Source organism: Pseudomonas sp. GW823-FHT03E05 (assembly GCF_058796855.1).
In genome coordinates this window covers 227676-283000 of sequence record NZ_JBXAJB010000010.1, presented here as the reverse complement: position 1 = coordinate 283000, position 55325 = coordinate 227676, and the positions used below count along the sequence as shown (strand labels likewise).

Here is a 55325-nt window from a genome sequence, read left to right as displayed (position 1 = left end):
GCAGCAAGGCGGTCACGGTGGGGGTGCGCGGGCGCTATGCGGCCAACCACACCGGGGTGCGCCTGGATGCGGTGCTGCAACACCTGGGGATCGGCAGCCTGCCGTACTTCACCGCGCGCCATGCCCTGGAGCAGGGGCTGATCGTCCAGGTGCTGCCGGAGTGGACCTTCCTGGCCTCCTACCACGGCGGTGCCTGGCTGCTGCATTCACCGACCCGTTACCTGCCGCCCAAGTTGCGGGTTTTCATCGACTACCTGGTGGAGTGCCTGGCCAAGGAGCCGACCCTCAACCGCCCGGGCAAAGCGGAACGCCCGCTGTAGGAGCTGGCTTGCCAGCGAATTCTCTGACAGGCCGGCGCTAAAAGGCGCCCATGAAAAAGGCCCGCCGGGCGAACCGTGCGGGCCTTGGCTGCGCCGGGTGCAGTGATCAGTGCTTGCTGTCCTGGGCAGAAAGCGCCAGCAGCTGCTTTTCCTGGTTCCAGTCGAAGGGCTCGTCGTTCTGCTCGGCTTCGAAACGGCGCTCTTCCAGGGCCTGGTACAGGTCGATTTCTTCATCGGGCATGTAGTGCAGGCAGTCACCGGCGAAGAACCACAGCAGGTCACGAGGCACCAGGTGGGCGATCTGCGGGTAGCGCTGCATGATCTGGCACAGCAGGTCCTGGCCCAGGTACTGGCTTTCGATCGGGTCGATCGGCAGCGAGGCACGCAGTTCGTCGAAGCGCTCCAGGAACAGCGCGTGGCTTTCCTCGGGCACCTGTTCGGCTTCACCTACGGCGACCAGGATGCTGCGCAGGTGGTCCAGCAGGACGAGATGATCGGCGACGATGTTGGACATGACAGGGTCCTCAAGAGCAAAACGGGCGCGGGAGTATATAGCTCCCGCGCCCGGTTTCATAATCGACCTGCCCCGAAGGCGGCTGTCTAGCGGGTCTTGCCTTCGCTCAGGGTCAGCTCCTCCTTGGCAAAATCATCCACATCGATGACCTTGCGCCGCGCCGCCTCGGCCTCGTGCAGGCTCTGGGCCTCGGCGGCCTGCAGCACGCCGGCTTCCAGCGCCGCGTCGATGGCCGATTCGCCGGCAGCCGGTTTGACCTGGCCGCTTTTCAGCGCTTCGTGGAGCTTCTTGTGCAACGGGTGCACGGCGCTCAGCAGGTTGCTGGCATGTTGCAGGGCGCCCACCGGGTCGTCCTTGGATTGCGGGCGGTAGCAGCCGGCAAGCACCGCTTCCAGGGCCGGATCGCCCTGGGCACGACCGATGATCGCCGCCACTTCGGCATCCAGCTGGTCCGATGGCCCGGTATGGCGACGGCCGAAGGGGAACACCAGCACCCGCAGCAGGCAACCGAACACCCGGTTGGGGAAGTTGCTGAGCAACTCGTCCAGGGCCCGTTCGGAATGCCCGAGGCTCTCTTCCATGGCCCAGGCGAGCAGGGGGCGCAGGTATTCCGGGGAGTCCAGGTCGTGGTAGCGCTTGAGCGCTGCCGACGCCAGGTACAGGTGGCTGAGCACATCCCCCAGGCGGGCGGAAAGGCGCTCGCGGCGTTTGAGTTCGCCCCCCAGCAGCATCATCGAGAAGTCCGCCAGCAGGGCGAAGGCCGCGGCCTGGCGGTTCAGGGCACGGAAGTAGCCCTGGCTGACCTTGTCTCCCGGAACGTGTTCGAAGTGGCCCAGGCCGAGGTTCAGCACCAGGGTGCTGGCGGCGTTGCTCACGGCGAAACCTATGTGCTTGAGCAGCAGGGCGTCGAACTCCTGCAGCGCCTGGTCGTGGTCTTCGCGACCGGCCAGGGCCATTTCCTTGAGCACGAACGGATGGCAGCGGATTGCCCCCTGGCCGAAGATCATCAGGTTGCGCGAAAGGATGTTGGCGCCTTCCACGGTGATGAAGATCGGCGCTCCTTGCCAGCTGCGGCCCAGGTAGTTGTTGGGGCCCATGATGATGCCCTTGCCGCCGTGCACGTCCATGGCGTGGCTGATGCACTCGCGGCCGCGCTCGGTGAGGTGGTACTTGAGGATCGCCGACAGCACCGAGGGTTTTTCCCCCAGGTCCACGGCGTTGGCAGTGAGCATGCGTGCACTGTCCATCAGCCAGGCATTGCCGCCGAGGCGGGCCAGAGCCTCCTGGATGCCCTCGAAGGCGGCGAGGGGCACGTTGAACTGCTCCCGCACCTGGGCGTACTGGCCGGTCACCAGGCTGGTGAATTTGGCGGCGCCGGTGCCCACCGCGGGCAGGGAGATCGAACGGCCCACGGACAGGCAATTCATCAGCATCATCCAGCCCTTGCCGAGCATTTCCTGGCCGCCGATGAGGAAGTCCAGGGGAATGAACACGTCCTTGCCGGAGTTCGGGCCGTTCATGAAGGCCGCGCCCAGGGGCAGGTGGCGGCGGCCGATATCCACCCCGGGGGTGTCGGTGGGGATCAGTGCCAGGCTGATGCCCAGGTCTTCCTGGTCGCCCAGCAGGTGGTCCGGGTCATGGGCCTTGAAGGCCAGGCCCAGCAGGGTGGCCACCGGGCCCAGGGTGATGTAGCGCTTTTCCCAGTTCAGGCGCAGGCCCAGGGTTTCTTCACCCTGCCATTGGCCTTTGCAGATGATCCCGGTGTCGGGCATGGCCCCTGCATCGGAGCCGGCCAGGGGGCCGGTGAGGGCGAAGCAGGGAATGTCGTCGCCCCGGGCCAGCCGCGGCAGGTAGTGATTGCGCTGTTCGTCGGTGCCGTAGTGCAGCAGCAGTTCGGCCGGGCCCAGGGAGTTGGGCACCATCACGGTGGAGGCCAGGTCGCCGCTGCGGGTGGCCAGCTTCATGGCCACCTGGGAGTGGGCGTAGGCCGAGAAGCCCTTGCCGCCGAACTCCTTGGGAATGATCAGGGCAAAGAAACCGTGCTCCTTGATGTGGGCCCAGGCTTCGGCCGGCAGGTCCATGTGCTGGCCGATCTGCCAGTCGCTGACCATGGCGCACAGCTCCTCGGTCGGGCCGTCGATGAACGCCTGCTCTTCTTCGGTCAACTGGGCCTTGGGGTAGGCCAGCAAGGTATTCCAGTCGGGGCGGCCACTGAACAGCTCGCCGTCCCACCAGACGGTGCCGGCATCGATGGCATCGCGCTCGGTCTGGGACATCGGCGGCAGAACCTTCTGGAACCAGCTGAACAGCGGCGCACTGAAATACTTGCGCCGCAGATCGGGCAGCAGCAGAGGGACGGCGACCGCTGCCAGCAGCACCCAGAAAATCAGCAGCAGCCAGCCGGGAGCACGGCTAAAGGCGCCCATGGCCAAGAGGTAGATGGCGACCACGCCGAGGGCGGGCAGGGGGGCGGTACGGCGATGGGCCAGGTAGGCCACTGCGAGCACCAGAACCAGTATCCACAACAACAGCATATTCAATCCTCCGTGAAACCAGGGGTGAAATCACCCTCAGAGCGTAGTCGGCCTTCGACAGCGCGGGTGAGCAGGGCAGTGCGGGTGCAATGCAAGTCTGTATCTTGCGGGCCAGGCCCGGTTGATCGTGGGGGCCATGATCTTTGGCCGATACGTCGTTATCACTGGGGCGGACGCCTCGATAGACTCAGGCTTCCTCTCGGAGGTCATGCCCATGAACGAGTACCTGCGTCCCAGCCGCTTCATCGATAGTGACCACCCGGCGGTGGTGGAGTTCGCCGAAACTCATCGCGGTGCCAGCCGCGATCCCCGACAGCAAGCCGTCAGCCTCTATTACGCGGTGCGCGAGGCCGTACGCTACAACTTCTACAGTTTCAGCCGTGATCCCCAGACCTTGCGCGGCAGCCATGCCCTGGCCACCGGCGAGAGCTATTGCGTGCCCAAGGCCACCTTGCTCGCCGGTTGTGCCCGGCATTGCGGGATACCGGCGCGCATCGGCCTGGCCGATGTGCGCAATCACCTGTCCACACCCAGGCTGCTGGAGCTGCTGCGCAGCGATGTATTCGCCATGCACGGCTACACCGAGTTCTATCTGCAGGGTCGTTGGGTCAAGGCCACGCCGGCGTTCAACCGGCAATTGTGTGAAATGTTCGATGTGGCGCCGCTGGATTTCGACGGCCTGGAGGACAGCGTTTTCCAGCCTTTCAATCGCCAGGGCGAACAGTCGATGGAGTACCTGGTGGACCACGGGCAGTTTGCCGACGTGCCGCAGGAGCTGTTTTTCGGCCACCTGGAAAAATGCTACCCGCACCTGTTCGACGCGCAGCAGCCGCAAGTGCTGGCAGACCTGCGCGGCGATTTGAGTCGCGGCTGATCAGGCGTAGACTGCCCCGGCATTCATTACTGAGGGATGGTCATGCTGAAGATCTGGGGTCGCAAGAACTCGTCGAATGTCAGGAAGGCACTCTGGTGCGCGCAGGAACTGGGGCTCGCCTATGAGTCCCTGGACGCCGGCGGCGCCTTTGGGGTGGTGGACACCCCGGCGTACCGGGCGCTGAACCCCAATGGCCGGATTCCACTGATTGAAGACGGCGACTTCGTGCTCTGGGAGTCCAATACCATCGTGCGCTACCTGGCTGCGCGCTACGCCGCCGATAGCCACTGGTACCCGGCCGACGTGCAACTGCGGGCCAGCGCCGAGAAGTGGATGGACTGGACCACCTCGACCTTCGCTGAACCCTTCCGGCATCTGTTCTGGGGCGTATTGCGCACCCCGGCCGAGCAGCAGGACTGGGCGCAGATCAACGCCGCCAAGGCCACGTGTGCCGAGCTGCTGGCGCGGGTCGATCAGGCCCTGGGCGAGCAGCCTTACCTGTCCGGGCAGGAGATCGGCGTGGGCGACATTCCCCTCGGCAGTTTCATCTACGCTTGGTTCGAGATGCCCATCGAGCGTCCTTCCATGCCCCATCTGCAAGCCTGGTATGAGCGCTTGAAACAGCGCCCGGCCTATCGCCAGGCCGTGATGACCGCGTTGACTTAATACCCACTATCGATACGGGTGACTGTACTTGCACGACGCAGGCACGCAACATGGCGGGCGTCCGGCGTCGTTGCAATCGGCTCGGGCCGCCCTTACTTATAAAATTCCCCCTTCTTGGTGCATGAATCCGATATGAGTTCCGCTCTGTCCATCCGGCAGCTAACCAAAACCTACGGCAACGGTTTCCAGGCCCTGAGTGGTATCGATCTGGATGTCGCCGAAGGTGACTTTTTCGCCCTGCTCGGCCCTAACGGGGCCGGCAAATCCACCACCATCGGCATTCTCTCGACCCTGGTGAACAAGACCAGCGGTACGGTGAGCGTCTTCGGCCACGACCTGGATCGTGAGCCGGCGGCGCTCAAGCGTTGCATCGGCGTGGTGCCGCAGGAATTCAACTTCAACCAGTTCGAGAAAACCTTCGACATCGTCGTGACCCAGGCCGGCTACTACGGCATTCCGGCGAAGATCGCCAAGCAGCGCGCCGAGCAGTACCTGACCCAGCTCGGCCTGTGGGACAAGCGCGATGTGCCTTCGCGTTCCCTGTCCGGTGGCATGAAGCGGCGCCTGATGATCGCCCGCGCGCTGGTGCATGAACCGCGCCTGTTGATCCTTGACGAACCTACCGCCGGGGTCGATATCGAGCTGCGCCGTTCCATGTGGAGCTTTCTTACCGAGCTCAACCAGAAAGGCATCACCATCATCCTCACCACCCACTACCTGGAAGAGGCTGAGCAGCTGTGCCGCAACATCGGCATCATCGACCACGGCACCATTGTCGAGAACACCAGCATGCGCCAGTTGCTCAGCCAGCTGCATGTGGAGACTTTCCTCCTCGACCTGAAGAACGACCTGAGCGTGGCGCCGCAACTGGCCGGCTATCCGACCCGGCTGGTGGACAGCCATACCCTGGAGGTCCAGGTGGACAAGGCCGTGGGCATCACCGCGCTGTTCGGCCAACTGGCCCTGCAGAACATCGAGGTGCTGAGCCTGCGTAACAAAACCAACCGTCTTGAGGAGTTGTTCGTGTCCCTGGTGGAGAAGAATCTGTCGAAGGTGGCGGTATGAGTTCGGAGTTCAAACCCAACCTGGTGGCGCTCAACACCATTGTCTATCGCGAAGTCCGGCGCTTCACCCGGATCTGGCCGCAGACCCTGCTGCCCCCGGCCATCACCATGGTCCTGTACTTCGTCATCTTCGGTAACCTGATCGGCCGGCAGATCGGCGACATGGGTGGTTTCACCTACATGGAGTACATCGTCCCGGGGCTGATCATGATGTCGGTGATCACCAACTCCTACGGCAACGTGGTATCGAGCTTCTTCGGCAGCAAGTTCCAGCGCTCCATCGAGGAGTTGATGGTCTCGCCGTTGTCGCCCCATACCATTCTCATCGGCTACACCTTGGGCGGGGTGCTGCGGGGGCTGATGGTGGGGGTCATCGTGACGCTGCTGTCGCTGTTCTTCACCACGCTGCAGGTGCACCACCTGGGCATCACGGTGCTGGTGGTAGTGTTGACCGCGACCATCTTCTCGCTGCTGGGCTTCATCAACGCAGTCTTTGCACGCAACTTCGACGATATCTCGATCATCCCGACCTTCGTGCTGACGCCCCTGACCTACCTGGGCGGGGTGTTCTACTCGATCAACCTGCTGCCGCCGTTCTGGCAGACGGTGTCCCTGGCCAACCCGGTGCTGCACATGGTCAACGCCTTCCGTTTCGGCATCCTCGGGGTGTCGGACATCAAGATCAGCATCGCCATTACCTTCATGCTGGTGGCCACCCTGGTGCTGTATATCGGTTGCGCACGGCTGCTGGTGAGCGGGCGCGGCATGCGTCAGTAAATGCCTTTAGTGCGTCATGCAAACGGCCTCCCTCGGGAGGCCGTTTTCGTTGGTCATTGCCGTTGCTGCTTGCGCCTGGACCATTGGCGCGCGACCCACCAGCGCCAATAGAGCATGGTCAGGCAATAGGCAGTGGCCCCCAGCACCAGCCCGGCCACCACCGAGCCGAGGAGGAAAGGTTGCCACAGGGTTGCCAGCTGGCTGCTGATCCACTCCCAGGTCAGCTCGTCGGGCAGGGTGCGCGGCGGCACGTTCATCAGCCAGGCCCCCAGTTGGTAGGTGCAGAAGAACACCGGCGGCATGGTGATGGGGTTGGTCAACCAGACCAGGCTGACACTGATGGGCATATTGCCGCGCAGCCAGATGGCCAGTACCGCAGCCAGCAACATCTGCATTGGAATGGGAATAAAGGCGGCGAACAGGCCCACGGCCATGGCCCGGGCCACCGAGTGTCGATTGAGGTGCCAGAGGTTGGCGTCATGCAGCAGGGTGCCGAGAAAGCGTAAGGACTTGTGTTCCCGGATGCTGGTCGGATCTGGCATGTAACGTTTGAATAAGCGCCGGGGCATAAGGCTTCTCGGTCGGGTCAGGCGACGATTATGACCGGATTCTAGTCGGCGAAAATTCAGACATTGTGACAAATGATAAAGCCGCGCTGCCCATCCTCGACTAAGCCAAGAGTATGAACTCCCAAGGAGGGGCGGGCGGATGCGTAGCGCAATGCTGGCGCTGGCTGCGGGGCTGCTGGCGCTGGGTTTCATGCCGGCCTTGCCCCCAGGCTGGCTGCTGCTGTGTATGGCGATACTGGCCTTGATGCTGTTGCCGTTTCGTACACATCCAGTGGCATTTTTCCTGTTCGGTTTCACCTGGGCCTGTGTCTCCGCGCAGTCGGCCCTTGATGATCGCCTGGCGCCGCGCCTGGAGTCACAGACCCGCTGGCTGGAGGGGCGGGTGAGCGGCCTGCCGGAGCAGGCGGGCGGCGTGGTGCGTTTCGAGCTGGAAGATGCCCAGGCCCGCCGTGAGCGGCTGCCCCGGCGCATGCGGCTGGCCTGGCGTGAGGGCCCGGCGCTCAAGAGTGGCGAGCGCTGGCGGCTGGCGGTCAAGCTTCGCCAGCCGATGGGATTGTTGAATCCCCAGGGCTTCGATTACCAGGCCTGGCTGCTGGCGCGCCGTATCGGCGCCACCGGCACGGTCAAGGCCGGGCAGTTGCTGGCACCGGCCCCGAAGGCCTGGCGGCAAGGATTGCGCCAGCGCTTGCTAGAGGTCGAGGCACAGGGGCGCGGTGCGGGGCTGGCGGCGCTGGTGATGGGCGACGGTTCCGGCCTGACGCGGCAAGACTGGCAGCTGTTGCAGGACACCGGCACCGTCCACCTGATGGTGATTTCCGGGCAGCACATCAGCCTGCTGGCTGGGGTGATCTATTTCGCGGTGGCCGGGCTGGCCCGCCATGGTCTCTGGCCCGAGCGCTTGCCGTGGTTGCCCTGGGCCTGTGCCCTGGCCTGGCTCGGCGCCCTGGGCTACGGCCTGCTGGCGGGGTTCGATGTGCCAGTGCAGCGCGCCTGTGTGATGGTCGCCCTGGTACTGCTCTGGCGCATGCGCTTTCGCCATCTGCGGGCCGGCTGGCCCCTGCTGCTGGCGTTGAATGCGGTGTTGCTGGCCGAGCCGCTGGCCAGCTTGCAGGCGGGGTTCTGGCTGTCCTTTGCCGCAGTGGCAATCCTGATCTTGATCTTTGCCGGGCGCCTGGGGGCGTGGAGCTGGTGGCAGGGCTGGACCCGGGCCCAATGGTTGATCGCCATTGGCCTGCTGCCGCCGTTGCTGGCTCTGGGGCTGCCTATCAGCCTCAGCGGGCCGCTGGCCAATTTGCTGGCGGTGCCCTGGATCAGCTTTCTGGTGTTGCCGCCGGCTTTGCTCGGCAGCCTGCTGCTGCCGGTGCCTTATGTGGGTGAGGGCCTGTTGTGGCTGGCCGGTGGATTGCTGGACGGGTTGTTCCGCTTGCTCGGATTGATTGCCGGTGGGTGGCCGGCCTGGGTGCCGCCGCAGATCCCTCTGTGGCTATGGGGCATGAATGCTCTGGGCTGCCTGTTGCTGCTGTTGCCCAGGGGCGTGCCCATGCGGGTTCTGGGTTGGCCGCTGTTGCTCCTGGCGGTCTGGCCACCCCTGGCGCGCGTGCCCGAAGGTGAGGTGGAGGTCTGGCAGCTGGATGTGGGGCAGGGCCTGTCATTCATCCTGCGTACCCGTGATCACGCCCTGCTGTATGACGCTGGCGCGCGGGTCGCCGAGTTCGACCTGGGAGAGCGAGTGGTAGTGCCGACCCTGCACAGGCTCGGCATCCGGCGGCTGGACCTGATGCTGCTCAGCCATGCCGACAACGACCATGCCGGTGGCGCCCAGGCGGTGCAGCGCGCAATGCCCGTGGGCGAGGTCCGCGGTGGCCAGCCCGACGCCTTGCCCGCGGGCCTGCAGGCAAGGCCTTGCGACAGTGGGCTGAGCTGGGTGTGGAATGGCGTGCGCTTTCGCCAGTGGCAATGGGCAGCGGCGACCGACGGCAATCAGGCTTCGTGCGTGCTCCAGGTCGAGGCTGCCGGCGAGCGCCTGCTGCTCACCGGGGACATCGACGCCCGTGCCGAACGAGCCTTGCTCGACAGCCCGCTGGCGGTGCGGACCCACTGGCTGCAGGCACCCCATCACGGCAGCCGCACCTCTTCATCCATGGCCTTGCTGCAACGGCTGGCCCCCGACGCGGTGCTGATTTCCCGTGGGCGGGGCAATGCCTTCGGCCACCCCCATCCTCAAGTGCTGGCACGCTATCGGCGCCTGGACATGGCAATTTATGACAGCGCCGAACAGGGTGCCCTGAGGCTGCAACTGGGGGCCTTCGGGGCGGCGCATGGCCTTCGCGAGCAACGGCGATTCTGGCGTGAGCCGCTCGCAATGCCTTAAATAACCGTGGGTTATTAAAGCCTGTGAGCATGCGACATCACGGTCTTCGGTGCGTCCGGCCCCTATGTTAGAGTGGCGCACTTTTTCGAGGGGGCTGTCACTGTGTGGGAATTGGTCAAATCCGGCGGCTGGATGATGTTGCCGATCATTCTGAGTTCCATTGCTGCCGTGGGCATCATTGCCGAGCGTCTGTGGACCCTGCGGGCCAGCCGTGTCACCCCGCCCCACCTGCTGGGGCAGGTCTGGCGCTGGATCAAGGACAAGCAGCTGAACAAGGAAAAGCTCAAGGAACTGCGCGCCGATTCGCCCCTGGGCGAGATTCTGGCGGCGGGCCTGGCCAACTCCAAGCATGGCCGCGAGATCATGAAGGAATGCATCGAAGAGGCTGCCGCCCGGGTCATCCATGAGCTGGAACGCTACCTCAACGCCCTCGGCACCATTGCCGCCATGGCACCGCTGCTGGGGCTACTGGGCACCGTGCTGGGCATGATCGACATCTTCAGTTCGTTCATGGGCTCGGGCATGACCACCAACGCGCACATCCTCGCAGGCGGTATTTCCAAAGCCCTGATCACCACCGCCGCCGGCCTGATGGTGGGCATTCCCTCGGTGTTCTTCCACCGCTTCCTGCAACGCCGGGTCGATGAACTGGTGGTGGGCATGGAGCAGGAGGCGATCAAGCTGGTGGAAGTGATCCAGGGCGACCGCGATGTCGATCTGGCCGAGGGCAAAGCGTGAAATTCCGTCGCAAGCCCCGGGAAACCGTGGACATCAACCTGGCGTCGTTGATCGACGTGGTGTTCATCCTGCTGCTGTTCTTTGTTGTCACCACCACCTTCACCCGGGAAACCGAGCTGCGGGTCGACCTGCCGGAAGCGGTCAGCGGCTCGCCGGCCGAAGACCAGCAGGTCAAGCAACTGGATATCGCCATCAGCGCCGACGGCGTGTTTTCGGTGAACAACCAGGTCCTGCCCAAAAATGACCTGGAGACCTTGATCGAGGCCCTGCAGAAGGAGTCGGCGGGCGACACCAACCTGCCGCTGTCCATCAGCGCCGACGGCAAGACCCAGCATCAAGCGGTGATCACTGCCATGGATGCAGCCGGCAAGCTCGGTTTCAGCCACCTGCGCATGACCACCGTCGAGGCGGACCCGGCACCCTGATGGCACTTTCCGATCGCCTGCTCAATGCCTGGTACAACGGCCACCCCGCGCTGAAACTGCTGCGCCCCCTGGAATGCCTGTATCGCCGAGTGGTGACGGGCAAGCGCCAGCGCTTTCTTGCCGGTGAGGGGGCGATCTATCAACCACCTGTGCCGCTGATCGTGGTGGGTAACATCACTGTCGGCGGCACCGGCAAGACGCCGTTGATCCTGTGGCTGGTGGAGCACTGCCAGCGCCTCGGGTTGCGGGTCGGGGTGGTCAGCCGCGGCTACGGTGCCAAGCCGGCGCAACTGCCCTGGCGCGTCAGCGCCGAAGATTGCGCCGCGGTGGCCGGTGATGAGCCGCTGCTGATCGTCCAGCGCTGCGGCGTGCCGCTGATGATCGATCCGGATCGCGGCCGCGCGGTACAGGCCCTGCTGGCCGCCGAGCCGCTGGACCTGATCCTCTCCGACGACGGCCTGCAGCACTACCGCCTGGCCCGTGACCTGGAGCTGGTGCTGATCGATGCCGCCCGCGGCCTGGGCAACCGCCGCTGCCTGCCTGCCGGGCCGCTGCGCGAGCCGGCGGAGCGTTTGCAGAGCGTCGACGCGGTGCTCTACAACGGCGCAGTTGATGACCGTGACGACGGGTTCGCCTTTCATCTCAAGCCCTCGGTGCTGGTCAACCTGCGCAGTGGCGAGCGTCGTGCGCTGGAGCATTTCGCCCCCGGCCAGGCGCTGCATGCGGTGGCGGGCATCGGCAATCCCCAGCGTTTCTTCAACACCCTTGAAACGCTACACTGGCGGCCTGTTCCCCATGCATTTGCCGATCACGCTCAATACAGTGCGCAGGCCTTGACCTTCACCCCGTCATTGCCGCTGGTCATGACCGAGAAAGATGCGGTCAAGTGCCGGGCTTTCGCGACAGACGACTGGTGGTACCTGGCGGTCGATGCCCAGCCTTCGCCGGCCTTCGTCGCCTGGTTCGACACCCAGTTGATGCGCCTGCTGCCTGATCGTCTGCTGCCTTAATTCGCTTTTATCCAGGGAATCCTCATGGACACCAAACTGCTCGACATCCTCGCCTGCCCGATCTGCAAAGGCCCCCTCAAACTCAGCGCCGACAAGACCGAGCTGATCAGCAAGGGCGCGGGCCTTGCCTATCCGATTCGCGATGGCATCCCGGTGATGCTGGAAAGCGAGGCGCGCACCCTGACCACCGAAGAGCGCCTGGACAAATGAGCAGCGCCTTCACCGTTGTCATCCCGGCGCGCTACGCCTCCACTCGCCTGCCAGGCAAGCCGCTGCAACTGATCGCCGGCAAGCCGATGATCCAGTGGGTCTGGGAACAGGCGCGCAAGAGCAGCGCCGAGCGAGTCGTGGTGGCCACCGATGATCAGCGCATCGTCGAGGCCTGCCAGGGCTTTGGCGCCGAGGCGCTGCTGACTCGGGAAGATCACAACTCCGGCACCGACCGGCTGGCGGAAGTCGCCGCCCAGCTGGGCCTGGCCGCGGATGCGATCGTGGTCAACGTACAAGGCGACGAGCCGTTGATCCCGCCGTCGGTGATCGATCAGGTAGCGGCCAACCTGGCAGCCCACACCGAAGCGCGCATGGCCACCCTGGCCGAGCCGATCGAGGACGTGCAGACCCTGTTCAACCCCAATGTGGTCAAGGTGGTCAGCGACCTCAACGGCCTGGCCCTGACCTTCAGTCGCGCCACCTTGCCCTGGGCCCGGGATGCCTTTGCCCAGAGTCGTGAGCAACTGCCCGAAGGCGTGCCTTATCGCCGTCACATCGGCATCTATGCCTACCGCGCCGGCTTTCTTCACGACTTCGTCAGTTGGGGCCCGTGCTGGCTGGAAAACACCGAATCCCTGGAGCAACTGCGTGCCCTGTGGCATGGCGTGCGGATCCACGTGGCCGACGCCCTGGAAGCACCGCCTACCGGCGTCGATACCGCCGAAGACCTTGAGCGCGTTCGGCGCCTGCTGGAGGCCTGATGCGGGTTCTGTTCGTCTGCCTGGGCAATATCTGCCGCTCGCCCACCGCCGAAGGCGTGCTGCGCCGCAAGTTACACGAGGCCGGCCTGGGTGACCAGGTGCAGGTCGCCTCTGCGGGCACCAGCGACTGGCACGTCGGCAAGGCCCCGGACAAGCGCAGCCAGCAGGCTGCCTTGCGGCGCGGCTACGACCTGTCGGCACAACGGGCGCAGCAGGTCGGCAGCGCCGATTTCGCTGTCTATGACCTGATCTTCGCCATGGACCAGAGCAACCTGCGCAACCTCAAGGCCCTGCAACCGGCCCGGGGCAAGGCCGAGCTGGACCTGTTCCTGCGTCGCTACGAGGCGGCGCTGGATGAAGTGCCGGATCCGTACTACGACGGCGAGCAGGGTTTCGAGCAGGTGCTGGACCTGATCGAGGATGCCTGCGACCGGCTAGTGGTCGAATTGAAGGGGCGGCTATGACCCTGGACATTCAGGCCGATGTGTCCCTCAAGCCGTTCAACAGCTTCGGGGTCGAGGTCAAGGCGAAGTGGTTTGCCCAGGCCCACAGCGACGACGAGGTACGCGAGGCCCTGGCCTATTGCGCTACCCACCAGTTGCCGCTGCTGGTGATCGGTGGCGGCAGCAACCTGCTGCTGACGGCGGATATCCAGGCCCTGGTGCTGCGCATGGCCACTCGTGGCATTCGCCTGCTCAGCGATGACGGGCAGCGGGTGGTGGTCGAGGCCGAGGCCGGGGAAACCTGGCATCCCTTTGTCCAGTGGACCCTGGAGCAGGGTCTGTCCGGGCTGGAGAACCTGAGCCTGATTCCCGGCACCGTCGGCGCAGCACCGATGCAGAACATCGGCGCCTATGGGGTGGAGATCAAGGACGTGTTCGCCGGCCTGACCGCCCTCGATCGGCAGACCGGCGAGCTGCGGGAATTCGACCTGGCGCAGTGTCAGTTCGCGTACCGCGACAGCCTGTTCAAGCATCAGGCCGGTCGCTGGTTGATCCTGCGGGTGCGCTTTGCCCTGAACCGTGTCGATCACCTGCACCTGGAATACGGTCCGGTGCGCCAGCGCCTGAGCGAGCAGGGCATCGAACGGCCGACGGCCAGCGATGTCAGCCGGGCGATCTGCAGCATCCGCAGCGAGAAGCTCCCGGACCCTGCCGTGCTGGGCAATGCCGGCAGCTTCTTCAAGAACCCGGTGGTGCCGGCGGCACTGGCGGCGCAGATCAAGCAGTCGTATCCGGGGCTGGTGGGTTACCCCCAGGCCGATGGGCAGGTGAAGCTGGCGGCCGGTTGGCTGATCGAACAGGCGGGCTGGAAGGGCTTTCGCGAGGCGGATGCCGGGGTCCATCGCTTGCAATCGCTGGTGCTGGTCAACTATGGCGGCGCCAGCGGCCTGCAGTTGCTGGAACTGGCGCGGCGGATCCAGCGCGATATCGCCGAGCGTTTCAGTGTCGAGCTGGAGATGGAGCCCAACCTCTATTAGCGAGAGCCGGCTTGCGGTGGATAGCAAAAAGCCTTGCCTGGCTGACGTTCGGGCAAGGCTTTTTTGTTAATTGCGGCTTAACTTAGCAGGCTAAGAATCAGCTTTCTGCTGTTCCCAAAGGCCCGGTGAAGCCTGTCTTCACAAGAGAGCCCGATTAGCCTGAGCCGATCTGCGTGCACCGCAGCCGCGGTACTGCACGGCGGATGACTCGACCCCATCACTCAGAAAATGCGGGCGTGCCCATGATTACCCTGAAGCTCAACGGTCAAGATCATCAACTGGACGTCACCGAGGACATGCCGCTGCTGTGGGCTATCCGCGACGTGGCGGGCTACAACGGCACCAAGTTCGGCTGCGGCATGGGCCTGTGCGGCGCCTGTACGATTCATATCGACGGCGACCCGGCGCGCAGTTGCATCACGCCGATAGGCTCGGTGCAGGGCAAGAACGTCAGCACCATCGACAACCTGCATACCGACCCGGTAGGGCAGGTGGTGCAGCAGGCCTGGCTGGATACGGCGGTGGCCCAGTGCGGTTACTGCCAGGGCGGGCAGATCATGTCGGCCACTGCCTTGCTCAAGGTCCACCCCAACCCCAGCGACGAGCAGATCGAAGAGGCGATGCTCGGCAATATCTGCCGCTGCGGTACTTACAACCGGATCAAGACCGCGATCCGACAGGCTTCCAGCCATCTGCAGGAGGCCAAGGCATGAACCGCCTACCGCAGGATTTTGCCCTGAGCAACCTCAGCCGCCGGGGCTTTCTCAAAGGTGTGGGGGCCACCGGGGCCCTGGTGCTGGCTGCGAGCTGGGGCTGGCAGGAGGCCTTTGCCGAGGACAAGAAATTCGGTGCCGACGGCATGCCCCACGGCTGGGTCGATGACCCCAAGGTCTACGTGAGCATTGCCAGCGACGGCAGCGTCACGGTGATCTGCAATCGCTCGGAGATGGGCCAGGGCGTGCGCACCAGCCTGAGCATGGTGGTGGCCGATGAACTGGACGCCGACTGGGCGCAGGTCAAGGTTCGCCAGGCACCGGGTGACGAGGTGCGTTTCGGCAACCAGGACACCGACGGCTCGCGCAGCATGCGTCATTGGTACGAGCCCATGCGCCGCTGTGGCGCGGCTGCGCGGACCATGCTGGAACAGGCCGCCGCTGCGCAGTGGCAGGTGCCATTGGCGCAGTGTCGGGCGCAGTTGCACAAGGTGGTTCACCAGCCCACCGGGCGTGAGCTGGGCTATGGCGCCCTGGCCGCTGCGGCAGGCGCCCTGGCGGTGCCTGCCCGGGATAGCCTGCGCCTGAAGCAGCCCGGGGAGTTCCGCTACATCGGCAAGGAGGCCACCCGGGCCATCGATGGCCAGGACATCGTCAACGGCCGTGCGGTGTACGGCGCCGATGTGCATTTCGACGGCATGCTGTTCGCGGCGGTGGCGCGGCCCCGGGTGTATGGCGGCAAGGTCAAGTCGGTGGATGACAGCGCAGCCTTGAAGGTACCGGGGGTGATCAAGGTCGTGCCCATCGACAGCCGCCCCTTGCCTTCGGAGTTCCAGCCCCTGGGCGGCGTGGCTGTGGTGGCGAGCAACACCTGGGCGGCGATCAAGGGCCGCGATGCCTTGAGGATCGAGTGGGAGGATGGTGCCAACGCTGGCTACGACTCCATCCAATACCGCAAGCAACTGGAGGCGGCGGCGCGGCAACCGGGCAAGGTGGTGCGCAGTACCGGCAACCTGGATGAGGCCCTGAAGGGCGCCGAGAGCAGCCTGGAGGCCAGCTATTACCTGCCGCACCTGGCCCAGGCGCCGATGGAGCCGATGGTGGCCGTGGCGCGATTCCAGGACGGTCGCTGCGAGGCGTGGGCACCGAGCCAGGCGCCACAGGTGACCCGCGAGCGAATCGCCGAACGCCTGGGGATCGGCTTCGAGCAGGTCACGGTGAACGTCACGCTGCTGGGCGGCGGCTTCGGGCGCAAGTCCAAGCCCGACTTCATCCTGGAGGCGGCGATCCTGGCCAAGGCCTTTCCCGGCAAGGCGGTGCGGGTGCAGTGGACCCGCGAGGACGATATCCACAACTCCTACTTCCATACCGTGTCGGCGGAATACCTCAAGGCCGGGCTGAACAAGGACGGCCTGCCGGCGGCCTGGCTGCACCGCACCGTGGCGCCGAGCATCACCGCGCTGTTCGCCCCGGGGATGAATCACGAAGGCGCCTTCGAGCTGGGCATGGGCTTTACCAACATGGCCTACGCGATTCCCAACGTGCGCCTGGAAAACCCCGAGGCCGCGGCCCATACCCGGGTCGGCTGGTACCGTTCGGTGTCGAACATTCCCCATGGCTTCGCGATCCAGAGTTTTGTCGACGAACTGGCCCACAAGGCCGGCCAGGATCCGCTGCAGTACCAGCTCAAGCTGCTGGGGCCGGATCGTCAGATCGACCCCCGAACCCTGAGCGAAGAGTGGAACTACGGCGAATCCCCTGAGCGCTACCCCATTGATACCGGGCGCCTGCGCACGGTGCTGGAAACCGCGGCCAAGGCGGCCGGCTGGGGGCGCTCGCTGCCCAAGGGGCGCGGTCTGGGGCTGGCCGTGCACTACAGCTTCGTGACCTATGTGGCGGCGGTGATCGAGGTGGAAGTGAAGGACGATGGCACGCTGATCGTGCATCAGGCCGATATCGCCGTGGATTGCGGCCCGCAGATCAACCCCGAGCGTATCCGCTCGCAATTCGAAGGGGCTTGCGTCATGGGCCTGGGCAATGCGGTGCTGGGGGAGATCAGCTTCAAGGAGGGCAAGGTCCAGCAGGACAATTTCCATATGTACGAAGTGGCGCGCATGTCCCTGGCGCCGAAACAGGTGCAGGTGCACCTGGTGACGCCGCCGGGGGACGTGCCCCTGGGCGGGGTGGGAGAGCCCGGTGTGCCGCCGATTGCGCCGGCCCTGTGCAACGCGATCTTCGCCGCCACCGGCAAGCGCATACGCAACCTGCCGGTGCGCTACCAGTTGCAGGGCTGGCAGCAGGCGAGCGCCTGATGGACAGCGTCGACCTGAATGTCCTGCGCAGTGTCCTGGAATGGCGGCGCGCCGGGCGCGGCGTGCTGCTGTACAGCGTGGTGCAGACCTGGGGCAGCGCGCCGCGGCCACCCGGCGCCATGCTGGCCTTGCGCGACGACGGGGTGGTGATCGGCTCGGTGTCCGGAGGCTGTATCGAGGATGACCTGATCAGCCGCCAGGGCGATGGGCGCCTGTCTCGCCACGGGCCGCCGGTGCAACTGGTGACTTACGGCGTGACCCTGGAGGAAGCGGCGCGATTCGGCCTGCCCTGTGGCGGCACCTTGCGCCTCACCGAAGAGCGGGTTGGCGACCCGGCCTGGGTCGCCGAATTGCTCCAGCGCTGCGAGGCACACCAGATCGTGGCCCGGGAGCTGAACCTGGGCACCGGCCAGGTGCTGCTCAAGACGGCGAACCGCGGCGATGAATTGGCGTTTGACGGGGTCACCCTGCGGGCGATCTACGGACCGCGCTGGCGCTTGCTGCTGATCGGCGCCGGGCAGTTGTCGCGCTATGTGGCGCAGATGGCCCGCTTGCTGGATTTCGAAGTGCTGATCTGCGATCCGCGCCAGGAGTTCGTGCATGGCTGGGAGGGGCAGGATGGACGTTTTGTCGCCGGGATGCCCGACGATGCGGTGCTGAGCATCGAGCCCGACGAGCGCACGGCAGTGGTGGCCCTGACCCATGATCCGCGCCTGGATGACATGGCGCTGCTGACGGCGCTCGACTCCCGGGCATTTTACGTCGGCGCCCTGGGTTCCCGGGCCAACAGCCAGAAACGCCGGGACAATCTGGCGCTGCTGGGTCTTTCGGCGCAGGCCATCGAGCGCTTGCACGGGCCGGTCGGATTGCCCATCGGCAGCCATACGCCGGCGGAGATTGCCTTGTCGTTGCTGGCGGAAATCGTCGCGCTGAAAAATGGCGTCGAACCGCTGCAGAAGAAGCTCCCGGTGCGAGTGGCGGAGACGGTGAGGTGAGCCGCAAGCCTTGCGCGATCATCCTGGCGGCGGGGCAGGGCAGGCGTTTTCGCCAGGTGGCCGGGGCCGGGCAGGACAAGCTGTTGGCGCCCTGCCGCGGGCGTGACGGGGTGCAGCGGCCGGTGCTGGAGCAGGTGCTGGTGAGCCTGCCGGTGGACGTTGCCCAGCGAGTACTGGTGACCACGGCGGATCGACCCCAGGTGGTGGATCTGGCGCGTGCCTACGGTTGTCAGGTACTGGTGCTTGAGTCCGTGGGCATGGGGCATAGCCTGGCCGCGGCAGTGGCTGCCTGCGCCGATGCTCATGGCTGGATGGTCTGGCTGGGGGACATGCCCTTTATCCTGCCCGCCACCGCCAGTCGGGTGATGGAGGCAATGACCGAGGAGGGCATCAGCGTGCCGCGGCTGGGGGATGAGTTGGGTCATCCGGTGGGCTTTGGCCGGTCTTATGGCGCAGCGTTGCAGGGCCTGTCTGGTGATCGGGGAGCCCGGCCGCTGTTCGCTTCGGGGCGGGTGGTGGAAGTTCCGGTGACGGATCCGGGGGTGACCTGGGATGTGGACGTTCCGCAGGCGTTGCTGTTTCCGGATTGTCAGGTGCTCCAGGTATAAAAAAGCCCCGCCCGGTTACCCGGGCGGGGCTTTTTCATGGGCTGCTGGAATCAGACGAGAGGTTTAGGCTCGTGCTGTTCTTCCTCGGCATGCACAGCGTGCTCGACAGCGCGCGGTGCTTGCTCAGCCACAGGGGCCGATTCTTCCACTGCAGGTTCGGCCACTGGCGCCGGTGCAGTCTCTTTGGCTGGCGCAGGGGCGGCCTCGACCACCTCCGGCGCTTCTACCGGAGCCGGCTCGGCGGTCACCACGGCTTCAGCCGGAGCAGCAGCGGCAGCCAGCTCGGCTTCCTTCTGCAGGCGCTCGGCTTCACGCTTGCGGCGACGCACTTCGCGTGGGTCGTTCGGTGCACGGCCATTGCTGGTCAGGGTGCTGACCGGCGCGGCTTCAGCTTCGACAGCGGGTGCAGGCTCTTCGGCCACCACCGGTGCTGCAACCGGAGCCGGCTCTTCAACCTGGGCAGGATGCTGGGCCGCTACAGGCTCTTCAACCACCACTGCTGGCTCGGCAACCGGGGCTGGCGCAGGGGCTTCCTGAACCGGCTCGATGGCCTTTTCTTCAACCACTGGCGCCTGGGCTACAGGTTCTGCTGCCGGTTGTTCGGCAACCACAGGCTGGGCTTCGACAACCACGGCCGGTTCGGCAGCCACTTCAACCTGAGCCTGCTCTTCAGCCACTGGAGCCACTTCCACTGCAGGAACCACTGGGGCTTCTACCGGCGTGGTGGCTTCAACCACTGGGGCTTCCGGAGCCTTGTCTTCTACAGCGGCAGTCGCACGTTCGGCTTGCTGGTGAGCTTCGGCTTCAGCGTTGGCGCTGATGGCGGTGCTGGCAACCGCGGCAGTTACCGCAAGGCCGGCAGCCAGATCGGCGCTGCTTGGCTCTTCGGCGTTTTCTTCCGAGCCTTCGATCACATTGCCGTTGGCATCACGTTGACGCTCGCGACGGTTGCTGCGACGACGCTGGCCGCGGGAGCGACGACGTGGGCGTTCGCCTTCGGCGTTGTCCTGGCCGTCTTCCTGCAGTTGCTCTTCGTTCGGCAGCGCTTCTTCTTCGCTGGCGGCAGCGGCTTGAGCCTGTTCGGCACGTGGTTGGCGCTCTTCACGTGGCGCACGTGGCTGGCGCTCTTCGCGAGGCTGGCGCGCCGGACGTTCTTCGGCAACAACGGCGGCGGTAGCAGCGGCTGCAGCTGGAGCGGCGTCCAGAGGCTCGCGCAGTTCACGCACACGTTCTTCACGCTCGCCACGTGGCTTGCGCTCTTCACGCGGGGCGCGTGGCTGGCGTTCTTCGCGCGGTGCACGGGGTGCGCGTTCTTCGCGGGCTACCGCTTGAACTTCTTCACGGGCTTCGCGAACTTCGCGTGGCTGACGCTCTTCCCGTGGTGCGCGTTCTTCACGCGGAGCACGTTCTTCGCGCGGCTTGCGCTCTTCATCGCGGCGACCGTTACGGTTGCGGCTCTGCTGGCGGCCATTGCGACGCTGTTCTTCGTTGCTGCGAGCAGGGCGCTCGGTCACTGGCTTCTCGACCACGACCGGTGCGGCTGGCTCTTCCTTGGTAGCGAACAGGCTGACCAGGGACTTCACCAGGCCTTTGAACAGGCTTGGTTCGGCCACTGGAGCCGGTGCAGCTACAGGGGCAGCGACGACTTCGGTCGGAACCGGAGCGTTGGCGCGGGCCGGGGCCGTCTTCACTGCCGCTTCCTGGCGAACCAGGGTGCGGGTGGCGGCGGTTGGCTGGACTTCTTCGGCTTCGGCGGCGGCCGCTGCGATTTCGTAGCTGGACTGGTTGGTGTTGGCTTCCGGGCTGTCATCACGCAGGCGCTGAACTTCGAAGTGTGGCGTTTCGAGGTGATCGTTCGGCAGGATGACGATGCGGGCACGGGTGCGCAGTTCGATCTTGGTGATCGAGTTGCGTTTTTCGTTGAGCAGGAAAGCGGCGACCGGAATCGGCACTTGGGCGCGAACTTCGGCGGTGCGGTCTTTCAGGGCTTCTTCTTCGATCAGGCGCAGGATCGCCAGGGACAGCGACTCGACGTCACGGATGATGCCGGTGCCGTTGCAGCGCGGGCAGACGATGCCGCTGCTTTCGCCCAGGGATGGACGCAGGCGCTGACGGGACATTTCCAGCAGGCCGAAGCGCGAGATGCGGCCGATCTGCACGCGGGCGCGGTCGGCTTCCAGGCATTCGCGGACTTTTTCTTCCACGGCACGCTGGTTCTTGGCCGGGGTCATGTCGATGAAGTCGATGACGATCAGGCCGCCGATGTCACGCAGGCGCAGTTGGCGAGCGATTTCTTCCGCTGCTTCCAGGTTGGTCTGCAGGGCGGTTTCTTCGATGTCGCTGCCTTTGGTGGCGCGGGCCGAGTTGATGTCGATGGACACCAGGGCTTCGGTCGGATCGATGACGATGGAGCCGCCGGAAGGCAGTTCGACCACGCGCTGGAAAGCGGTCTCGATCTGGCTTTCGATCTGGAAACGATTGAACAGCGGCACGCTGTCTTCGTACAGCTTGATCTTGCTGGCGTACTGCGGCATCACCTGGCGGATGAAGGTCAGGGCTTCGTCCTGGGCTTCAACGCTGTCGATCAGCACTTCGCCGATGTCCTGGCGCAGGTAGTCGCGGATCGCGCGGATGATCACGTTGCTTTCCTGGTAGATCAGGAATGGCGCGGAACGATCCAGGGACGCTTCCTTGATGGCGGTCCAGAGTTGCAGCAGGTAGTCGAGGTCCCACTGCATCTCTTCGCTGCTGCGGCCCAGGCCGGCAGTGCGCACGATCAGGCCCATGTCGGCGGGTGCCACCAGACCGTTCAGCGCTTCACGCAGTTCGTTGCGCTCTTCGCCTTCGATGCGGCGGGAGATACCGCCGGCACGCGGGTTGTTCGGCATCAGTACCAGGTAACGGCCGGCGAGGCTGATGAAGGTGGTCAGGGCGGCGCCCTTGTTGCCGCGCTCTTCTTTCTCGACCTGGACGATGACTTCCTGGCCTTCGCTCAGGACGTCCTTGATGTTGACGCGGCCTTCGGGGGCTTTCTTGAAGTATTCGCGGGAGATTTCTTTGAGGGGCAGGAAGCCGTGGCGCTCAGAGCCGAAATCGACAAAGGCAGCCTCGAGGCTTGGTTCGATGCGAGTGATGCGGCCTTTATAGATGTTGGCCTTTTTCTGCTCGCGGGCTCCGGACTCGATGTCCAGGTCGTAGAGGCGCTGGCCGTCTACCAGAGCAACACGCAACTCTTCGGGTTGAGTTGCGTTAATCAGCATTCTTTTCATGTAGTACCGTCGGTTTCCGGGCTGCCGGAAACGGCGTTCGGCACACACGACTTCTCACGGTCGGTGTCAGGTGCGTCAGGAGTGGTTGACCACTCGAGTGTCTAGCGAGGTTCGTCCGGGTAACTAAGAACGAAGTCGCGACTTACGCGTCCTGCTTGCTGTGGTGACTAAGGCACCGCTTAAGCAAAAGTCTGTCAGGAGGAGGAATCAACCGGCGACTGTGGACGAGATGAAGCGTCTTGATAAAGCCTAATGCTACACAGTCCGACGGTTGTGCATCTCCACCCTACACGTATCCCTGATAATTCGGGTGCTGCCGCGCGCAGAATCCGCAGCGGGTTGGCATTTACCGTGAACTCCGAAAGGGGAGGTCACGCATCATGGCTAAAGGCGTTGTTTCCGCAACTTTCGCTCGGGATCGTTTGTCGCTGACTGCACTTTGTGAACTGGCCGTTAATCGCTGCGTAAAAGGCGAGTAGTCACTCTGCTTTCTACGGGTTTCAGGCCTCATGTCACCTGCGCTTGTTACAACGCCGAACTCTTCCGTTAGATAGTGAAAACTGCGTAGGACGGCCTTGCGTCCTTATGAATTGCGTTGGTCAGGGCCGGCTGTTTGCCGCTGTTCCTCTGCCCAGCCGCTTTTGGCGGCGTTCGCGACTATAGCAGCAATCATTAAGTGCTTCAAATCCATAAAAAATTGTTATCATTCGCGCCATGACGACTACTGCCCCCTCGACTCCAGGCGTTCAATTGCTTGAGGTCTCGCCGGAATATGCCGGCCAACGTATTGATAACTTCCTTCTCGCCCGGCTCAAAGGCGTGCCCAAGACCTTGATTTACCGCATTTTGCGTAAAGGCGAAGTGCGAGTGAACAAGGGGCGGATCAAGCCCGAGTACAAGCTGCAAGCGGGTGATGTGGTGCGCGTGCCTCCCGTGCGGGTGCCCGAGCGCGATGAGCCGGTGCCGCTGGCTCAAGGGCTGCTGCAGCGCCTGGAAGCCTCGATCGTCTTCGAAGACAAGGCCCTGATTGTGATCAACAAGCCTGCCGGGATTGCCGTGCATGGCGGCAGCGGCTTGAATTTCGGGGTGATCGAAGCCTTTCGTCAGTTGCGCCCGGACGCCAAGGAGCTGGAGCTGGTGCATCGCCTCGATCGGGACACCTCCGGCCTGCTGATGATCGCGAAAAAACGCAGCATGCTGCGTCATCTGCATGCCGCGCTGCGGGGCGATGGCGTGGACAAGCGTTACATGGCGCTGGTCCGTGGCCATTGGGCCACGGCGGTGAAGCAGGTGCGTGCGCCGCTGCTCAAGAGCAACCTGCGCTCCGGCGAGCGCATGGTGGAGGTCAACGAAGAGGGCAAGGAGGCCTTGACCGTGTTCAAGGTGCTGCGCCGCTTCGGTGATTTCGCCACCATGGTCGAGGCCAAGCCGGTGACCGGGCGTACTCACCAGATTCGTGTGCACACCCTGCATGCCGGGCACTGCATTGCCGGTGACAGCAAGTACGGCGATGACGATTTCACTCGCGAGATCCGTGAGCTGGGCGGCAAGCGCCTGTTTCTCCATGCCTATATGTTGACGGTGCCGCTGCCCGATGGCGGCGAGCTGAAATTGCAGGCCCCGGTGGATGAGATGTGGGCCAAGACCGTGGAGCGCCTGAGTGCACCCTGATTACAAACTGCTGATCTTCGACTGGGACGGCACTCTGGCCGATTCCATTGGTCGGATTGTCGAGTCGATGCATGCATCTGCTGATCGTTCCGGCTTTCCTCGCCGCGATGACTACGCCGTCAAGGGCATTATCGGTCTGGGGTTGCCAGAGGCGATTCGCACACTGTATCCGGAAATAGATGATGGGCAGTTGGTAGCCTTTCGTCAGCATTATGCGGATCACTACATTGCTCTCGAGGCAGAGCCTTCGCCTCTGTTTGCTGGTGTGGTGCAGTCTCTCGACGCCTTTCGGGATGAGGGATATCAGCTGGCTGTCGCCACCGGCAAGGCCCGGCGAGGGCTGGATCGAGTGTTGAAGGCCCATGGTTGGGAAGGGTATTTCGATATCACCCGGGCGGCCGACGAAACCGCCAGCAAGCCTCATCCGTTGATGCTGGAGGAAATCCTTGCTCATTGCGGGGTTGGGCCGCGGCAGGCTTTGATGGTTGGCGATTCGTCCTTTGATCTGTTGATGGCGCGCAATGCCGGAATGGATTCGGTGGCCGTGAGCTACGGTGCTCAGTCCATCGAGGCCTTGCAGGCATTCGAGCCGCGCTTGTCCATCGACCGTTTTCCTCAATTGCACGCCTGGCTGAGCCAGGGTGCCGATTAAGTTTTTGCTGGGGTAGCAGGCATGACCGACGAATGGAAGGCGCCGAGCAAGGCGGGCGCTGAAGGTGGTGATGATAAAAGCTGGAAACTGCTGGAGAAGACGCTGTTGGCCAGCGTCCAGGAACAGCGTCGCTCGCGGCGCTGGGGCATTTTCTTCAAGCTGTTGACCTTTATTTACCTGTTCGCGGCGCTGGCGTTGTTCACGCCGCTGATGACCATGGAAAAGAATGCCACTCGTGGCGGTAGCTACGCCGCGGTGATCGATGTCACGGGGGTGATTGCCGACAAGGAATCGGCCAGTGCTGACAATATTGTCGGCAGCCTGCGTACTGCGTTCGATGATCCCAAGGTCAAGGGTATTGTGCTGCGTATCAACAGCCCTGGCGGCAGCCCGGTGCAGTCCGGCTACGTCTATGACGAGATTCGTCGTCTGCGGGCTTTGCACAAGGACACCAAGGTCTACGCGGTGATCTCGGATCTCGGGGCGTCGGGTGCTTACTATATCGCCAGCGCTGCTGACGAGATCTATGCCGACAAGGCGAGCCTGGTGGGTTCCATTGGTGTGACGGCGGCCGGCTATGGCTTTGTCGGCACCATGGAGAAGCTGGGGGTTGAGCGTCGCACCTATACCTCGGGCGAGCACAAGTCGTTCCTGGATCCGTTCCAGCCGCAAAAGCCTGAAGAGACCCAGTTCTGGCAGGGCGTGCTGGACACCACTCATCGCCAGTTCATTGCCAGCGTCAAGCAGGGCCGTGGCGATCGCCTGAAGGACAAGGAGCATCCGGAGCTGTTCTCCGGCCTGGTGTGGTCGGGCGAGCAGGCGCTGCAATTGGGGTTGATCGATGGCCTGGGCAATACCAGTTCGGTGGCGCGGGATGTGATTGGCGAGAAAGAGGTGGTGGACTTTACCGTCCAGGAGTCGCCATTTGATCGCTTCTCGAAGAAGCTCGGTGCCAGCGTGGCTGAGCAGATTGCCATGTGGATGGGCTTTCAGGGCCCAACCTTGCGCTGATCGGGTGTTGCTCAATAAAAAGCCGGCTTGAGTGCCGGCTTTTTTATGGCGGCTCAGGGTGTCTCTACGCCCTCGGCCAGCAGCATGTCCACGAGGCGGATCAGTGGCAGGCCTATAAGGCTGGTGGCGTCGCTGCCGGCGGTGCTCTGGAACAGGCTGACCCCCAGGCCTTCGGCCTTGAAGCTGCCGGCGCAATCATAGGGCTGTTCGGCGTGCAGGTAGCGTTCGATGCGGGTGCTGTCCAGGGTGCGCATGTTGACCGTGAACGGGACGCAGTCGACCTGGCAGTGGCCGGTCTGGCTGTTGAGCAGGGCCAGGCCGGTGAGGAAGGTCACACTGGCGCCGCTGGCGTCCAGCAGTTGCTGGCGGGCTTTTTCGAAGGTATGGGGTTTGCCGATGATGCGCTCGCCGAGCACCGCGACCTGGTCGGAGCCGATGATCAGGTGTGCTGGATGGCTGCTTGCCAGGGCGCGGGCCTTTTCCTCGGCCAGGCGTTTCACCAGGGCCGTGGCAGGCTCTCCGGGACGATGGCTTTCGTCGATGTCAGGAGAGCTGCAGGTGAAGGGCAGGCGCAGGCGGGACAGCAATTCCCGGCGGTAGGCCGAGCTTGAGGCGAGTAATAAAGGCAGCATGTGCGTCTCCTGAGGCAGGCCGGGAATTCTAGCGAGGCTTGCAAGTGACGGACAGGGCTGAATTTCCTTTGACATGGCCTGGGGCATCCCTATAATGCTGCGCCTATGTTGAATGACCCGATTCCACCTCACGTTGACCCGCGCAAATTGGCTGACCGTGGCACCACCCTTCAAGGTGAACTGCTGCTGGCCGATTTGGAGAGACTCTGCGACCCGCTTTCCGACAATGTCGGTACGGTGCAGGCTAAATTCGTTTTCGAGCGTGACGAGCGTAAAGCTGTAGTTATCCACAGCTCCATCGACGTCGAAGTCAAAATGGTTTGCCAGCGTTGTCTTGAGCTGGTCACCCTGCCGATCCACAGTGAGTGCAGTTACGCTGTGGTGAAGGAGGGTGCGAATACCCAGTCGTTGCCGAAAGGTTATGACGTGCTGGAACTGGGCGAAGATCCTTTGGATCTGCAGGCGTTGGTCGAGGAAGAGCTTTTGCTTGCCTTGCCAATCGTGCCTGCTCATCATCCGGAAGAATGCCAGCAGCCGGCGGGGCTCGATGAGCCCGAACCGAGCGAGGACGAGGTAACGCGGTCCAACCCGTTCAGTGTATTGGCGCAGTTAAAGCGTGACCCAAACGTTTAGGAGTTAATCAATTATGGCTGTTCAGCAGAACAAAAAATCCCGCTCTGCCCGTGACATGCGTCGTTCCCACGATGCTCTCGAGGCTAGCACCCTGTCCGTAGAAAAGACCACCGGTGAAGTTCACCTGCGTCACCACGTATCGCCAGAAGGCGTATACCGTGGTCGTAAAGTGATCGACAAGGGCGCTGACGAGTAATCCTTGTCCGCTCAAGTCATCGCGATTGACGCAATGGGCGGGGACTTCGGTCCCCGCAGCATTGTTCAGGCGAGTATTGCTTGTCTGTCTGCTACCCCCTCGCTGCACCTGACCCTGGTTGGTCAACCCTCCCTTCTTGAAGAACTGATTTCCGGTCAAACGGCTGTGGATCGCGCGCGCCTGACGATTACCCCGGCAAGCGAGGTGATCACCATGGACGAAAAGCCTTCCCAGGCCCTGCGGGGCAAGCCGGACTCTTCGATGCGGGTGGCTCTTGAGCTGTTGCGCGATGAGAAGGTCCAGGCCTGCGTCAGTGCCGGTAATACCGGTGCGCTGATGGCGCTGTCGCGTTATGTGCTGAAAACCCTGCCCGGAATCGATCGGCCGGCGATGGTGGCTGCCATCCCGACTCAGCGTGGCTATTGCCAATTGCTGGATCTGGGAGCCAACGTCGATTGCAGTGCCGAGCACCTGTTGCAGTTCGCCATCATGGGCTCGGTTGCGGCGGAAACCCTGGGCATCGTGCGGCCGCGGGTGGCCTTGCTGAATATCGGCACCGAGGACATCAAGGGCAACCAGCAGGTCAAGCTTGCGGCGAGCTTGCTGCAGCAGGCCCGCGGCCTCAACTACATCGGTTTCGTCGAGGGCGATGGGTTGTATCGGGGCGAGGCGGACGTGGTGGTGTGCGACGGTTTTGTCGGCAACATCCTGCTCAAGTCCAGCGAGGGGCTGGCGACCATGATCGCCGCGCGTATAGAAGCCTTGTTCAGGCAGAATCTGCTGTCCCGGGCTGTTGGGGCGCTGGCCTTGCCGCTGATGCGCAGGCTGCAGGCGGATCTGGCGCCGGCGCGGCACAACGGTGCGAGTTTCCTCGGCTTGCAGGGGATCGTGGTGAAAAGCCATGGTTCTGCAGGCGTTCAAGGTTTCCAGAGTGCCATTCAGCGGGCGTTGATCGAGATCCAGGAAGACCTGCCGCGCCGCTTGCATGGGCGTCTTGAAGACTTGTTGCTTTAGGCGTTTTCCCTGTGGAGTGCTTAAATGTGACCGCTCAGTTCAATTGGCCATCCAACTGTCAGTTTCTTGCGTCCACCACGGTGTGACGTCAATTCTCCGACGACAAGATCATTAGGGGCTTGTTACATGTCTGCATCCCTCGCATTCGTCTTTCCAGGACAGGGCTCGCAGTCCCTCGGCATGTTGGCCGAGCTGGGCGCGCAGTACCCACTGATCCTCGATACGTTCAAAGAAGCCTCCGATGCTCTGGGCTACGACCTCTGGGCTCTGACCCAGGAAGGTCCTGCAGAGCTGCTCAATCAAACCGACAAGACCCAGCCGGCCATCCTCACCGCGTCCATCGCCCTGTGGCGTGTATGGCTGGCCGAAGGTGGTGCGCGCCCGGCTTTCGTCGCCGGTCACAGCCTGGGTGAATACAGTGCCCTGGTCGCCGCTGGCAGCCTGACCCTGGGTGAAGCGGCCAAGCTGGTCGAGCGTCGTGGCCAGTTGATGCAGGAAGCCGTGCCGGCAGGGCAGGGCGGCATGGCTGCAATTCTCGGCCTGGAAGATGCCGATGTGGTCGCCGCCTGTGCTGAAGCCGCGCAGGGCGAGGTGGTCAGCGCCGTGAACTACAACTCCCCTGGCCAGGTGGTGATCGCCGGGGCCAAGGCGGCTGTGGATCGCGCCATCGAGGGCTGCAAGGCGCGGGGCGCCAAGCGCGCCATGCCGCTGCCGGTCAGCGTGCCTTCCCACTGTGAGCTGATGCGCCCGGCCGCCGAGCGCTTTGCCGAGTCGATCGCTGCGATCAACTGGCAGGCACCGCAGATTCCATTGGTACAGAACGTCAGTGCCGCTGTGGCCGCCGACCTGGACACCCTCAAGCGCGACCTGCTGGAGCAGTTGTACAAGCCGGTGCGTTGGGTCGAGTCGGTCCAGACTCTGGCAGCCAATGGCGCCACCGAGCTGGTCGAGTGCGGCCCGGGCAAGGTCCTGGCCGGCCTCAACAAGCGCTGCGCCGAAGGCGTGTCGACCTCTAACCTGAACACCCCAGATGCTTTCGCTGCCGCCCGTGCAGCGTTGGCCTGAACTAGGAGAAGCTTGCATGAGTCTGCAAGGTAAAGTTGCACTGGTGACCGGCGCCAGCCGTGGTATCGGCCAGGCCATCGCGCTTGAGCTGGGGCGTATGGGCGCCACCGTGGTGGGTACCGCCACGTCCGCTTCGGGTGCCGAGCGCATTGCTGCCACTCTCAAGGAAAATGGCATCCAGGGCACCGGCCTTGAGCTGAACGTTACCAGTGACGAGTCCGTGGCTGCAGTCCTGGCCAGCATCACCGAGCAGTTCGGTGCGCCGGCGATCCTGGTGAACAACGCCGGGATCACTCGCGACAACCTGATGATGCGCATGAAAGATGACGAATGGTACGACGTGGTCGATACCAACCTGAACAGCCTGTATCGCCTGTCCAAGGGCGTTCTGCGTGGCATGACCAAGGCTCGTTGGGGTCGAATTATCAGTATTGGCTCGGTTGTGGGTGCCATGGGCAACGCAGGCCAAGTAAACTACGCGGCCGCCAAGGCCGGTCTCGAAGGTTTCAGCCGTGCCCTGGCCCGTGAAGTGGGTTCGCGGTCGATCACGGTGAACTCGGTTGCTCCAGGTTTTATCGACACCGATATGACCCGCGAACTGCCGGAAGCGCAGCGTGAAGCGCTGCTGACGCAAATTCCGCTGGGTCGTCTGGGCCAGGCTCAAGAGATCGCGCAAGTGGTCGCTTTTCTGGCATCCGACGGTGCGGCATACGTTACTGGGGCTACAATCCCGGTCAACGGCGGGATGTATATGTGAGTCAAATGTGACGGATTGCTTCAAAAAAATGTCATACGAGCTGTCTAAAATCCGTTATAAAGCTGCAATCAATTTATAGGCAGATGGCCAAAGGGTTTGAGGGACAAAGCTTTCAGTTGAAAAGCTGAAAAGCCTTTCTATACACTTACCCACTGGCCAGCTGCCTGAATTTGTCCATTAGGAGTGAAAACAAGGTATGAGCACCATCGAAGAGCGCGTCAAGAAAATCGTTGCTGAGCAACTGGGCGTTAAAGAAGAAGAAGTTGTTAACACCGCTTCCTTCGTTGAAGACCTGGGTGCCGACTCCCTTGACACCGTTGAGCTGGTGATGGCTCTGGAAGAGGAATTCGAGACCGAAATCCCTGACGAAGAAGCTGAAAAGATCACTACCGTTCAAGCAGCTATCGACTACGTTACCAGCCACCAGGCTTAATCGTTTGTAGTCGTCTTTTGCTGTCATGGAAAAACCGCACTGCCGTTACGGCGTGCGGTTTTTTCTTTAGGCCTGATACAAAGTGTCGTCATTAGAAAAAGGAGAGTGCTGTGTCGCGTAGACGCGTCGTAGTCACCGGTATGGGTATGTTGTCGCCACTGGGTACGGATGTGCCAAGCAGCTGGCAGGGCATTCTGGCTGGCCAAAGTGGCATCGGTCTGATCGAACACACCGACCTTTCTGCCTATTCCACCCGTTTTGGCGGCTCGGTAAAGGGCTTCAATGTCGAGGAATACCTGTCGGTCAAAGAGGCCCGCAAACTCGACCTGTTCATTCAATACGGCCTGGCAGCCGGTTTCCAGGCGGTACGCAACGCCGGTCTGGAAGTCACCGATGCCAACCGTGAACGCATCGGCGTGGCCATGGGCTCGGGTATTGGCGGTTTGACCAATATCGAGGAAACCAGCCGCATCCTGCACGATTCCGGCCCACGACGGATTTCTCCGTTCTTCGTGCCTGGCTCGATCATCAACATGATTTCCGGTTTCCTGTCCATCCACTTGGGTGCCCAGGGGCCGAACTACGCCATTTCCACTGCGTGCACCACCGGTACCCACTGCATCGGCATGGCTGCGCGCAACATCGCCTACGGCGAAGCCGACGTGATGATCGCCGGCGGTGCTGAAATGGCTGCCTGTGGCCTGGGCATGGGCGGCTTCGGCGCGTCCCGTGCACTGTCGACCCGCAACGACGAGCCGACCCGCGCCAGCCGTCCCTGGGACAAGGGGCGTGATGGCTTCGTCCTGTCCGACGGCGCCGGCGCCCTGGTTCTGGAAGAGCTGGAGCACGCCAAGGCTCGTGGGGCCACCATCTATGCGGAGCTGATCGGCTTCGGCATGAGCGGTGACGCCTATCACATGACGTCGCCTCCCACCGATGGTGCCGGTGCTGCGCGCTGCATCGCCAATGCCCTGCGCGACGCCAAACTCAACGTGGACCAGGTGCAGTACATCAACGCCCATGGTACTTCGACCCCGGCCGGCGACCTGGCCGAGGCCGAAGCGATCAAGAGCGTGTTCGGCGATCACGCCTACAAGCTGGCGGTCAGTTCCACCAAGTCCATGACGGGTCACCTGCTGGGTGCCGCGGGGGCGATCGAGGCGATCTTCAGTGTGCTGGCAATCAACAGCCAGGCCGCGCCGCCCACCATCAACCTGGATGAGCCGGATGAAGGCTGTGACCTCGATTTCGTGCCGCACACCGCGCGCAGCATGGACATCGACGTAGTGCTGTCCAACTCCTTCGGTTTTGGTGGCACCAACGGCTCCCTGGTGTTCCGCCGGTTCTCCGAGTGATGCACAGCTGGGTCGACGGTCAGCCGGCTGACGCACTGTCGCTCAAGGACCGCGGCCTGGCTTACGGTGATGGTCTGTTCGAGACCATTGCCGTCAAATCCGGGCGCCCGCAGCTGCTGGAGCGGCATCTGCAGCGTCTGGCCGAAGGATGCCGGCGCCTGGCGCTGACGGCGGATCAAGCCCTGATCCGCAGTGAGCTGCAGGCTTATGCGGCGGCTTTGGGGGAGGGTGTGCTCAAGCTGATCCTGACCCGGGGCGACAGCCAGCGCGGCTATGCCGCCGATCCTGCAACCGCTGCACGGCGGATTCTCCAGGGCTCCGCATTGCCGGTGTATCCCCTGGCCCATGCCGAGCAAGGCATTCGTCTGTTTCCCTGTACCACGCGCCTGGCCGAGCAGCCGCTGCTGGCCGGTCTCAAGCACCTCAATCGTCTGGAGCAGGTTCTGGCTCGTGCCGAGTGGTGTGATGTCGAGCATGCCGAAGGCTTGATGCGAGATACCTCTGGGCGAGTTATCGAAGGCGTGTTCAGCAACCTGTTCCTGGTCAGCCAGGGGCGGCTGCTGACGGCTGACCTGGGGCGCTGCGGCGTGGCCGGGGTGATGCGCGCTGAAATATTGTTTCAGGCCGAGTCATTGGGCATCCCCGCGCAAGTCGGGGATATCAGTCTCGATCAACTGCAACAGGCTGATGAAGTCTTTGTCTGCAACAGTGTCTATGGCGTCTGGCCAGTGCTTGGCTGTGCCGGGATGAGCTGGTCGGCGGGTGCGCTCACCCGTAAACTGCAGGGCATTACCCGCGCACTACTGGATGCTTGATTCGTGAGACGTAAATTACTGCTCCTGCTGGAAACCGGACTGGTCCTGGCAGGACTGCTGTTGGGTGCGAGTGCCTGGAAACTGCACTCGGCCCTGGAACAACCGCTTAACCTGAGCCAGGAACAGTTGCTCGATGTTCCCGCCGGCTCGACGCCCACCGGCACCTTCAATCGTCTGCAAGCCGAGGGTGTGCTCGATGATGCCTTCTGGCTGCGCCTGTACTGGCGCTTCAATATGGCGGGCCAGCCTCTACACAGCGGCGAGTACCGCATGACCCCGGGCATGACCGCCGAAGGCCTGATCGGCCTCTGGCAGCGCGGTGAGGTGGTGCAGTACAGCCTGACCCTGGTGGAAGGCTGGAATTTCCGCCAGGTACGCAGCGCCCTGGCCAAGAGCGAAAAATTGCAGCAGACCCTGACGGGGCTCAGCGACAGCCAGGTGATGGAAAAGCTCGGGCATCCCGGGGTTTTCCCTGAAGGGCGTTTCTTCCCTGACACCTATCGTTTCGTTCGGGGCATGACCGACGCCGAGCTCCTGGAAAAAGCCTACGACCGCCTGGACGATGTGCTGGCCAAGGAGTGGAGCAAGCGTGCCGACGATGCGCCTTACAGCGATCCTTATCAGGCGCTGATCATGGCCTCGCTGGTGGAGAAGGAAACCGGCGTACCCCAGGAGCGTGGGCAGATCGCAGGCGTGTTCGTGCGTCGCATGCAGATTGGCATGCTGCTGCAGACCGATCCTACGGTGATCTACGGTCTCGGTGAGCGTTACACCGGCAAGTTGACCCGGGCTCATCTCAAGGAAGCCACGCCCTATAACACCTACGTGATTGCCGGCCTGCCGCCGACGCCGATCGCTATGGTCGGACGCGAGGCGATCCACGCCGCCCTCAACCCGGTGCCCGGCAAGAGCCTGTATTTTGTCGCGCGGGGCGACGGCAGCCATGTGTTCTCCGATGACCTGGATGCCCACAACAGCGCGGTGCGCGAGTTTCAGCTCAAGCGTCGCGCCGATTACCGTTCCAGCCCGGCCCCAGCCGCCACGCCAGCGGTTCCCGAAGCGGCAGGTCCGGTGCCGGAGACGCCTGCATCCCCTGGCCCGGAGACGGCTCCGGCAAGCGCCCCGCAAGCTGCGCCCGAGCCGCCTGCGACTCCGGCTCCTGCCGAGCCTGTGCCCGAGCCCGCGGCGAAAAGCCCGCAATGACATTGATTAAGGACTGCCCGTGACTGGCTTGTTTATTACCCTGGAAGGCCCGGAAGGCGCGGGCAAAAGCACCAATCGCGAGTACCTCGCCGAGCGCCTGCGCGCTGCGGGGATCGAGGTGCTGTTGACCCGTGAGCCTGGTGGCACGCCGCTGGCCGAGCGGATTCGCGATGTACTGCTGACCCCGGTGGAAGAGGTCATGAATGCCGATACCGAGCTGTTGCTGGTGTTCGCCGCGCGTGCCCAGCACCTGGCAACGGTGATTCGCCCGGCCCTGGAGCGCGGTGCGGTAGTGCTGTGCGACCGTTTCACCGACTCCACCTACGCCTACCAGGGCGCGGGCCGCGGCCTGAGCCTTGCGCGCATTGCTGCGCTGGAGGATTTCGTCCAGGGCGAGTTGCGCCCCGACCTGACCCTGGTCTTCGACCTGCCGGTGGATGTCGGTCTGGCGCGAGCCAGTGCTCGTGGCCGGCTGGATCGCTTCGAGCAGGAAGGCCAGGCCTTCTTCCAGAAGGTTCGCGAAGCCTTCCTGGCCCGCGCCGCAGCGGCGCCGCAGCGTTATGTGCTGGTGGATGCGGCGCAGCCCCTGGCCCAGGTCCAGCAGTCCCTGGACAGCTTGTTGCCGCAGTTGCTGGAGTGCGCCCGTGGCTGAAGTCTTCCCCTGGCAGGACAGCCTCTGGCAGCAATTGGCGGGGCGTACCCAGCATGCCCATGCCTACCTGTTGCATGGCCCGGCGGGTATCGGCAAGCGGGCCCTGGCCGAGCGGCTGATGGCGCGCTTGCTGTGCCAGCGCCCGGAAGGCCTGGACGCCTGTGGTCAATGCAAGTCCTGCCTGTTGCTGCTGGCCGGCAGCCACCCGGACAACTACGTGCTGGAGCCGGAGGAAGCGGACAAGGCGATCAAGGTCGACCAGGTCCGCGAACTGGTGAGCTTCGTGGTCCAGACCGCCCAGTTGGGGGGGCGCAAGGTGGTGCTGATCGAGCCGGTGGAGTCGATGAATATCAACGCCGCCAACGCCCTGCTCAAGAGTCTCGAGGAGCCTTCCGGCAACACTGTGCTGTTGCTGGTAAGCCACCAGCCCAGCCGGTTGTTGCCCACGATCAAGAGCCGTTGCGTGCAGCAGGCCTGCCCGCTGCCCAGCGAGGCCATGAGCCTTGAGTGGCTGGCCCAGGCCCTGCCTGATTGCTCCGAGGAGGAGCGGGTGGAGCTCTTGACCCTGGCTGCCGGTTCGCCGCTGGCAGCGGTCAGCCTGCAGGCCCAGGGTGTTCGCGAGCAGCGGGCGCAAGTGGTGGAAGGGGTGAAGAAGCTGCTGAAACAGCAGCAGTCGCCCACGCAACTGGCCGAATCCTGGAGTGCCATTCCCTTGTTGCTGCTGTTCGACTGGTTCTGCGACTGGTCGAACCTGGTCCTGCGCTATCAACTGACCCAGGATGAGCAGGGACTGGGCCTGCAGGACATGCGCAAGGTGCTGCAATACCTGGCGCAGAAGTCCGCCCAGGCCAAGGTGCTGAACATCCAGGACTGGATCCTGGCCCAGCGCCAGAAGGTCCTGAGCAAGGCCAACCTCAACCGCGTGCTGTTGCTGGAAGCCTTGCTGGTGCAGTGGGCGGCCCTGCCTACCCAGAATTGACCCGCAGCGCCTAGACTCAGCGTTGTTTCCGCCCGGGCGCCACAACCCGGGCCTTTCATTGATCGGATGTAGTTGTAGCCTCCTATGCTCGTAGATTCCCATTGCCACCTTGACCGCCTCGACCTCGCCGCTCATGACGGCTCCCTGGATGCCGCGCTGGCTGCCGCCCGCCAGCGGGGGGTAGGGCACTTCCTGTGCATCGGTGTCAGCGCCGACAACGCGGCGGACGTCAAGGCCCTGGCCGATCGTTATGACGATGTCGACTGCTCGGTGGGCGTGCATCCGCTGGATGTGCAGCCCGGCGCAGCGCCGGCCCTGGACTGGCTGCTGGATGAACTGAATCACCCCCGGGTAGTGGCCATTGGCGAGACTGGCCTGGACTATCACTACGAGCCGGAAGCCGCCGAGCTGCAGCAGGAATCCTTCCGCCTGCACCTGCAGGCCGCCCAGCAGACCGGCAAGCCGGTGGTGGTGCACACCCGCGGCGCCCGCGCCGACACCCTGACACTGCTGCGCGAGGCGGCATTGCCCAATGCCGGTGTGCTGCATTGCTTCACCGAAGACTGGGAAATGGCCAAGGCGGCCCTGGACCTGGGTTTCTATATTTCCCTCTCGGGGATTGTCACCTTCCGTAATGCCGATGCCCTGCGGGACGTGGCCCGACAGGTGCCGGCCGACCGCCTGCTGGTGGAGACCGATTCGCCTTACCTGGCGCCGATCCCCTATCGCGGCAAGCCCAACCTGCCGCAGTACGTGCGCGAGGTGGCGGAGTTCCTGGCGATGCTGCGGGGCGAAAGCTATGAAGCCTTTGCCCAGCAGACCACGGCCAACTTCAAGCGCCTGTTCCCCTTGGCGCGGGTCAAGGGCTGAGCCTGGGTCGCACGGTGCACTGGCGCTGAATGGCGGGCAAAAAAAACCCGGGTTCTGGGGGGTGAATCCGGGTTAAGACCATTAGGAGTAAAACTAAGGCACGCGGTCCTTCGGTACCTTGATCGGCGTTTCACTTGGGGGAGATGTCCCGCCGACAGTTGAAGTATTGATCACTATTGCATTCAGTCCAGTTGCGCCTGCTCGTTTTTTAAACAAATTTGGAATACGCGCGCTTCGCTTGAGTTCTCATTTGGGTTGCCTGTATCGCAGTTTTCGACGCGATCGCTGAATATCACCTGATTTTTAGCTGATAAGACTAAAAATAGCCGCATTTTCCTGAAAGTTGCCTACATAATCTGTTGCAGTTTGCTGTACCTGCCCGGCTGGCAGTTATCAACGCCATCGATACTTTCGGATTATTCTTCCGCTCTTATAGGGCTTCTCTGATGCTGTGGGACGGCAGTTGCATTGGCCCCCGCTGAGCGACGAATCAGCCGGGCAATGATGGAATTGCGACTTATCGAGGCCTTTGCGTCGCACGCAGGGCGTGGGGCAATCCAGGGTGCTGGGTGCGGGAAAAACCAGACTTCGCGGTCTGATCCGGAGCTTGGCGGCTGTGGAAGTTTGCTATTTGAACCCTGGCCCGGCCCCGTATTCACGGGATTTCCCTGGCTTTTGGCGCCTGTCTGGAAGGTTCTGACGGGGCGGCTTTTGCGCCAGAAACACCAGCAACGATGGATGATCCGTGCATTTTGGCGCAAGTTAGGCATAATACGCGGCTTCGATTTTGACCCCGAACAGACCTTTTCTTATGCAGAAAGAACCTCGTAAGGTCCGTGAGTTTCGTCGCCGCGAGCAAGAAATTCTCGATACCGCGCTCAAGCTGTTCCTCGAACAAGGTGAAGACAGTGTCACCGTCGAGATGATTGCGGATGCCGTGGGTATCGGCAAAGGGACCATCTATAAGCATTTCAAGTCCAAGGCGGAGATCTACCTGCGCCTGATGCTCGACTACGAGCGCGACCTGAACGAGCTGCTGCACTCGGCCGACGTCGACAAGGACAAGGAAGCCCTGTCCCGGGCCTACTTCGAATTCCGCATGCGTGACCCGCAGCGCTATCGGTTGTTCGACCGCCTGGAAGAGAAGGTGGTCAAGGGCAACCAGGTGCCGGAGATGGTCGAGGAACTGCACAAGATCCGTGCGTCCAACTTCGAGCGCCTGACCCTGCTGATCAAGGGTCGCATCAGTGAAGGCAAGCTTGAAGACGTGCCGCCGTACTTCCACTACTGTGCCTCGTGGGCGCTGGTGCATGGTGCGGTTGCGCTGTACCACTCGCCGTTCTGGAGCAATGTGCTGGAAGATCAGGAAGGCTTCTTCCAGTTCCTGATGGACATCGGTGTGCGCATGGGCAACAAGCGCAAGCGCGACCCCGACACCTCGAACAGCTAAGGCATTCAGCCGCTGTATTGCGCCATCGACAAACTGTATGGCGCAGTGTCCGAGGAATATACTCAGGCATGGGACTTGCCAAAACCTGATTTTTGGGTCAGGTTTTGCCCGGTTCTCCCTTCCTACGCCGGAGTCATCCATGATCGTTGATCGTCAAGGCAGGCGCTTTCGCAACTTGCGGATCAGTCTGACGTCTGCCTGCAACTACGCCTGTACCTACTGCGTGCCCAACGGCAAGCGGCTGGTGGCTGCCCAGGACGAGTTGTCGGCCGAGGCAATGGCTCGCGGCGTGGCGTACCTGATGGAAGCGGCGGGCATCGAGCGCTTGCGCATCACCGGTGGCGAACCCCTGGTCAGTCCCAAGCTGGAAGCCTTCATGGGCGCGGTGGGGCGCATGGGGCTGGACGACATCAGCCTGACCACCAATGGCCAATTGCTTGCGCGCAAGCTGCCGTTGCTGGTGGAGGCCGGTATCCGCCGGATCAACGTTTCCCTCGATACCCTCGATGCGACGGCTTTTCGCAGCATTGCCCGTGGCGGCGACCTGGCCACGGTGCTCGATGGCATGCAGCAAGCCCGCAGTGCCGGTTTGAAGATCAAGGTCAACATGGTGCCGTTGCGCGGGCAGAACCTGGATCAGGTGATGCCGTTGCTGGATTACTGCCTGGAACGGGGTTACGAGCTGCGTTTCATCGAGCTGATGCGCATGGGCCACCTGGCCAATGATGGCAACGCTTTCCTGCAGCAGTTTGTCAGCCTGCAACAGTTGCTGGACCTGATCGGCCAGCGCTACGAATACCTTCAGGCCGATGCGCCGGTGGATGCTACCGCGGTGCGCTACGCCATTCCCGGGCACGGTCATTTCGGCGTGATCGCCAACGAAAGCGTGCCGTTCTGCCGCACCTGCTCGCGTTTGCGGCTGTCCTCCACGGGCTGGCTGCACGGCTGCCTTTCTTCGAGCAATCGTCACTATGTCGGCGACCTGCTGGACAAGCCGCGCCATCAGGCTCTGCCGGCCTTGCAGCGGCTGCTGGTCAAGGCCTTGGGGGACAAGCAGGAGCTGGCCTTTTCCGGTGGAGCCACGGTGATGAAGATCATTGGCGGCTGAGGCGCTTTGCCGACGAATTCCCTTCCTTGGCGGAGCTGGCGCGGAAGCTGCATCCCGTGGCCATTCGCCGGTTTTCCGTCACCGGATTTTGGAGGGTAGGATGCGTAGCCTGGTTTTGCTGCTGGCCTTTTTGGCACTCGGCGGCTGCATGAATGTCAGTGATATGGGCGAAGGGGTGCGCTATCACCTGAGCGATGCGGGGGTGCTCGATCACAGTGATACACGCCGCACCAGCTCGTTCCGCATTCAGCCGGATTCGTTCATTTTCATTGCCCAGGGGCATTTCGTACCGCCGGGTGGCGCTTATCCGCGGCCCAACGTGGTAGCCGAGGAAGCCTTCAACGGCTTTGTCGAGTATTTCCCCATGGTGCGTCGGGCCAAGGCGCCCGAGGGCCTGAATGAAGCCATGGCCGAAGCCCGGGAAGCGGGGGCGCACTATCTGCTCTACGCCCGTTTCGCCAAGGCCGATGACCGTATCGGTAACTCTGACGAGTGGCTGGATCAGGAAGCCGTGGACCGCCTGGGGGTGGATACCAGTACCATCCAGATCATGTTGATCGAAACCAGTACCCAGTACCTGATCGATTCCGCGCGGATTCGCAGCCGTGGCGGTTTACTGACGTTCCACGACAACAAGCCACAGGATCTGCTTGGTCCGCCGTTGCAGCAATACGCGCGCGGCCTGCTGGGCCTGAGCGACTGATTGATTGAGAGAGGAGAGCGGTATGAGTGGTCCAGGCAAGGCCAACGACCTGTTGGCGCAGATTCCCAAGGCTGAAAAAGGCCTGCCGCCGGTCCACCTGTGGAACCCCGACTTCTGCGGCGATATCGACATGCGCATCGCCCGCGACGGCACCTGGTATTACCTGGGTACGCCGATCGGCCGCAAACCCATGGTCAAGCTGTTCTCCACCATCATTCGCCGCGATGGCGATGACTATTTCCTCATCACTCCGGTGGAGAAGGTCGGCATCAAGGTCGACGACGCACCCTTCGTCGCCGTGACCCTGGAGGTCGAAGGGCAGGGCGAGGCTCAGGTGCTGCGCTTTTCTACCAACGTCGAGGAGCAGGTGGTCGCCAATGACGAGCACCCGCTGCGGGTGGTGATCGACCCCCTGACCCAGGAACCGGCGCCTTACCTCCTGGTTCGACACAATCTTGAAGCGCTGATCCATCGCAACGTCTTCTACCAACTGGTGGAGCTGGCGCAGACCCGCCAGATCGACGGCCAGAATTGGCTGGGGGTGTGGAGTTGCGGGGTGTTCTTTCCCATTGGTCTTGAACCCTGACGGGCGTTTCAGACGGCTGTAAGAAGATATTTCTTGCTCTGGCTCGGGCCTTTCATGTATCAAGCCGGACATGATCAAACATGTCCGATTCGATAAGAAAACAAGGGTGGTCGACGAGTTGATCCGGCGTATTGAAAGCGGCCTGTTGGAGGACGGCTTTCAACTGCCGGGCGAGCATCAGTTGGCCGAAGAATTCGGTGTCAGCCGTGGCACCTTGCGCGAGGCCCTGGCCGAGCTCAAGCGGCGCAACTACATCGCCACGCAAAGCGGCGTAGGCTCCATCGTCACCTTCGACGGTGTTGCCCTGGATCAGCATCATGGCTGGGCCCAGGCCCTGGCCGACAGCGGTGCGCTGGTCAACACCGAGGTGCTGCGCCTGGAGGCGATCCAGCGCCCGGACCTCAAGCATCGCCTGGGCACCGACCAGTTCATCGCCCTCGATCGCCGGCGCCGCAGCACCGATGGCCGGGTGCTGTCCCTGGAGCGCTCTCTGATCCCGGCTTCCGGCGAGCTGGAAGGCCTGCCTAGGGTCGGCCTGATCGATGATTCCCTGACCATTACCCTGGCCGCCTACGGCTATATCGGCGAGCGCGGCGATCAGTGGATCGGCGCCGAGCCCTTGAATGCTGAAGATGCCCAATTGCTCGGACGTGCGCCGGGCGAAGTCTTCCTCAAGGCCCTGCGTACCACCTACGACCGCCAGGGGCGCTTTATGGAGCAGGTCGAAAGCCTGCTGGACCCGCAGCATTTTCGCATGCACCTGCAGTTCGGAGAGCCGCGGTGAATGCATTGCAGCGCGCCCTGGGCGCCTTCTACGGGCTGGCCCTGGGCGATGCGCTGGGCATGCCGACCCAATCCTTGAGCCGGGAACAGATCCAGCAGCGCTTCGGCGTCATCCGCACCCTGGAGGACGCCGGCCCGGACCAGCCGATTGCCGCGAACATGCCCCGGGGCTCCATTACCGACGATACCGAGCAGGCGATCCTGGTGGCTCGCCTGTTGGTCCGGGGGCAGGGCCGGATCGCTCCGGCGGCCCTGGCCCAGAGCCTGATCGAGTGGGAGGCGCAGATGCAGGCCAAGGGTTCCCAGGATCTGCTGGGGCCTTCCACCAAACGCGCCATTGAAATGATCCTCGCCGGGGAGTCCGTTGAAGAGGCGGGCCGCTATGGCACCACCAATGGCGCCGCCATGCGCATCACGCCGGTGGGCATCGCCGCCGATGTGGCTCGGCCCGAGACCTTTCTGCAGGCGGTGGTCGAGGCCTGCCAGGTGACGCACAACACTAGCCTGGGCATTGCCAGCGCGGCGGCGGTGGCGGCGGTGGTGTCCGCCGGAATCAACGGCCAGCCTCTGGCCGAAGCCTTGGCACTTGGTGTGCAGGTCGCCCGGCAGGCCCAGGCCCAGGGGCACTGGGTAGCGGGTGCCACCATCGGTGCTCGCTTGGACTGGACCAGCACCCTGCGTGTCGACGGCGATCGGGAAGGCTTTGCGCGGATGCTCTACGAGCTGATCGGCACCTCGGTGGCTTCCCAGGAATCGGTGGTGGTGAGTTTCGCCCTGGCCCGACAAGTGGCCCTGGGGCAATTGCCGGCCTTCGAGGCACTGTGCATGGCTGCGGGCCTTGGGGGCGACACCGACACTATCGCGGCGATTCTCGGTGCCATGCTCGGCGCTTGCCTGGGGATGGAGATCTGGCCTGGCGAACTGATCGGGCAGGTGCGAAAGGTCAATGAGCTGGACCTGCAGCCTCTGGTGGAACAGCTGCTGGCGCTGCGTTGAGCCGCCTTTAAGGTACAGGCCGCGGTGTGCGGCCATGTTGCCGATCGCTATGGAAAGCTATGACACGGCCAGGAATGCCGGGATGTTCTGTGACTTCCGAAATTGCCCAATACCCCTAACAACGGCAACAGGAGTTTTATCATGAGTTCATCCACGGCCGGATCAGGCGCCGGGCAACTGGAAACCCGCGGTATCGAGCCGGTTCCCGAGGCAGAGTGCGACGGGCACCCGCTGCAGCTGTTCTGGGTCTGGTTCGCGGCCAACATCAGTATTCTCGGCCTGCCCCTGGGGGCGACTCTGGTGGCGTTTCGCGGTTTGTCGATCTGGCAGGTGCTGCTGGTGGCCATCCTGGGGTCGGTGGGGTCGTTCGCCGTGGTCGGCCTGATCTCGGTAGCCGGCCGGCGCGGGCGGGCGCCGAGCCTGACCCTGTCCCGGGCAATCTTCGGGGTGCGGGGCAATATCGGCCCGACCCTGGTGTCGATGCTTTCACGGGTTGGCTGGGAGACGGTCAATACCACCACGGCGGCCTTCGTCCTGCTGTCCCTGAGCTCGATCCTGTTCCAGACCCCGGCCTCGGCCAAGGATGCGCCGCTGCTGACCCTGCTGTTCATCGGCATCTTCGTGCTGATGACCCTGAGCGTCTCCGGCCTGGGCCACGCCACCTTGCTGGTCATCCAGAAGTGGGCCACCTACGGCTTTGGTGCCCTGAACGTGCTGGTGGGCGGTTTCCTCTGCGCCACCATCGACTGGGCGGCGGTCTTCAATGCCGCGCCGGCCCCCATGAGCGCGATGATCATCGGCGTCGGCACAATGGCCGCCGGGACCGGGATTGGCTGGGCCAGTTCCGGGGCCGATATGTCGCGTTATCAGCACCGTTCGGTAACGGCCGGGCGCCTGGTGGCCTCGGCGGCGTTTGGCGCCGGCATTCCGCTGGTGTTGCTGATTACCCTGGGCGGATTGCTGTCGGTGGGCAACGATCACCTGGCCTCGGCAGTGGACCCGATCATCGCGATCCGCGACATGCTGCCGACCTGGATGGCGGTGCCCTACCTGGTCGCGGCCTTTGGTGGCCTGCTGCTGTCCAACAACCTCTCTGTGTATTCCGCCGGCCTCACCGCGCTGACCCTGGGCCTCAAGGTCAAGCGGGTCTATGCGGTGCTGGTGGATATCGTGGCGATCTTCCTCGGCTCGATCTATTTCATGCTGATTGCCGACAGCTTCTATGGCCCTTTCATCAGCTTCATCTCCCTGCTGGCGGTGCCGATCACCGCCTGGGTGGGGATCTTCGTGGTGGACCTGATCCATCGTCATCACTACAGCGCCGATGATCTGCTCAACGTCGGCCCGAGCAGCGCCTACTGGTACCGGGGCGGCATCGAATGGCGAGCGTTTGGCGCCTGGGTGCTGGCGATTGTGCTGGGCTTCTGTTTCACCACCATCGGCACCACTGTCGAAGACGTCTGGTTCACCGGGCCCCTGGCCGATTCCTGGCTGGGGCATAACGGCCTGGGCTGGATCGTCACCTTCCTGGTGGCCGGCGGCGGTTACGCTCTACTGGGCGGTGCCCGGGACCGGCGCGCGGCCTTTGTCGAGAACGCCAATGCCTAGGTTGCTGCACACCGGCCAGGTGATAGTCGACCTGGTGATGGCGGTAGAGCGCCTGCCGGCCTCCGGAGGCGATGTGCTCGCGCAATCTGCGGGCTTCGAGGCCGGTGGCGGCTTCAACGTGATGGCCGCCGCGGCGCGCAACGGGTTGCCGGTGGTCTACCTCGGGCGCCACGGGCAGGGGCGCTTTGGCGACCTGGCACGGGCGGCGATGCAGGGCGAAGGCATACAGATGAGCCTGGAGCCCGGCAGGGGGACTGATACCGGTCTGTGCGTGGCCCTGACCGAAGCCTCTGCTGAACGCACCTTCATTTCCCATATCGGCGCCGAGGGTGAATTGTCGGCCGAGGATCTGGCCCGGGTCCGGGTGGAGGCGGGGGATTACCTCTATGTCAGCGGCTACAGCCTGTTGCAGGAGTGCAAGGCACGGGCCCTGCTGGACTGGTTGCAGGCGCTGCCTCGTTCGATCCCATTGATGTTCGACCCGGGGCCGTTGGCCGGTTCGGCAGATTCACCCTTGATGGCGGCGCTGTTGCCGCGGATCGACATCTGGAGCAGCAACCGCGCCGAGGCATTGCAATTGACCGGTACTTCGCAGATTGCCCAGGCGCTGGCACAGCTCGAAAGCTGGTTGTCACCTGCGGCGTTGCTGGTGCTGCGTGATGGCCCCCGCGGCTGTTGGGTCAGCCGCCAGGGGCAGGCGGTGCAGGTGCCGGGGTTCAAGGTGGAGGCGGTGGACAGCAACGGCGCCGGTGATGCTCACGCCGGGGTCTTGGTCGCCGGGCTCGCAGCGGGCCTTGAGCCGCTGATGGCGGCTCGTCGGGCGAACGCCGCGGCGGCGATTGCCGTCACCCGGCGTGGCCCGGCCACCGCTCCGGGCAGTGCCGAAGTGGATGCCTTGCTGGCGCGCGGCTGAGTCAGCGGCGAGCAGTTGGCCGCCGGTCAGCCGGCCTTGCTCAGGGCTTCGATCAGCTCCTGCTTGCGCATGCGCGAGCGTCCCGGAATCTTCTTCGCCCGAGCTTCGCGCATCAGGCTGTCCTTGCTCTGGGTGCCCAGGGACGCCGCGCTGTTGCGGGCATGCCCGTGGCGCGTAGCCACCGCGCGCCGGGCCGACTCGCTGCGGGCCCGGGCCTTGTCTGCCGGGCTTTTGTCCCGACCGGAGCCGCCCGCCCGTTCACCGCCGCCGGACTGCTTGTTCACCGTGGCCCAGGCCCGTGCTTCGGCCTGCTCCGGCGAGAGCCCGCGTTCTTCGTAGCTGGCTTCGATGGCCGCGGCCTTGCGGCGCTGGGCCAGGGTGTATTTGGCTTTGCTTCCTCGAGTCATGACATCTCTCCTCAAGGCCCTGGCGCACAGGGCCTGCTGGATTGAACCGGCGGTTACTGGCTGCTGCCTTCAGAACCTGAGCCGCCGGTGGTGGTTTTCGAGCCGGTACCGGTCTTGCCACTGTCGGGTGTGCTGGAGTCCATGGTGCCGACACCGCCCTGGCGGCCGTTGTCGTTGCCCTGAATGCGCGGGTCGGTCCCGGTCGCCGGTGGCAATGAGCCTTCGTCCATGGCCGGTGGGTTGATGTTGATCTTCGGCGTGCCCTGGGTGGCCGGGGATTTCGGGCCTTCAACCGGGTTGGTCGGGCCGGTGGCGCCGGCCAGGGCAGCAGTGGACAGCAGCCCGGCCAGGGCCAGGGCGCAGAGTTGGACCTTGATCATGGTGTCGCCTCCATTCGTTAGAGTCGTTACCTGATATTGGTCCGCTGCCGGGGCCGGTTGGTGCCTGATGATCGACGAACGGTGTTATGCACCGGCTGCCATACGCCAGTGGCCCAGGCGCCGCAAGCCCAGGCGGCCAAGGCTGATCAGCCAGTTCAGCAACGCTACGCCGAGCACCGTGAACAGCAGCGCCGGGATGCCGGCTTCGACGATGATCCGCCCGGCCAGCCAGGGAAAACCGAAGACCCCGATGAAGTACGACAGGCTGAACAGCAGCAACGCCTGGGAGGTGCAGCCGGCTGGAGCTTCGTTGGCCGCCAGGCCGTTGATCACCGAGTAGGTCAGGCCATAGCCCACCCCCAGGGTCACGGCAGCCAGCAGGTAGCTGGCGCTGCTGTCGACAGCAAATAAAAAGAGCAGGATCGACACCAGCATCAGCCCCGAGAGCAGGCAGGCAGCACGATAGGGATCGCGCTTGACCACGATCCCGGCGATCAGCAGGCGGCTGGCGATGGCGGCGCTCATGAAGCCGAGGAAGAACAGCGAGTAGTCGACGCCGCGGGAGGGGCCGTAGCTGGTCTGGAAGCTCGACAGGCCGCCGAATACGCAACCTCCCAGGCCCACCATGAGAATCGGCCAGACGGCGCGGGAGGACAGCACCTGCGCGGTGCCAGCCCAGGTGATGCCAGCCGCCGCGGTGCCCAGGTGGTTGGCCTGCTGGCGCAGCCGGCCGCCCAGCCGCCAGAAGATCAGCACACCCAGCAGGCTGGCGCCGGCGGCGATCAGAAAGGCGCTGGTCAGTGGGTAGCCCAGGGCACTGGCCAGGCGCCCCAGCAAGGGGCCGGAGCCGATGCCGGTCATCATGCTGCCCGACAGCAATGCGAAGTAGCGGGCCCGTTGCGCGGGCTCCACCAGCATCGCCACGATGATCGGTCCCAGTGTATAGAACACCCCCCAGCCCAGGCCCAGGGTCAGGCCGAAGAACAGCAGGCCGGGGCCGACCCCCGGGGTCAGGGCAAAGCCCAGGCTGGCCACCGCCAGCAGGCAGCCGAACACTGCCACCGAGCGCGCGGCGCCGAGGCGGTCCGAGAGGTGCCCGGAGCCGATCACCGCAACAAAGGTGCTGAGCATGGCTGTGGAAATCACCGTGCCGGCATCGTGTTCATTGCCGCCACGGCTGCCGATCAGCAGCGACAGGAGAAAGGTCGAGCCGTAGGACAGCGACAGCAGGTAGCTGCCCAGGCAGAACAGGCCGAATAACGGGGCCGAGACCCGGGACTGCTGCGGGGTGCACGCCGACATGAAAGTGCCTCTTTATGCTTGAAGTCATGTCGGGCTTTCTAACATGGCGCCTCCCGGTGTTTGTTGTGTTCCTGCAGGCCTCAGGGTTAGTCGGCAGCGGAGTAAGTGCCGTGCGCAAGGAACGGGGCCGGGGGGGGGGCTTGGCATAAATGGTCGTGCATGTATTTCTGCCGCCGTTCTAATATGGCTGCCTGATTCCAACAAGAGAGCCGTCGATGACCGTAGAAATCCGTCCTGCACTGCCCAGCGATGCCCCGCAGATTCTTGCGTTCATCACCGAACTTGCCGATTACGAGCGGGCCCGCCATGAAGTGATCGCCAGCGTCGCCGATATCGAACGCAGCCTGTTCAGCGAGGGGGCCACGGCCCATGGCCTGATCTGTCTGCGCGAAGGCGTGCCGATCGGCTTTGCGGTGTTCTTCTTCAGTTATTCCACTTGGCTGGGCAGCAATTGCCTGTACCTGGAGGACCTTTACATCACTCCGGAACAACGGGGCGGCGGGGCGGGCAAGCAACTGCTGCGACATCTGGCGCAGATCGCCTGTGACAATGATTGCGGGCGCTTCGAATGGAGCGTGCTGGAGTGGAACGAGCCGGCGATCCAGTTCTACAAGTCCCTGGGCGCCCAGCCTCAGGAGGAATGGGTCAAGTACCGCATGGATGGCGAAGTGCTGCGCGCCTTTGCTCGCGGCTGACGCCAGCTGGCTCGTGGAGGAGCCGGCGTGCCGGCGAAGGCGCACGCCATCGGCGCCCTCGGCGACAAGCCATGCTTTGACGGTGTCGAGAATCAGCCTTTCAAGGTCGCCATGTCGATCACGAAGCGGTACTTCACATCACCCTTGATCATGCGCTCGTAGGCTTGATTGATCTGGCGGATGTCGAGCATTTCGATATCGCAGGTGATGCCGTGCTCGGCGCAGAAGTCCAGCACTTCCTGGGTCTCGGCAATGCCGCCGATCAGCGAGCCGGCCAGCACCCGGCGGCTCATCACCAGCTTGCCGGCGTGCAGCGCCGGGTCCACCGGTTCGATCAGGCCCACCAGGATATGCACGCCATCGAAGCGCAGGGTGTCGAGGTAGGGGTTGAGGTCGTGGGGCACCGGGATGGTGTCCAGGAGAAAGTCGAAGTGCCCGGCCACCGACTGCATCTGCGCCACGTCGGTGGATACGATCACATGGTCGGCACCCTGGCGGCGGGCTTCTTCGGCCTTGCTCGCGGAGCGGGTGAACAGGGTCACTTCGGCGCCCAGGGCCTTGGCGAACTTGATGCCCATGTGGCCCAGGCCGCCCATGCCGAGAATCCCCACCTTGTCACCGGGCTTGACCCCGTAATGCTTGAGTGGCGAGTAGGTGGTGATGCCGGCGCAGAGGATTGGCGCAGCGCTGGCCAAGTCGAGTTTCTCCGGAATGCGCACCACAAAGTGCTCGCTGACCACGATGCTGTCGGAGTAGCCGCCCATGGTGTTGCTGCCATCGACCCGGTCCGGGGTGGCGTAGGTCATGGTCGGGCCTTGCAGGCAGTATTGCTCCAGGTCGGCGGCGCAGGCCTCGCAGTGGCGGCAGGAATCCACCATGCAACCAACGCCCACCAGGTCGCCGACCTTGTGCTTGCTGACGTTGGCGCCGACGGCTGTGACCTTGCCGACGATCTCGTGGCCCGGCATCAGCGGGTACACGGCGATGCCCCATTCGTTGCGGGCCTGGTGGATATCGGAGTGGCAGACGCCGCAGTAGAGGATCTCAATGGCGACGTCGTCCGCACGCGGACTGCGGCGCTGGAAGCTCATGGGGGCGAGGGGAGTGGTGGCCGATTGGGCGGCATAACCGATGGCGGTGTACATGGTGAACCTCGCAAAAGCATTGACGATTGAGGCGTGGCATTCTCGGCGTCGGGCCCTGGGCCAACCATGGCGATTCCTCGGCATGTCATGCCTATTCCTCCGGTATTGGCGGTTTTCACGCGGCATTGGCGTACAGACCTGCGATGATGTTTTCGTCCCTTTTTCCGTGAAGTTTTCCCCATGCTGCTGACCCGCCATCTGGACGCCAACGCCACCCTGGTCTCGCTGATCCAGCCCCTTGCCAGCCGTGACGGTTTCGTTGCCACCGCCTTGCCCGGGGTTCAGGTGCTGCGGGCCAGTTGCGACGTGGCGCGGGGCCCGCAGATCTATGAGCCGAGCCTGATGATCATTGCCCAGGGCAGCAAGCTGGCCTACCTGGGCACGCGAACCCTGGAGTACGGTGCCGGGCATTACCTGATCCAGGCCCTGTCGGTGCCCTTCGAGTGCGAAACCTTCGCCTTGCCCGATGCGCCGCTGCTGGGGGTTTCCATCGCCATCGACCGGGCGGTGTTGAGCGAGCTGGTGCTGGCCATGGGCGTCACCGAAGGCCGGGCGGCTTCGGCGCAGACCCTGGAGTCGATGACTTCGGCTGTGCTCGACGACGCCATGCGTGGTTGCGTGGAACGCCTGTTGCGCTGCCTGCACGATCCTCTGGAGTGCAAGGTCATGGGCCCTTCACGGGTGCGCGAGTTACTCTTTGCCGCTTTGCGCGGGCCCCAGGCCGATGCGCTGCGGGCGCTGGTGGAGCAGCAGGGGCAATTCGCCCGGGTTGCGGCTTCGCTCAATCACCTGCACGAGCACTACACCGAGCCGTTGAACGTCGAGACCCTGGCCCGCTGCGCCAACATGAGCACCTCGACCTTCCACGAGCATTTCAAGCGCAGCACCCTGCTGTCGCCGGTGCAGTACCTCAAGCGCCTGCGCCTGCTCAAGGCCCAGCAGTTGCTGCTAGGAGAGGGGCTGGGCGTGGCCCAGGTGGCGCATCGTGTGGGCTACCAGAGCACTTCGCAGTTCAGTCGCGAGTACAAGCGCTACTTCGAACGCAACCCGGGCGAAGAACGCGCCGCCTGAAAACACCGCGCCCCTGGTAGGAGCTGGCTTGCCAGCGAATGCGCCCTTGGGCCGGAGCAAGGCTTGGGGGGCTCTTCGCCGGCAAGCCGGCCCCTGCAGGGTGCTGTGCCAGCGAATCCCGGGCATGAAAAAGGCCCCCATAAAGGGGGCCTTCTTTTATCGCACCGGCTTACATGTTCGGGTAAGTCGGGCCGCCGGCGCCTTCCGGAGTGACCCAGGTAATGTTCTGGGCCGGGTCCTTGATGTCGCAAGTCTTGCAGTGCACGCAGTTCTGCGCGTTGATCTGGAAGCGCTTCTCGCCATCTTCCTGGGTGATCACCTCATACACGCCGGCCGGGCAGTAACGCTGGGCAGGTTCGTCGTACAGCGGCAGGTTGCGGCTCAGCGGGATGCTCGGGTCGGTCAGCTTCAGGTGGCAAGGCTGTTCTTCTTCATGGTTGGTGCCGGAGATGAACACCGAGCTCAACTTGTCGAAGCTGAGTTTGCCGTCGGGTTTCGGATAGTCGATCTTCACGCAGTCCTTGGCCAGCTTCAGGCAGGCGTAGTCCGGCTTGGTGTCGTGCAGGGTGAACGGCAGTTTGCCGCCGAAGATATTCTGGTCCATCCAGTTGAAGCCCGCGCCGATGATCGGGCCGAACTTGTGCATGGCCGGGCCGAAGTTGCGGCTGGCGAACAGCTCTTCATACAGCCAGCTGGCCTTGAACGAATCGACGTAGCTCTTGAGTTCGTCGGCGCCTTCGGAGCCGGCGAACAGCGAGTCGGCTACCGCATCGGCGGCCAGCATGCCGGACTTCATGGCGGTGTGGCTGCCCTTGATCTTGGCGAAGTTCAGGGTGCCCAGGTCGCAGCCGATCAGCGCGCCACCCTTGAACACCATCTTCGGCAGCGAGTTCAGGCCGCCCTTGCAGATGGCGCGAGCGCCGTAGCTGACGCGCTTGCCGCCTTCCAGGTACTGCTTGAGCACCGGGTGATGCTTGAGGCGCTGGAACTCGTCGAACGGCGACAGGTAAGTGTTGGCGTAGGACAGGTCGACGATCAGGCCCACTACTACCTGGTTGTTTTCCAGGTGATAGAGGAAGGAGCCGCCAGTGTTCTCGTTGCTCATGATATCCAGCGGCCAGCCGGCGGTGTGCACCACCAGGCCAGGCTGGTGCTTGGCCGGGTCGATTTCCCAGATTTCCTTGAGGCCGATGCCGTAGTGCTGGGCGTCGGCGTCGCTGTCCAGGTTGAACTGCTTGATCAGTTGCTTGCCGATATGGCCACGGCAGCCTTCGGCGAACAGGGTGTATTTGCCGCGCAGTTCCATGCCGGGGGTGTACATGCCCTCTTTCGGCTGGCCTTCACGGTCGACACCCATGTCGCCGGTAAGAATCCCGCGGACTACGCCGTTTTCGTCGATCAGGGCTTCCTGGGCGGCAAAGCCCGGGTAGATTTCCACGCCCAGGTTCTCGGCCTGCTGGGCCAGCCAGCGGCACAGATTGCCCAGGGAAATGATGTAGTTGCCTTCGTTGTGCATGGTCTTGGGCACAAAGAAGTCTGGAACCTTGGTGGAGGTTTCGCCGCTGCGCAGGACATAGATGTCGTCGCGGGTGACCGGGGTGTTGAGCGGGGCGCCCAGTTCCTTCCAGTCCGGGAACAATTCATTCAGGGCCCGTGGTTCGAACACGGCACCGGAAAGGATGTGAGCACCGACTTCGGAGCCTTTTTCAACCACGCAGACGCTGATTTCCTTCCCGGCTTCAGCGGCCTTCTGCTTAAGGCGGCAAGCGGCGGACAAGCCTGCGGGGCCGGCACCGACGATGACCACGTCGAATTCCATGTATTCGCGTTCCACTAGGCTATCTCCTACTCAAGGCTCAACGGTTTTTTCTAATTGGAGGTTTGGCGTTGCATCCCCGCTTTCTCCCATCGCGCATGGGGGGGAGAAGGGGAGGACGGCCGACCTTTCTCTCTGGGCGGCGCATTATATCTACACCACTCTCAGCGTCCAATACAAACGTTTGTTTGAATTTGCCGCAGCCCAGATAAATCAAAGAAGCGCGGCTTATAAACGGCTATTTTGCCGTATTGACCGGAAAAGGCGTTCCGGTCAAGATACGGTCGGTTTTGCGCTCGCCGTAGGCTGACTGTTGGTTTCAAGAGCACCTCTAAAGACAGGGCAAAGGCAGTAAAGGTGACGCGCGCGCAGCTTGAAAGTGCGCAGTCTACACGCCGCGATAATGAATGACTCGTCGGTCACCACTGACGAACGGTCATCACCCCGTGAGCAAGGTCAACCTTTTTGTGCGCCAGCGTTTTTGGAGGTGCCCTTGTGCCGATGAGCATCAACCGCCAGGTTCTCGCCTAGGCGACTTTCTTTTCACCGGAGAGTAACGAGGAATCCATGAAGGTTCTTGTAGCTGTCAAACGAGTGGTCGACTATAACGTCAAGGTTCGCGTCAAAGCGGACAACTCCGGCGTCGACCTCGCCAACGTCAAGATGTCGATGAACCCTTTCTGCGAAATCGCAGTGGAAGAAGCCGTACGCCTGAAAGAGAAAGGTGTAGCGACTGAAATCGTCGTCGTCTCCATCGGTCCTGCTACTGCTCAAGAGCAACTGCGTACCGCCCTGGCACTGGGTGCCGATCGCGCGATCCTCGTCGAGTCCGCTGAAGAGTTGAACTCCCTGGCCGTGGCCAAGCTGCTCAAGGCCGTGGTCGACAAGGAACAGCCACAGCTGGTGATCCTCGGCAAACAGGCCATCGATAGCGACAACAACCAGACCGGCCAGATGCTGGCAGCCCTGAGCGGCTACGCTCAAGGCACCTTCGCCTCCAAGGTCGAAGTGTCCGGCGACAAGGTCAACGTCACCCGTGAAATCGACGGCGGCCTGCAGACCGTTGCGCTGAACCTGCCAGCCATCGTCACCACCGACCTGCGTTTGAACGAGCCGCGCTACGCGTCTCTGCCAAACATCATGAAAGCCAAGAAGAAGCCGCTTGAAACGCTGACTCCTGATGCTTTGGGCGTTTCCACCGCCTCCACCAACAAGACCCTGAAAGTCGAAGCGCCGGCTGCACGCAGCGCGGGCATCAAGGTCAAGTCGGTGGCTGAACTGGTCGAGAAACTGAAAAACGAAGCGAAGGTAATCTGATCATGACTATCTTGGTAATCGCCGAACACGATAACAAGGCGCTGGCTCCGGCCACCCTGAACACCGTTGCCGCCGCCGCCAAAATCGGTGGTGACGTGCATGTACTGGTAGCCGGCCAGGGCGTTGGCGCCGTGGCTGAAGCCGCGGCCAAGATCGCTGGCGTGGCCAAAGTGCTGGTGGCCGACAACGCCGCCTACGCTCACCAACTGCCGGAAAACGTTGCGCCGCTGGTGGCCGAACTGGGCGCTGGCTACAGCCACATCCTGGCAGCCGCTACTTCCAACGGCAAAAACATCCTGCCGCGGGTTGCCGCTCAGTTGGACGTAGACCAGATCTCCGAAATCATCTCGGTAGAAAGCGCTGATACCTTCAAGCGTCCGATCTATGCCGGTAACGCCATCGCTACCGTGCAGTCCTCGGCTGCCGTAAAAGTCATCACCGTGCGTGCCACCGGCTTCGACGCCGTTGCCGCTGAAGGTGGTTCGGCTGCAGTCGAAACCGTGGGCGCCGCTCACGATGCCGGCAAGTCGAGCTTCGTTGGCGAAGAGCTGGCCAAGTCCGATCGCCCTGAACTGACCGCAGCCAAGATCGTCGTTTCCGGCGGCCGCGGCATGCAGAACGGCGACAACTTCAAGCACCTGTATGCCCTGGCCGACAAGCTGGGCGCTGCTGTCGGCGCGTCCCGCGCTGCGGTGGACGCAGGTTTTGTGCCCAACGACATGCAGGTCGGCCAGACCGGCAAGATCGTTGCGCCACAGCTGTACATCGCCGTCGGTATCTCCGGCGCTATCCAGCACCTGGCGGGCATGAAGGACTCCAAAGTGATCGTCGCGATCAACAAGGACGAAGAAGCGCCAATCTTCCAGGTAGCCGACTACGGCCTGGTCGCGGACTTGTTCGAAGCCGTACCTGAGTTGGAGAAGCTGGTCTAATCCGGCGTCTTCACTTATAAAGAGCCCGGCCTTTTGGCCGGGTTTTTTTATGTGTGTTTTTTGCCGGGGGAGGGTTTCGCCATGGATCTGCGCCGCATGAGTGGCTGGTCAGTGCTGTTGGGCCTGACGTTGTTGCCATCGTTGTCGATGGCGGCGGGCAAGTGCGAGCGTCTGGTGGTCACTGGCAGCCCCGATGCACCGCCTTACCTGTGGCGTGACCCTCAGGACCCCAAGCACCTGATGGGTGCCAGCGCCGACCTGCTGCAGCAGGTGGCCGGGGAGCTGGGGCTGAAGGTCGAGGTGCTGTATGCCGGCAAGCGCTCCGAGGCGCTGGACGAGGTACGCACCGGGCGCATGGACCTGCTCGCCGATGCACCGCTGACCTTCAATGAGCTGGAATCGCTGGACTACATCCACCCGGCGCTGGTGCAGAACGACTATCTGGTCTGGACCCGCAAGGATTCGACCCTCAGCTATACCCAGCCGGGAGACCTGGCAGGCCATCCCGGCGCCGTGTCGGAAAAGGCCCGACTGACTCAGCCCTTTGTCGCCATGGCCAAGGAGCATCTGCAACTCAAGCGCCTGCCGAATCTGACCCAGGTCTTCCAGACCTTGCTCCTGGGGGAGGTGGACTATGTGCTGGCGCCTCGCTACGCAGGCATGGCCATGGCCCAGACCCTGGGCATGACGGCGGATCTGGCGGCGTTTCCCCAGCCCATCGACAAACCGGGGCTGTTCCTTGCGCTGTCCCATAACTCCGCCTGCAATGACCCATGGTTGCGCGGACAGTTGGCCAAAAAGATGACAGAATTGCCCGCGTCCGGTCTGACGGAGACCTTGCTGCAGCGCAATCTGGAGCGCTGGAAGGCCCAGTTGCAGCAACCCGTCAGCAGCCCAAAACAGTAGGAATCTTGTGTGACTATTCGACCTCTTTTCGCCGCCATGGCTGTTCTCGCCCTGGCGGGTTGTGCAACCGACCCGGCGCCCATCGAGCAGATGCGCCTCACCGCGCAGACGCTGGAGCAGGCCAAGGCCGTGGGGGCTTCTGCCGAGGACATGCCCGAGTTGAAACTGGCCGAAGACAAGTTCTCCCGGGCGCAGGGCAACATGCAGGATGAGTCCTACAAGAAAGCGCGGATGCGCGCCGAACAGGCCGAACTGGATGCGCGCCTGGCCGAAGCCAAGGTCCTGACCCGCAAGAGCCAGGAACAGGTGAATGCACTCAATACCCGCATCACTCGCCTGCGCAAGCAACTGGGAGATGCCCAATGAATCTGTCTACCCGGATCATCGGCAGTGCAGTGCTCCTGGCATGCGCCGGACTCTATGGCTGCGCTGGCCAGCACAGTGAAGAAGCCCTGCAGCAGGCCAGTAACGACTTCCAGAAGGTCAAGGAAGACTCCAACGTGCTGCGTATCGCGCCCAAGGACGTGATCCGTGCCGGGGAGTCCCTGGCACGTGCCGATCGCCTCTCCACCTATTGGGGCAGCGGTGGCGATGTGGAGCATTACGCCTACCTGAGTCGGCGCTACAGCGAAATCGCCCGTGAGCATACCGAACAGGCACTCAATAACGAGCGTGCGGCCAAGCTCGAGCTGGAACGCCAGCGCCTGCAACTGGCCCTACGCGAAGCCAAGTTGCTCAGCGTGCAGCAGCAGGGCAAATGGCTGGAAGAACAGATCATCAGCCTGGCCACCACCCAGACCGATCGCGGTCTGGTGATGACTCTGGGGGATGTGCTGTTCGATACCGGCGAAGCGGAACTGAAGAACTCGGCGAACCGCACTGTGCTCAAGGTGGTGCAGTTCCTCCAGTTGAACCCCAAGCGCGTGGTGCGCATCGAGGGTTACACCGACAACACCGGCGAGCGCCAGAGCAATCTGCAGCTGTCCAAGGACCGCGCCCAAGCCGTGGCGGATGTGCTGGTGGACCTGGGTATCGATGAAAAACGCATCCAGGTCGAAG

Annotated in this window: 57 protein-coding genes (2 of these 57 cut by a window edge); 47 read left to right on the top strand and 10 right to left on the bottom strand. The window is 63.3% G+C overall.

Annotated elements, in window-relative coordinates; all coding sequences use genetic code 11:
* A protein-coding gene (locus AC1RCO_RS30870) for a LysR family transcriptional regulator (protein WP_011060091.1) crosses the window boundary here: on the top strand, positions 1–320 show its 3' portion. 634 nt of this gene lie to the left of the window's left edge; only the last 320 of its 954 coding nucleotides appear in the window; its start codon lies beyond the left edge, outside the window; the stop codon is at positions 318–320.
* A 106-nt stretch (positions 321–426) separates the two neighbouring features.
* Here the strand turns inward: AC1RCO_RS30870 and AC1RCO_RS30865 are convergent, their stop codons facing one another.
* On the bottom strand, positions 427–834 hold the full coding sequence (locus AC1RCO_RS30865; RefSeq protein WP_011060092.1) for a PA2817 family protein: 408 nt from the start codon (positions 832–834) through the stop codon (positions 427–429).
* A gap of 86 nt (positions 835–920) precedes the next feature.
* Positions 921–3368 (bottom strand): acyl-CoA dehydrogenase, encoded by a 2448-nt coding sequence (locus AC1RCO_RS30860; protein WP_183000740.1) that lies wholly within the window; start codon positions 3366–3368, stop codon positions 921–923.
* 214 nt (positions 3369–3582) lie between these two features.
* Between AC1RCO_RS30860 and AC1RCO_RS30855 the strand changes: the two genes are divergently transcribed.
* From AC1RCO_RS30855 to AC1RCO_RS30840, 4 genes are all read left to right on the top strand, one after another.
* Entirely contained in the window at positions 3583–4242 is a 660-nt protein-coding gene (locus AC1RCO_RS30855) for a transglutaminase-like domain-containing protein (protein ID WP_169893290.1), read from the top strand.
* 42 nt (positions 4243–4284) lie between these two features.
* Positions 4285–4908 carry a glutathione S-transferase family protein gene (locus tag AC1RCO_RS30850; protein ID WP_011060095.1) on the top strand — a complete coding sequence of 208 codons (624 nt, stop codon included), beginning with the start codon at positions 4285–4287 and terminating at the stop codon, positions 4906–4908.
* Between the two features lie 132 nt (positions 4909–5040).
* Positions 5041–5973, top strand: a complete 933-nt coding sequence (locus AC1RCO_RS30845) for an ABC transporter ATP-binding protein (RefSeq protein WP_011060096.1) — start codon at positions 5041–5043, stop codon at positions 5971–5973.
* On the top strand, positions 5970–6749 hold the full coding sequence (locus AC1RCO_RS30840; RefSeq protein ID WP_011060097.1) for an ABC transporter permease: 780 nt from the start codon (positions 5970–5972) through the stop codon (positions 6747–6749). The genes AC1RCO_RS30845 and AC1RCO_RS30840 overlap by 4 nt, the downstream gene beginning before the upstream one ends.
* A gap of 53 nt (positions 6750–6802) precedes the next feature.
* Here the strand turns inward: AC1RCO_RS30840 and AC1RCO_RS30835 are convergent, their stop codons facing one another.
* Positions 6803–7318, bottom strand: a complete 516-nt coding sequence (locus tag AC1RCO_RS30835; protein WP_015634695.1) for a DUF2062 domain-containing protein — start codon at positions 7316–7318, stop codon at positions 6803–6805.
* Positions 7319–7457: 139 nt separating this feature from the next.
* Between AC1RCO_RS30835 and AC1RCO_RS30830 the strand changes: the two genes are divergently transcribed.
* The 12 genes from AC1RCO_RS30830 (at position 7458) to AC1RCO_RS30775 (ending at position 18941) form a co-directional block, all read left to right on the top strand.
* The gene (locus AC1RCO_RS30830; RefSeq protein ID WP_492618372.1) at positions 7458–9689 is read left to right on the top strand and encodes a DNA internalization-related competence protein ComEC/Rec2; all 2232 of its coding nucleotides are present in this window, start codon (positions 7458–7460) and stop codon (positions 9687–9689) included.
* A 102-nt stretch (positions 9690–9791) separates the two neighbouring features.
* Positions 9792–10427 carry a MotA/TolQ/ExbB proton channel family protein gene (locus AC1RCO_RS30825; RefSeq protein ID WP_011060100.1) on the top strand — a complete coding sequence of 212 codons (636 nt, stop codon included), beginning with the start codon at positions 9792–9794 and terminating at the stop codon, positions 10425–10427.
* On the top strand, positions 10424–10852 hold the full coding sequence (locus AC1RCO_RS30820) for an ExbD/TolR family protein (RefSeq protein WP_011060101.1): 429 nt from the start codon (positions 10424–10426) through the stop codon (positions 10850–10852). The genes AC1RCO_RS30825 and AC1RCO_RS30820 overlap by 4 nt, the downstream gene beginning before the upstream one ends.
* Positions 10852–11862: a tetraacyldisaccharide 4'-kinase gene (lpxK, locus tag AC1RCO_RS30815; RefSeq protein ID WP_492618371.1), complete on the top strand. Its 1011-nt coding sequence runs from the start codon at positions 10852–10854 to the stop codon at positions 11860–11862. Before AC1RCO_RS30820 ends, lpxK begins: the two co-directional genes overlap by 1 nt.
* A 24-nt stretch (positions 11863–11886) precedes the next feature.
* On the top strand, positions 11887–12072 hold the full coding sequence (locus tag AC1RCO_RS30810) for a Trm112 family protein (protein ID WP_011060103.1): 186 nt from the start codon (positions 11887–11889) through the stop codon (positions 12070–12072).
* Positions 12069–12833, top strand: coding sequence for a 3-deoxy-manno-octulosonate cytidylyltransferase (kdsB, locus tag AC1RCO_RS30805; RefSeq protein ID WP_011060104.1), 765 nt, complete (start codon positions 12069–12071; stop codon positions 12831–12833). Before AC1RCO_RS30810 ends, kdsB begins: the two co-directional genes overlap by 4 nt.
* Entirely contained in the window at positions 12833–13297 is a 465-nt protein-coding gene (locus tag AC1RCO_RS30800; RefSeq protein WP_492618370.1) for a low molecular weight protein-tyrosine-phosphatase, read from the top strand. The genes kdsB and AC1RCO_RS30800 overlap by 1 nt, the downstream gene beginning before the upstream one ends.
* Positions 13294–14313, top strand: a complete 1020-nt coding sequence (gene murB / locus AC1RCO_RS30795) for a UDP-N-acetylmuramate dehydrogenase (RefSeq protein WP_492618369.1) — start codon at positions 13294–13296, stop codon at positions 14311–14313. Before AC1RCO_RS30800 ends, murB begins: the two co-directional genes overlap by 4 nt.
* 242 nt (positions 14314–14555) lie before the next feature.
* Positions 14556–15026 (top strand): (2Fe-2S)-binding protein, encoded by a 471-nt coding sequence (locus tag AC1RCO_RS30790; RefSeq protein ID WP_011060107.1) that lies wholly within the window; start codon positions 14556–14558, stop codon positions 15024–15026.
* The gene (locus AC1RCO_RS30785) at positions 15023–17338 is read left to right on the top strand and encodes a xanthine dehydrogenase family protein molybdopterin-binding subunit (RefSeq protein WP_072451642.1); all 2316 of its coding nucleotides are present in this window, start codon (positions 15023–15025) and stop codon (positions 17336–17338) included. The genes AC1RCO_RS30790 and AC1RCO_RS30785 overlap by 4 nt, the downstream gene beginning before the upstream one ends.
* Positions 17338–18333, top strand: a complete 996-nt coding sequence (locus AC1RCO_RS30780) for an XdhC family protein (protein ID WP_019092974.1) — start codon at positions 17338–17340, stop codon at positions 18331–18333. Before AC1RCO_RS30785 ends, AC1RCO_RS30780 begins: the two co-directional genes overlap by 1 nt.
* Positions 18330–18941 (top strand): nucleotidyltransferase family protein, encoded by a 612-nt coding sequence (locus tag AC1RCO_RS30775; RefSeq protein ID WP_065363417.1) that lies wholly within the window; start codon positions 18330–18332, stop codon positions 18939–18941. Before AC1RCO_RS30780 ends, AC1RCO_RS30775 begins: the two co-directional genes overlap by 4 nt.
* Positions 18942–18991: 50 nt before the next feature.
* Here the strand turns inward: AC1RCO_RS30775 and rne are convergent, their stop codons facing one another.
* Entirely contained in the window at positions 18992–22210 is a 3219-nt protein-coding gene (gene rne, locus AC1RCO_RS30770) for a ribonuclease E (protein WP_492618368.1), read from the bottom strand.
* Positions 22211–22924: 714 nt separating this feature from the next.
* On the opposite strand from rne, the gene rluC reads away from it, so the two are divergent.
* Genes rluC through sppA form a run of 3 tightly spaced genes read left to right on the top strand, consistent with a single transcriptional unit; the run spans position 22925 to position 25544 of the window.
* Positions 22925–23881 (top strand): 23S rRNA pseudouridine(955/2504/2580) synthase RluC, encoded by a 957-nt coding sequence (gene rluC / locus AC1RCO_RS30765; RefSeq protein ID WP_011060111.1) that lies wholly within the window; start codon positions 22925–22927, stop codon positions 23879–23881.
* Positions 23871–24533, top strand: coding sequence for an HAD-IA family hydrolase (locus AC1RCO_RS30760; RefSeq protein ID WP_047284721.1), 663 nt, complete (start codon positions 23871–23873; stop codon positions 24531–24533). Before rluC ends, AC1RCO_RS30760 begins: the two co-directional genes overlap by 11 nt.
* Before the next feature lie 21 nt (positions 24534–24554).
* Positions 24555–25544 (top strand): signal peptide peptidase SppA, encoded by a 990-nt coding sequence (sppA, locus tag AC1RCO_RS30755; RefSeq protein ID WP_492618367.1) that lies wholly within the window; start codon positions 24555–24557, stop codon positions 25542–25544.
* Positions 25545–25597: 53 nt separating this feature from the next.
* Here the strand turns inward: sppA and AC1RCO_RS30750 are convergent, their stop codons facing one another.
* Entirely contained in the window at positions 25598–26176 is a 579-nt protein-coding gene (locus tag AC1RCO_RS30750; protein ID WP_342403408.1) for a Maf family protein, read from the bottom strand.
* 105 nt (positions 26177–26281) lie between these two features.
* Here AC1RCO_RS30750 and AC1RCO_RS30745 point away from each other — a divergent pair, with 105 nt between their 5' ends.
* The 20 genes from AC1RCO_RS30745 (at position 26282) to AC1RCO_RS30650 (ending at position 44295) form a co-directional block, all read left to right on the top strand.
* Positions 26282–26809, top strand: coding sequence for a YceD family protein (locus AC1RCO_RS30745; protein WP_011060115.1), 528 nt, complete (start codon positions 26282–26284; stop codon positions 26807–26809).
* A gap of 13 nt (positions 26810–26822) precedes the next feature.
* Entirely contained in the window at positions 26823–27005 is a 183-nt protein-coding gene (gene rpmF, locus AC1RCO_RS30740; protein WP_003179396.1) for a 50S ribosomal protein L32, read from the top strand.
* A 3-nt stretch (positions 27006–27008) separates the two neighbouring features.
* Positions 27009–28019 carry a phosphate acyltransferase PlsX gene (gene plsX / locus AC1RCO_RS30735; protein ID WP_072451636.1) on the top strand — a complete coding sequence of 337 codons (1011 nt, stop codon included), beginning with the start codon at positions 27009–27011 and terminating at the stop codon, positions 28017–28019.
* 126 nt (positions 28020–28145) lie between these two features.
* Positions 28146–29084 carry an ACP S-malonyltransferase gene (gene fabD, locus AC1RCO_RS30730; protein ID WP_011060117.1) on the top strand — a complete coding sequence of 313 codons (939 nt, stop codon included), beginning with the start codon at positions 28146–28148 and terminating at the stop codon, positions 29082–29084.
* A gap of 16 nt (positions 29085–29100) precedes the next feature.
* Positions 29101–29841: a 3-oxoacyl-ACP reductase FabG gene (fabG, locus tag AC1RCO_RS30725; RefSeq protein ID WP_011060118.1), complete on the top strand. Its 741-nt coding sequence runs from the start codon at positions 29101–29103 to the stop codon at positions 29839–29841.
* A gap of 196 nt (positions 29842–30037) precedes the next feature.
* On the top strand, positions 30038–30274 hold the full coding sequence (acpP, locus tag AC1RCO_RS30720; protein WP_003175607.1) for an acyl carrier protein: 237 nt from the start codon (positions 30038–30040) through the stop codon (positions 30272–30274).
* A 110-nt stretch (positions 30275–30384) separates the two neighbouring features.
* Positions 30385–31629: a beta-ketoacyl-ACP synthase II gene (gene fabF, locus AC1RCO_RS30715; RefSeq protein WP_492618366.1), complete on the top strand. Its 1245-nt coding sequence runs from the start codon at positions 30385–30387 to the stop codon at positions 31627–31629.
* Positions 31629–32444: an aminodeoxychorismate lyase gene (pabC, locus tag AC1RCO_RS30710; RefSeq protein ID WP_492618365.1), complete on the top strand. Its 816-nt coding sequence runs from the start codon at positions 31629–31631 to the stop codon at positions 32442–32444. The genes fabF and pabC overlap by 1 nt, the downstream gene beginning before the upstream one ends.
* 3 nt (positions 32445–32447) lie before the next feature.
* A complete protein-coding gene (gene mltG / locus AC1RCO_RS30705; RefSeq protein ID WP_401021558.1) occupies positions 32448–33647 on the top strand; it encodes an endolytic transglycosylase MltG in 1200 nt (399 codons plus the stop codon).
* 19 nt (positions 33648–33666) lie between these two features.
* Entirely contained in the window at positions 33667–34299 is a 633-nt protein-coding gene (tmk, locus tag AC1RCO_RS30700; RefSeq protein ID WP_492618364.1) for a dTMP kinase, read from the top strand.
* The gene (locus AC1RCO_RS30695; protein ID WP_011060123.1) at positions 34292–35278 is read left to right on the top strand and encodes a DNA polymerase III subunit delta'; all 987 of its coding nucleotides are present in this window, start codon (positions 34292–34294) and stop codon (positions 35276–35278) included. Before tmk ends, AC1RCO_RS30695 begins: the two co-directional genes overlap by 8 nt.
* 84 nt (positions 35279–35362) lie before the next feature.
* On the top strand, positions 35363–36148 hold the full coding sequence (locus tag AC1RCO_RS30690) for a TatD family hydrolase (protein WP_065363423.1): 786 nt from the start codon (positions 35363–35365) through the stop codon (positions 36146–36148).
* A gap of 811 nt (positions 36149–36959) precedes the next feature.
* Complete coding sequence (locus AC1RCO_RS30685) at positions 36960–37598, top strand: TetR/AcrR family transcriptional regulator (RefSeq protein WP_011060125.1); 639 nt, start codon at positions 36960–36962, stop codon at positions 37596–37598.
* Between the two features lie 139 nt (positions 37599–37737).
* On the top strand, positions 37738–38706 hold the full coding sequence (locus tag AC1RCO_RS30680; RefSeq protein ID WP_011060126.1) for a GTP 3',8-cyclase MoaA: 969 nt from the start codon (positions 37738–37740) through the stop codon (positions 38704–38706).
* A gap of 100 nt (positions 38707–38806) precedes the next feature.
* Positions 38807–39409, top strand: coding sequence for a DUF4823 domain-containing protein (locus tag AC1RCO_RS30675; RefSeq protein WP_011060127.1), 603 nt, complete (start codon positions 38807–38809; stop codon positions 39407–39409).
* Positions 39410–39431: 22 nt separating this feature from the next.
* Entirely contained in the window at positions 39432–39995 is a 564-nt protein-coding gene (locus tag AC1RCO_RS30670; protein WP_047284758.1) for a DUF1285 domain-containing protein, read from the top strand.
* A 70-nt stretch (positions 39996–40065) separates the two neighbouring features.
* Positions 40066–40779 carry a GntR family transcriptional regulator gene (locus AC1RCO_RS30665; protein WP_011060129.1) on the top strand — a complete coding sequence of 238 codons (714 nt, stop codon included), beginning with the start codon at positions 40066–40068 and terminating at the stop codon, positions 40777–40779.
* Positions 40776–41774: an ADP-ribosylglycohydrolase family protein gene (locus AC1RCO_RS30660; RefSeq protein ID WP_011060130.1), complete on the top strand. Its 999-nt coding sequence runs from the start codon at positions 40776–40778 to the stop codon at positions 41772–41774. Before AC1RCO_RS30665 ends, AC1RCO_RS30660 begins: the two co-directional genes overlap by 4 nt.
* A 141-nt stretch (positions 41775–41915) precedes the next feature.
* Positions 41916–43382, top strand: a complete 1467-nt coding sequence (locus tag AC1RCO_RS30655) for a purine-cytosine permease family protein (protein ID WP_492618363.1) — start codon at positions 41916–41918, stop codon at positions 43380–43382.
* Positions 43375–44295: a PfkB family carbohydrate kinase gene (locus tag AC1RCO_RS30650; protein ID WP_492618362.1), complete on the top strand. Its 921-nt coding sequence runs from the start codon at positions 43375–43377 to the stop codon at positions 44293–44295. The genes AC1RCO_RS30655 and AC1RCO_RS30650 overlap by 8 nt, the downstream gene beginning before the upstream one ends.
* Positions 44296–44321: 26 nt before the next feature.
* Here the strand turns inward: AC1RCO_RS30650 and AC1RCO_RS30645 are convergent, their stop codons facing one another.
* The 3 genes from AC1RCO_RS30645 to AC1RCO_RS30635 form a co-directional block, all read right to left on the bottom strand.
* Complete coding sequence (locus AC1RCO_RS30645; protein WP_019094643.1) at positions 44322–44702, bottom strand: Rho termination factor N-terminal domain-containing protein; 381 nt, start codon at positions 44700–44702, stop codon at positions 44322–44324.
* Between the two features lie 53 nt (positions 44703–44755).
* Positions 44756–45082, bottom strand: coding sequence for a hypothetical protein (locus AC1RCO_RS30640; RefSeq protein WP_011060134.1), 327 nt, complete (start codon positions 45080–45082; stop codon positions 44756–44758).
* A gap of 84 nt (positions 45083–45166) precedes the next feature.
* Complete coding sequence (locus AC1RCO_RS30635) at positions 45167–46384, bottom strand: MFS transporter (protein ID WP_492618361.1); 1218 nt, start codon at positions 46382–46384, stop codon at positions 45167–45169.
* A gap of 215 nt (positions 46385–46599) precedes the next feature.
* Here AC1RCO_RS30635 and AC1RCO_RS30630 point away from each other — a divergent pair, with 215 nt between their 5' ends.
* A complete protein-coding gene (locus AC1RCO_RS30630; RefSeq protein ID WP_011060136.1) occupies positions 46600–47079 on the top strand; it encodes a GNAT family N-acetyltransferase in 480 nt (159 codons plus the stop codon).
* A gap of 92 nt (positions 47080–47171) precedes the next feature.
* Here AC1RCO_RS30630 and AC1RCO_RS30625 read toward each other — a convergent pair whose 3' ends face one another.
* Entirely contained in the window at positions 47172–48224 is a 1053-nt protein-coding gene (locus AC1RCO_RS30625; protein ID WP_019094642.1) for an NAD(P)-dependent alcohol dehydrogenase, read from the bottom strand.
* Positions 48225–48404: 180 nt separating this feature from the next.
* Between AC1RCO_RS30625 and AC1RCO_RS30620 the strand changes: the two genes are divergently transcribed.
* The gene (locus AC1RCO_RS30620; protein WP_011060138.1) at positions 48405–49295 is read left to right on the top strand and encodes an AraC family transcriptional regulator; all 891 of its coding nucleotides are present in this window, start codon (positions 48405–48407) and stop codon (positions 49293–49295) included.
* A gap of 169 nt (positions 49296–49464) precedes the next feature.
* Here the strand turns inward: AC1RCO_RS30620 and AC1RCO_RS30615 are convergent, their stop codons facing one another.
* Positions 49465–51129, bottom strand: a complete 1665-nt coding sequence (locus tag AC1RCO_RS30615) for an electron transfer flavoprotein-ubiquinone oxidoreductase (protein WP_011060139.1) — start codon at positions 51127–51129, stop codon at positions 49465–49467.
* 549 nt (positions 51130–51678) lie between these two features.
* On the opposite strand from AC1RCO_RS30615, the gene AC1RCO_RS30610 reads away from it, so the two are divergent.
* The 5 genes from AC1RCO_RS30610 to AC1RCO_RS30590 all read left to right on the top strand — a co-directional run.
* Positions 51679–52428 (top strand): electron transfer flavoprotein subunit beta/FixA family protein, encoded by a 750-nt coding sequence (locus AC1RCO_RS30610; RefSeq protein WP_015634720.1) that lies wholly within the window; start codon positions 51679–51681, stop codon positions 52426–52428.
* A 2-nt stretch (positions 52429–52430) separates the two neighbouring features.
* Positions 52431–53360 (top strand): electron transfer flavoprotein subunit alpha/FixB family protein, encoded by a 930-nt coding sequence (locus tag AC1RCO_RS30605; RefSeq protein ID WP_011060141.1) that lies wholly within the window; start codon positions 52431–52433, stop codon positions 53358–53360.
* An 81-nt stretch (positions 53361–53441) separates the two neighbouring features.
* Positions 53442–54266: a substrate-binding periplasmic protein gene (locus AC1RCO_RS30600; RefSeq protein WP_053150159.1), complete on the top strand. Its 825-nt coding sequence runs from the start codon at positions 53442–53444 to the stop codon at positions 54264–54266.
* A 9-nt stretch (positions 54267–54275) separates the two neighbouring features.
* A complete protein-coding gene (locus tag AC1RCO_RS30595; RefSeq protein WP_011060143.1) occupies positions 54276–54632 on the top strand; it encodes a DUF4398 domain-containing protein in 357 nt (118 codons plus the stop codon).
* Positions 54629–55325, top strand: partial view of an OmpA family protein gene (locus AC1RCO_RS30590; protein ID WP_011060144.1) — the 5' portion only. 116 nt of this gene lie beyond the right edge of the window; the window shows 697 of its 813 coding nt (coding positions 1–697); its start codon is at positions 54629–54631; the stop codon falls past the right edge of the window. Before AC1RCO_RS30595 ends, AC1RCO_RS30590 begins: the two co-directional genes overlap by 4 nt.

Excerpts from the sequence above, each read along its gene's own strand:
- AC1RCO_RS30865 (WP_011060092.1), bottom strand. The coding sequence starts at position 834 with ATGTCCAACATCGTCGCCGATCATCTCGTCCTGCTGGACCACCTGCGC.
- AC1RCO_RS30860 (WP_183000740.1), bottom strand. The coding sequence starts at position 3,368 with ATGCTGTTGTTGTGGATACTGGTTCTGGTGCTCGCAGTGGCCTACCTG.
- AC1RCO_RS30855 (WP_169893290.1), top strand. The coding sequence starts at position 3,583 with ATGAACGAGTACCTGCGTCCCAGCCGCTTCATCGATAGTGACCACCCG.
- AC1RCO_RS30850 (WP_011060095.1), top strand. The coding sequence starts at position 4,285 with ATGCTGAAGATCTGGGGTCGCAAGAACTCGTCGAATGTCAGGAAGGCA.
- AC1RCO_RS30845 (WP_011060096.1), top strand. The coding sequence starts at position 5,041 with ATGAGTTCCGCTCTGTCCATCCGGCAGCTAACCAAAACCTACGGCAAC.
- AC1RCO_RS30840 (WP_011060097.1), top strand. The coding sequence starts at position 5,970 with ATGAGTTCGGAGTTCAAACCCAACCTGGTGGCGCTCAACACCATTGTC.
- AC1RCO_RS30835 (WP_015634695.1), bottom strand. The coding sequence starts at position 7,318 with ATGCCCCGGCGCTTATTCAAACGTTACATGCCAGATCCGACCAGCATC.
- AC1RCO_RS30830 (WP_492618372.1), top strand. The coding sequence starts at position 7,458 with ATGCGTAGCGCAATGCTGGCGCTGGCTGCGGGGCTGCTGGCGCTGGGT.
- lpxK (WP_492618371.1), top strand. The coding sequence starts at position 10,852 with ATGGCACTTTCCGATCGCCTGCTCAATGCCTGGTACAACGGCCACCCC.
- AC1RCO_RS30810 (WP_011060103.1), top strand. The coding sequence starts at position 11,887 with ATGGACACCAAACTGCTCGACATCCTCGCCTGCCCGATCTGCAAAGGC.
- kdsB (WP_011060104.1), top strand. The coding sequence starts at position 12,069 with ATGAGCAGCGCCTTCACCGTTGTCATCCCGGCGCGCTACGCCTCCACT.
- AC1RCO_RS30800 (WP_492618370.1), top strand. The coding sequence starts at position 12,833 with ATGCGGGTTCTGTTCGTCTGCCTGGGCAATATCTGCCGCTCGCCCACC.
- murB (WP_492618369.1), top strand. The coding sequence starts at position 13,294 with ATGACCCTGGACATTCAGGCCGATGTGTCCCTCAAGCCGTTCAACAGC.
- AC1RCO_RS30790 (WP_011060107.1), top strand. The coding sequence starts at position 14,556 with ATGATTACCCTGAAGCTCAACGGTCAAGATCATCAACTGGACGTCACC.
- AC1RCO_RS30785 (WP_072451642.1), top strand. The coding sequence starts at position 15,023 with ATGAACCGCCTACCGCAGGATTTTGCCCTGAGCAACCTCAGCCGCCGG.
- AC1RCO_RS30780 (WP_019092974.1), top strand. The coding sequence starts at position 17,338 with ATGGACAGCGTCGACCTGAATGTCCTGCGCAGTGTCCTGGAATGGCGG.
- rne (WP_492618368.1), bottom strand. The coding sequence starts at position 22,210 with ATGAAAAGAATGCTGATTAACGCAACTCAACCCGAAGAGTTGCGTGTT.
- rluC (WP_011060111.1), top strand. The coding sequence starts at position 22,925 with ATGACGACTACTGCCCCCTCGACTCCAGGCGTTCAATTGCTTGAGGTC.
- sppA (WP_492618367.1), top strand. The coding sequence starts at position 24,555 with ATGACCGACGAATGGAAGGCGCCGAGCAAGGCGGGCGCTGAAGGTGGT.
- AC1RCO_RS30750 (WP_342403408.1), bottom strand. The coding sequence starts at position 26,176 with ATGCTGCCTTTATTACTCGCCTCAAGCTCGGCCTACCGCCGGGAATTG.
- AC1RCO_RS30745 (WP_011060115.1), top strand. The coding sequence starts at position 26,282 with ATGTTGAATGACCCGATTCCACCTCACGTTGACCCGCGCAAATTGGCT.
- rpmF (WP_003179396.1), top strand. The coding sequence starts at position 26,823 with ATGGCTGTTCAGCAGAACAAAAAATCCCGCTCTGCCCGTGACATGCGT.
- fabD (WP_011060117.1), top strand. The coding sequence starts at position 28,146 with ATGTCTGCATCCCTCGCATTCGTCTTTCCAGGACAGGGCTCGCAGTCC.
- fabG (WP_011060118.1), top strand. The coding sequence starts at position 29,101 with ATGAGTCTGCAAGGTAAAGTTGCACTGGTGACCGGCGCCAGCCGTGGT.
- acpP (WP_003175607.1), top strand. The coding sequence starts at position 30,038 with ATGAGCACCATCGAAGAGCGCGTCAAGAAAATCGTTGCTGAGCAACTG.
- pabC (WP_492618365.1), top strand. The coding sequence starts at position 31,629 with ATGCACAGCTGGGTCGACGGTCAGCCGGCTGACGCACTGTCGCTCAAG.
- AC1RCO_RS30690 (WP_065363423.1), top strand. The coding sequence starts at position 35,363 with ATGCTCGTAGATTCCCATTGCCACCTTGACCGCCTCGACCTCGCCGCT.
- AC1RCO_RS30685 (WP_011060125.1), top strand. The coding sequence starts at position 36,960 with ATGCAGAAAGAACCTCGTAAGGTCCGTGAGTTTCGTCGCCGCGAGCAA.
- AC1RCO_RS30680 (WP_011060126.1), top strand. The coding sequence starts at position 37,738 with ATGATCGTTGATCGTCAAGGCAGGCGCTTTCGCAACTTGCGGATCAGT.
- AC1RCO_RS30675 (WP_011060127.1), top strand. The coding sequence starts at position 38,807 with ATGCGTAGCCTGGTTTTGCTGCTGGCCTTTTTGGCACTCGGCGGCTGC.
- AC1RCO_RS30670 (WP_047284758.1), top strand. The coding sequence starts at position 39,432 with ATGAGTGGTCCAGGCAAGGCCAACGACCTGTTGGCGCAGATTCCCAAG.
- AC1RCO_RS30665 (WP_011060129.1), top strand. The coding sequence starts at position 40,066 with ATGATCAAACATGTCCGATTCGATAAGAAAACAAGGGTGGTCGACGAG.
- AC1RCO_RS30655 (WP_492618363.1), top strand. The coding sequence starts at position 41,916 with ATGAGTTCATCCACGGCCGGATCAGGCGCCGGGCAACTGGAAACCCGC.
- AC1RCO_RS30650 (WP_492618362.1), top strand. The coding sequence starts at position 43,375 with ATGCCTAGGTTGCTGCACACCGGCCAGGTGATAGTCGACCTGGTGATG.
- AC1RCO_RS30645 (WP_019094643.1), bottom strand. The coding sequence starts at position 44,702 with ATGACTCGAGGAAGCAAAGCCAAATACACCCTGGCCCAGCGCCGCAAG.
- AC1RCO_RS30640 (WP_011060134.1), bottom strand. The coding sequence starts at position 45,082 with ATGATCAAGGTCCAACTCTGCGCCCTGGCCCTGGCCGGGCTGCTGTCC.
- AC1RCO_RS30635 (WP_492618361.1), bottom strand. The coding sequence starts at position 46,384 with ATGTCGGCGTGCACCCCGCAGCAGTCCCGGGTCTCGGCCCCGTTATTC.
- AC1RCO_RS30630 (WP_011060136.1), top strand. The coding sequence starts at position 46,600 with ATGACCGTAGAAATCCGTCCTGCACTGCCCAGCGATGCCCCGCAGATT.
- AC1RCO_RS30625 (WP_019094642.1), bottom strand. The coding sequence starts at position 48,224 with ATGTACACCGCCATCGGTTATGCCGCCCAATCGGCCACCACTCCCCTC.
- AC1RCO_RS30620 (WP_011060138.1), top strand. The coding sequence starts at position 48,405 with ATGCTGCTGACCCGCCATCTGGACGCCAACGCCACCCTGGTCTCGCTG.
- AC1RCO_RS30610 (WP_015634720.1), top strand. The coding sequence starts at position 51,679 with ATGAAGGTTCTTGTAGCTGTCAAACGAGTGGTCGACTATAACGTCAAG.
- AC1RCO_RS30605 (WP_011060141.1), top strand. The coding sequence starts at position 52,431 with ATGACTATCTTGGTAATCGCCGAACACGATAACAAGGCGCTGGCTCCG.
- AC1RCO_RS30600 (WP_053150159.1), top strand. The coding sequence starts at position 53,442 with ATGGATCTGCGCCGCATGAGTGGCTGGTCAGTGCTGTTGGGCCTGACG.